Source organism: Micromonospora sp. NPDC003197 (genome assembly GCF_053590565.1).
In genome coordinates this window covers 56730-113112 of the sequence record NZ_JBSFTE010000022.1, presented here as the reverse complement: position 1 = coordinate 113112, position 56383 = coordinate 56730, and the positions used below count along the sequence as shown (strand labels likewise).

General features: G+C 68.6%; 59 protein-coding genes and 1 pseudogene (1 of these 60 running past the window's edge). 46 read left to right on the top strand and 14 right to left on the bottom strand.

What is annotated here, in order from left to right; genetic code table 11:
- A protein-coding gene (locus ACWDV4_RS22680; protein ID WP_449981959.1) for a TetR/AcrR family transcriptional regulator crosses the window boundary here: on the bottom strand, window positions 1–14 show its beginning. Its footprint begins 511 nt before the window's first position; the window shows 14 of its 525 coding nt (coding positions 1–14); its start codon is at window positions 12–14; its stop codon lies off the left edge, out of view.
- An 18-nt stretch (window positions 15–32) separates the two neighbouring features.
- On the opposite strand from ACWDV4_RS22680, the gene ACWDV4_RS22675 reads away from it, so the two are divergent.
- The 3 genes from ACWDV4_RS22675 to ACWDV4_RS22665 all read left to right on the top strand — a co-directional run bounded on the left by ACWDV4_RS22675 (window position 33) and on the right by ACWDV4_RS22665 (window position 3131).
- Window positions 33–998: a DUF418 domain-containing protein gene (locus ACWDV4_RS22675; protein WP_449981941.1), complete on the top strand. Its 966-nt coding sequence runs from the start codon at window positions 33–35 to the stop codon at window positions 996–998.
- Window positions 999–1111: 113 nt separating this feature from the next.
- Window positions 1112–2332, top strand: coding sequence for a sensor histidine kinase (locus tag ACWDV4_RS22670; RefSeq protein WP_449981939.1), 1221 nt, complete (start codon window positions 1112–1114; stop codon window positions 2330–2332).
- A 43-nt stretch (window positions 2333–2375) separates the two neighbouring features.
- Window positions 2376–3131 carry a LytR/AlgR family response regulator transcription factor gene (locus tag ACWDV4_RS22665; RefSeq protein WP_449981937.1) on the top strand — a complete coding sequence of 252 codons (756 nt, stop codon included), beginning with the start codon at window positions 2376–2378 and terminating at the stop codon, window positions 3129–3131.
- 126 nt (window positions 3132–3257) lie between these two features.
- On the opposite strand, the gene ACWDV4_RS22660 is transcribed toward ACWDV4_RS22665, so the two are convergent.
- Entirely contained in the window at window positions 3258–3491 is a 234-nt protein-coding gene (locus ACWDV4_RS22660) for a GntR family transcriptional regulator (protein WP_449981935.1), read from the bottom strand.
- 250 nt (window positions 3492–3741) lie between these two features.
- Here ACWDV4_RS22660 and ACWDV4_RS22655 point away from each other — a divergent pair, with 250 nt between their 5' ends.
- The 12 genes and pseudogenes from ACWDV4_RS22655 to ACWDV4_RS22600 all read left to right on the top strand — a co-directional run bounded on the left by ACWDV4_RS22655 (window position 3742) and on the right by ACWDV4_RS22600 (window position 14916).
- Complete coding sequence (locus ACWDV4_RS22655; protein WP_449981933.1) at window positions 3742–4953, top strand: hypothetical protein; 1212 nt, start codon at window positions 3742–3744, stop codon at window positions 4951–4953.
- A gap of 171 nt (window positions 4954–5124) precedes the next feature.
- Window positions 5125–5817, top strand: coding sequence for a response regulator transcription factor (locus tag ACWDV4_RS22650; RefSeq protein ID WP_449981931.1), 693 nt, complete (start codon window positions 5125–5127; stop codon window positions 5815–5817).
- Between the two features lie 116 nt (window positions 5818–5933).
- A pseudogene (locus ACWDV4_RS22645) lies at window positions 5934–6113 on the top strand (HAMP domain-containing protein); the annotation flags it as partial.
- 42 nt (window positions 6114–6155) lie between these two features.
- Window positions 6156–6893 carry a sensor histidine kinase gene (locus ACWDV4_RS22640; RefSeq protein ID WP_449981957.1) on the top strand — a complete coding sequence of 246 codons (738 nt, stop codon included), beginning with the start codon at window positions 6156–6158 and terminating at the stop codon, window positions 6891–6893.
- A gap of 314 nt (window positions 6894–7207) precedes the next feature.
- Window positions 7208–8842: a DUF4153 domain-containing protein gene (locus tag ACWDV4_RS22635; protein WP_449981929.1), complete on the top strand. Its 1635-nt coding sequence runs from the start codon at window positions 7208–7210 to the stop codon at window positions 8840–8842.
- 42 nt (window positions 8843–8884) lie between these two features.
- The gene (locus ACWDV4_RS22630) at window positions 8885–9298 is read left to right on the top strand and encodes a hypothetical protein (RefSeq protein WP_449981955.1); all 414 of its coding nucleotides are present in this window, start codon (window positions 8885–8887) and stop codon (window positions 9296–9298) included.
- Window positions 9299–9300: 2 nt separating this feature from the next.
- Complete coding sequence (locus ACWDV4_RS22625; RefSeq protein WP_449981927.1) at window positions 9301–10944, top strand: sodium/solute symporter; 1644 nt, start codon at window positions 9301–9303, stop codon at window positions 10942–10944.
- 127 nt (window positions 10945–11071) lie between these two features.
- Complete coding sequence (locus ACWDV4_RS22620) at window positions 11072–11833, top strand: ABC transporter ATP-binding protein (RefSeq protein ID WP_449981925.1); 762 nt, start codon at window positions 11072–11074, stop codon at window positions 11831–11833.
- A gap of 103 nt (window positions 11834–11936) precedes the next feature.
- Window positions 11937–13643 carry an ABC transporter permease gene (locus ACWDV4_RS22615; protein ID WP_449981923.1) on the top strand — a complete coding sequence of 569 codons (1707 nt, stop codon included), beginning with the start codon at window positions 11937–11939 and terminating at the stop codon, window positions 13641–13643.
- Window positions 13644–13673: 30 nt separating this feature from the next.
- Window positions 13674–14192: an SRPBCC family protein gene (locus tag ACWDV4_RS22610; RefSeq protein WP_449981921.1), complete on the top strand. Its 519-nt coding sequence runs from the start codon at window positions 13674–13676 to the stop codon at window positions 14190–14192.
- Complete coding sequence (locus ACWDV4_RS22605) at window positions 14170–14745, top strand: flavin reductase family protein (RefSeq protein WP_449981953.1); 576 nt, start codon at window positions 14170–14172, stop codon at window positions 14743–14745. Before ACWDV4_RS22610 ends, ACWDV4_RS22605 begins: the two co-directional genes overlap by 23 nt.
- Window positions 14746–14769: 24 nt before the next feature.
- Window positions 14770–14916 carry a hypothetical protein gene (locus ACWDV4_RS22600; protein WP_449981919.1) on the top strand — a complete coding sequence of 49 codons (147 nt, stop codon included), beginning with the start codon at window positions 14770–14772 and terminating at the stop codon, window positions 14914–14916.
- A gap of 114 nt (window positions 14917–15030) precedes the next feature.
- Here the strand turns inward: ACWDV4_RS22600 and ACWDV4_RS22595 are convergent, their stop codons facing one another.
- Window positions 15031–15612 (bottom strand): hypothetical protein, encoded by a 582-nt coding sequence (locus ACWDV4_RS22595; protein ID WP_449981917.1) that lies wholly within the window; start codon window positions 15610–15612, stop codon window positions 15031–15033.
- A complete protein-coding gene (locus ACWDV4_RS22590) occupies window positions 15609–16232 on the bottom strand; it encodes an RNA polymerase sigma factor (protein WP_449981915.1) in 624 nt (207 codons plus the stop codon). The genes ACWDV4_RS22595 and ACWDV4_RS22590 overlap by 4 nt, the downstream gene beginning before the upstream one ends.
- 291 nt (window positions 16233–16523) lie before the next feature.
- Here ACWDV4_RS22590 and ACWDV4_RS22585 point away from each other — a divergent pair, with 291 nt between their 5' ends.
- The 12 genes from ACWDV4_RS22585 to ACWDV4_RS22530 all read left to right on the top strand — a co-directional run bounded on the left by ACWDV4_RS22585 (window position 16524) and on the right by ACWDV4_RS22530 (window position 28597).
- Window positions 16524–16877 carry a DUF485 domain-containing protein gene (locus ACWDV4_RS22585; protein ID WP_449981913.1) on the top strand — a complete coding sequence of 118 codons (354 nt, stop codon included), beginning with the start codon at window positions 16524–16526 and terminating at the stop codon, window positions 16875–16877.
- Window positions 16874–18547, top strand: coding sequence for a solute symporter family protein (locus ACWDV4_RS22580; protein ID WP_449981911.1), 1674 nt, complete (start codon window positions 16874–16876; stop codon window positions 18545–18547). Before ACWDV4_RS22585 ends, ACWDV4_RS22580 begins: the two co-directional genes overlap by 4 nt.
- Window positions 18548–18688: 141 nt before the next feature.
- The gene (locus ACWDV4_RS22575) at window positions 18689–19666 is read left to right on the top strand and encodes an NAD-dependent epimerase/dehydratase family protein (protein ID WP_449981909.1); all 978 of its coding nucleotides are present in this window, start codon (window positions 18689–18691) and stop codon (window positions 19664–19666) included.
- Window positions 19667–19744: 78 nt separating this feature from the next.
- Window positions 19745–21037: an LCP family protein gene (locus ACWDV4_RS22570; protein WP_449981907.1), complete on the top strand. Its 1293-nt coding sequence runs from the start codon at window positions 19745–19747 to the stop codon at window positions 21035–21037.
- Window positions 21038–21478: 441 nt separating this feature from the next.
- Window positions 21479–22510 (top strand): LCP family protein, encoded by a 1032-nt coding sequence (locus ACWDV4_RS22565; protein ID WP_449981905.1) that lies wholly within the window; start codon window positions 21479–21481, stop codon window positions 22508–22510.
- Between the two features lie 251 nt (window positions 22511–22761).
- Window positions 22762–23706, top strand: coding sequence for an LCP family protein (locus tag ACWDV4_RS22560; RefSeq protein WP_449981903.1), 945 nt, complete (start codon window positions 22762–22764; stop codon window positions 23704–23706).
- Window positions 23707–23751: 45 nt separating this feature from the next.
- The gene (locus ACWDV4_RS22555; protein ID WP_449981901.1) at window positions 23752–24087 is read left to right on the top strand and encodes a rhodanese-like domain-containing protein; all 336 of its coding nucleotides are present in this window, start codon (window positions 23752–23754) and stop codon (window positions 24085–24087) included.
- 80 nt (window positions 24088–24167) lie between these two features.
- Window positions 24168–24683 (top strand): TspO/MBR family protein, encoded by a 516-nt coding sequence (locus ACWDV4_RS22550; RefSeq protein WP_449981899.1) that lies wholly within the window; start codon window positions 24168–24170, stop codon window positions 24681–24683.
- Window positions 24684–24786: 103 nt separating this feature from the next.
- On the top strand, window positions 24787–25581 hold the full coding sequence (locus ACWDV4_RS22545; RefSeq protein ID WP_449981897.1) for a glycerophosphodiester phosphodiesterase: 795 nt from the start codon (window positions 24787–24789) through the stop codon (window positions 25579–25581).
- A 123-nt stretch (window positions 25582–25704) separates the two neighbouring features.
- A complete protein-coding gene (locus ACWDV4_RS22540; protein WP_449981895.1) occupies window positions 25705–27165 on the top strand; it encodes an ATP-binding protein in 1461 nt (486 codons plus the stop codon).
- 54 nt (window positions 27166–27219) lie between these two features.
- Window positions 27220–27654: an ATP-binding protein gene (locus tag ACWDV4_RS22535; protein WP_449981951.1), complete on the top strand. Its 435-nt coding sequence runs from the start codon at window positions 27220–27222 to the stop codon at window positions 27652–27654.
- Window positions 27655–27709: 55 nt separating this feature from the next.
- Complete coding sequence (locus ACWDV4_RS22530; RefSeq protein WP_449981893.1) at window positions 27710–28597, top strand: DUF5926 family protein; 888 nt, start codon at window positions 27710–27712, stop codon at window positions 28595–28597.
- A 149-nt stretch (window positions 28598–28746) separates the two neighbouring features.
- Here the strand turns inward: ACWDV4_RS22530 and ACWDV4_RS22525 are convergent, their stop codons facing one another.
- On the bottom strand, window positions 28747–29991 hold the full coding sequence (locus tag ACWDV4_RS22525) for an arginine deiminase (protein ID WP_449981891.1): 1245 nt from the start codon (window positions 29989–29991) through the stop codon (window positions 28747–28749).
- Window positions 29992–30154: 163 nt separating this feature from the next.
- On the opposite strand from ACWDV4_RS22525, the gene ACWDV4_RS22520 reads away from it, so the two are divergent.
- From ACWDV4_RS22520 to pheA, 5 genes are all read left to right on the top strand, one after another.
- Window positions 30155–30904, top strand: coding sequence for a hypothetical protein (locus ACWDV4_RS22520; RefSeq protein WP_449981889.1), 750 nt, complete (start codon window positions 30155–30157; stop codon window positions 30902–30904).
- A 177-nt stretch (window positions 30905–31081) separates the two neighbouring features.
- The gene (locus tag ACWDV4_RS22515; RefSeq protein WP_449981887.1) at window positions 31082–31546 is read left to right on the top strand and encodes a hypothetical protein; all 465 of its coding nucleotides are present in this window, start codon (window positions 31082–31084) and stop codon (window positions 31544–31546) included.
- A 172-nt stretch (window positions 31547–31718) separates the two neighbouring features.
- Window positions 31719–32108, top strand: a complete 390-nt coding sequence (locus ACWDV4_RS22510) for an ACT domain-containing protein (protein ID WP_449981885.1) — start codon at window positions 31719–31721, stop codon at window positions 32106–32108.
- An 84-nt stretch (window positions 32109–32192) separates the two neighbouring features.
- Window positions 32193–32741, top strand: a complete 549-nt coding sequence (locus ACWDV4_RS22505) for a hypothetical protein (RefSeq protein WP_449981883.1) — start codon at window positions 32193–32195, stop codon at window positions 32739–32741.
- A 10-nt stretch (window positions 32742–32751) separates the two neighbouring features.
- A complete protein-coding gene (gene pheA, locus ACWDV4_RS22500) occupies window positions 32752–33708 on the top strand; it encodes a prephenate dehydratase (RefSeq protein WP_449981881.1) in 957 nt (318 codons plus the stop codon).
- A gap of 82 nt (window positions 33709–33790) precedes the next feature.
- Here the strand turns inward: pheA and ACWDV4_RS22495 are convergent, their stop codons facing one another.
- From ACWDV4_RS22495 to ACWDV4_RS22485, 3 genes are all read right to left on the bottom strand, one after another.
- A complete protein-coding gene (locus ACWDV4_RS22495; protein WP_449981879.1) occupies window positions 33791–34519 on the bottom strand; it encodes an AIM24 family protein in 729 nt (242 codons plus the stop codon).
- 85 nt (window positions 34520–34604) lie between these two features.
- On the bottom strand, window positions 34605–34952 hold the full coding sequence (locus ACWDV4_RS22490) for a metallopeptidase family protein (RefSeq protein ID WP_449981949.1): 348 nt from the start codon (window positions 34950–34952) through the stop codon (window positions 34605–34607).
- 126 nt (window positions 34953–35078) lie between these two features.
- Window positions 35079–35507, bottom strand: a complete 429-nt coding sequence (locus tag ACWDV4_RS22485; RefSeq protein WP_449981877.1) for an OsmC family protein — start codon at window positions 35505–35507, stop codon at window positions 35079–35081.
- 108 nt (window positions 35508–35615) lie between these two features.
- On the opposite strand from ACWDV4_RS22485, the gene ACWDV4_RS22480 reads away from it, so the two are divergent.
- From ACWDV4_RS22480 to ACWDV4_RS22465, 4 genes are all read left to right on the top strand, one after another.
- A complete protein-coding gene (locus ACWDV4_RS22480; protein WP_449981875.1) occupies window positions 35616–36332 on the top strand; it encodes a hypothetical protein in 717 nt (238 codons plus the stop codon).
- A gap of 49 nt (window positions 36333–36381) precedes the next feature.
- Window positions 36382–37671, top strand: a complete 1290-nt coding sequence (gene serS / locus ACWDV4_RS22475; RefSeq protein WP_449981874.1) for a serine--tRNA ligase — start codon at window positions 36382–36384, stop codon at window positions 37669–37671.
- 168 nt (window positions 37672–37839) lie between these two features.
- Window positions 37840–38661, top strand: coding sequence for an HAD family hydrolase (locus ACWDV4_RS22470; protein WP_449981872.1), 822 nt, complete (start codon window positions 37840–37842; stop codon window positions 38659–38661).
- On the top strand, window positions 38661–39473 hold the full coding sequence (locus ACWDV4_RS22465; protein ID WP_449981870.1) for an HAD family hydrolase: 813 nt from the start codon (window positions 38661–38663) through the stop codon (window positions 39471–39473). The genes ACWDV4_RS22470 and ACWDV4_RS22465 overlap by 1 nt, the downstream gene beginning before the upstream one ends.
- A gap of 56 nt (window positions 39474–39529) precedes the next feature.
- On the opposite strand, the gene ACWDV4_RS22460 is transcribed toward ACWDV4_RS22465, so the two are convergent.
- Window positions 39530–40156 (bottom strand): bacterial proteasome activator family protein, encoded by a 627-nt coding sequence (locus ACWDV4_RS22460; protein ID WP_449981868.1) that lies wholly within the window; start codon window positions 40154–40156, stop codon window positions 39530–39532.
- A gap of 54 nt (window positions 40157–40210) precedes the next feature.
- Here ACWDV4_RS22460 and ACWDV4_RS22455 point away from each other — a divergent pair, with 54 nt between their 5' ends.
- A complete protein-coding gene (locus ACWDV4_RS22455) occupies window positions 40211–41014 on the top strand; it encodes an alpha/beta hydrolase family protein (RefSeq protein ID WP_449981866.1) in 804 nt (267 codons plus the stop codon).
- Window positions 41015–41090: 76 nt separating this feature from the next.
- Window positions 41091–42299: an ABC transporter substrate-binding protein gene (locus ACWDV4_RS22450; protein ID WP_449981864.1), complete on the top strand. Its 1209-nt coding sequence runs from the start codon at window positions 41091–41093 to the stop codon at window positions 42297–42299.
- A gap of 153 nt (window positions 42300–42452) precedes the next feature.
- Here the strand turns inward: ACWDV4_RS22450 and ddaH are convergent, their stop codons facing one another.
- Entirely contained in the window at window positions 42453–43262 is an 810-nt protein-coding gene (gene ddaH, locus ACWDV4_RS22445) for a dimethylargininase (protein WP_449981947.1), read from the bottom strand.
- Between the two features lie 83 nt (window positions 43263–43345).
- Between ddaH and ACWDV4_RS22440 the strand changes: the two genes are divergently transcribed.
- Both ACWDV4_RS22440 and ACWDV4_RS22435 read left to right on the top strand, forming a co-directional pair.
- Window positions 43346–43804, top strand: coding sequence for an Lrp/AsnC family transcriptional regulator (locus ACWDV4_RS22440; protein ID WP_449981862.1), 459 nt, complete (start codon window positions 43346–43348; stop codon window positions 43802–43804).
- Between the two features lie 269 nt (window positions 43805–44073).
- A complete protein-coding gene (locus ACWDV4_RS22435) occupies window positions 44074–45870 on the top strand; it encodes a beta-propeller domain-containing protein (RefSeq protein WP_449981860.1) in 1797 nt (598 codons plus the stop codon).
- 63 nt (window positions 45871–45933) lie between these two features.
- On the opposite strand, the gene ACWDV4_RS22430 is transcribed toward ACWDV4_RS22435, so the two are convergent.
- The 3 genes from ACWDV4_RS22430 to mobA all read right to left on the bottom strand — a co-directional run bounded on the left by ACWDV4_RS22430 (window position 45934) and on the right by mobA (window position 48225).
- A complete protein-coding gene (locus tag ACWDV4_RS22430) occupies window positions 45934–47034 on the bottom strand; it encodes a T3SS (YopN, CesT) and YbjN peptide-binding chaperone 1 (protein ID WP_449981858.1) in 1101 nt (366 codons plus the stop codon).
- 223 nt (window positions 47035–47257) lie between these two features.
- Window positions 47258–47521 (bottom strand): DUF6457 domain-containing protein, encoded by a 264-nt coding sequence (locus ACWDV4_RS22425; protein WP_449981856.1) that lies wholly within the window; start codon window positions 47519–47521, stop codon window positions 47258–47260.
- Window positions 47518–48225, bottom strand: a complete 708-nt coding sequence (gene mobA, locus ACWDV4_RS22420; protein ID WP_449981854.1) for a molybdenum cofactor guanylyltransferase — start codon at window positions 48223–48225, stop codon at window positions 47518–47520. Before mobA ends, ACWDV4_RS22425 begins: the two co-directional genes overlap by 4 nt.
- Between mobA and fdhD the strand changes: the two genes are divergently transcribed.
- Window positions 48224–49081, top strand: a complete 858-nt coding sequence (gene fdhD / locus ACWDV4_RS22415) for a formate dehydrogenase accessory sulfurtransferase FdhD (protein ID WP_449981852.1) — start codon at window positions 48224–48226, stop codon at window positions 49079–49081. The two genes, mobA and fdhD, sit on opposite strands and share 2 nt — an antisense overlap.
- A 59-nt stretch (window positions 49082–49140) precedes the next feature.
- On the opposite strand, the gene ACWDV4_RS22410 is transcribed toward fdhD, so the two are convergent.
- A complete protein-coding gene (locus ACWDV4_RS22410) occupies window positions 49141–50400 on the bottom strand; it encodes a DUF4192 domain-containing protein (protein ID WP_449981850.1) in 1260 nt (419 codons plus the stop codon).
- Between the two features lie 173 nt (window positions 50401–50573).
- Between ACWDV4_RS22410 and ACWDV4_RS22405 the strand changes: the two genes are divergently transcribed.
- The 5 genes from ACWDV4_RS22405 to ACWDV4_RS22385 form a co-directional block, all read left to right on the top strand.
- Window positions 50574–51566 carry a fructosamine kinase family protein gene (locus tag ACWDV4_RS22405; RefSeq protein ID WP_449981848.1) on the top strand — a complete coding sequence of 331 codons (993 nt, stop codon included), beginning with the start codon at window positions 50574–50576 and terminating at the stop codon, window positions 51564–51566.
- 17 nt (window positions 51567–51583) lie between these two features.
- Window positions 51584–52615, top strand: a complete 1032-nt coding sequence (gene moaA, locus ACWDV4_RS22400; RefSeq protein ID WP_449981846.1) for a GTP 3',8-cyclase MoaA — start codon at window positions 51584–51586, stop codon at window positions 52613–52615.
- Window positions 52616–52618: 3 nt separating this feature from the next.
- On the top strand, window positions 52619–52906 hold the full coding sequence (locus ACWDV4_RS22395; protein WP_449981844.1) for a MoaD/ThiS family protein: 288 nt from the start codon (window positions 52619–52621) through the stop codon (window positions 52904–52906).
- Between the two features lie 23 nt (window positions 52907–52929).
- Window positions 52930–54231, top strand: a complete 1302-nt coding sequence (locus tag ACWDV4_RS22390; RefSeq protein ID WP_449981842.1) for a metallophosphoesterase — start codon at window positions 52930–52932, stop codon at window positions 54229–54231.
- A 798-nt stretch (window positions 54232–55029) separates the two neighbouring features.
- On the top strand, window positions 55030–56383 hold a 1354-nt coding region (locus tag ACWDV4_RS22385; RefSeq protein ID WP_449981840.1), incomplete at its 3' end, for a hypothetical protein.

Below are 56383 nucleotides of genomic sequence, written 5' to 3'. Positions count from 1 at the left end.
GTGAGTTCCTCCAGGGCGGCCAGGTGACCCTCGTGGACGGCCGCGCCCTGCCGCTCTTTGCCGCGCTCTTCGGCTACGGCCTGGTCCAGCTGGCCAACCGACGGATGGCCGCCGGGGCCACCTGGCCCGAGACTCGCCGACTGCTCCGCCGCCGTAGCCGGTGGCTGATCGCGTTCGGCTTCGTACACGCCCTGTTGCTGTTCTTCGGGGACATCCTCGCCACGTACGGCCTGGTGGGCTTGATCATGGTTGGCCTGCTGGCCCGCCGGGACCGAGTCGTACTCCGGCACGCCTGGCTGTGGGTGGCCCTGCACACCGTCGTGGCGGCGCTCTTCGGACTGATGAGCGTCAGCGCGAGCAAGGACCAGGCCATGCCGACCGGGGAGGACAATCCGCTGGTCGCCGCGTTCATGCGAGTGTCGATCTGGTCCGGCATGACGCCCACCTGGCTGGCCTTCAGCGTCATCGCCCCCTTCCTGTTCGGCATCTGGGCGGCGCGGCGACGGTTGCTGGAGGAGCCCGGGCAGCACCTGGCGCTGCTCCGCCGGGTGGCGGGCGTCGGCCTCGGTCTCACCGTGGTCGGCGGACTGCCGCTCGCGCTGATCGACGCCCAGGTCTGGTCGGCACCTGCCGACTGGCTGGCGGTGATCATGTACGCGGTGCACAGCGTCACCGGCATCGCCGGCGGACTCGGCTACGCGGCGCTGCTGGGGCTGATCGCGCATCGCTTCACCGCTCGCCCCGGCCCGGTGGCCACCGCGCTCGTCGCGTGCGGCCAGCGGTCACTCACCTGCTACCTGCTCCAGTCGGTGGTCTTCGTCGCGGTCTTCGCCCCATACGCGGGCGGCCTCGGCGAGCACCTGGGAGACGCCGCCGCCTCCGGTATCGCCGTCGCCACCTGGCTCGGCACGGTCGTACTGGCGGAGCTGATGCGGCGCGCCGCCCGGCGCGGACCGGCCGAGGTGCTGCTGCGCCACCTCACCTACCGCAAGGCCTGACCCTGGCTGGTCGCGACCGGTATCAGGCAAGACCCCTTGGCGATCACTGACGACTCCATAGCGATCAGGCGCGACCCCTTGGCGATCACTACCAAATTCGCCAGGATTCGTGCGTGGACTCGAACCTGTTCGCCGCGTTCGCGGTCGTCGCGCTGGTCAGCGCGCTCGGCGCCGCGCTCTTCGCCGTCGTACGGCTGCGCGGGCGGCGGGGCATCGCCACCGCGACCCAACGGGCCACGTACGAAGTCCTGCACACCGCCGGGCTCGCCGCCGAACCGCTACGCGCCGGCCTGACCCAGACGGGCGCCACAAAGGCCGTACGCCATTTGCGGACGCTCGTCGGGGCGGCCGGCCTGGCCCTGGTCGACGCCGACCAGGTGCTGGCGATCGACGGGCGGGGCAGTCACCACGGCGAGCAGTTGGTGCTGGCCGCGCGGCGGGCCATCGCCGCCGGCCGGTCGACGGTGCTCGGTGACGCGGAACTGCCGTGCGACCGGGTCGACTGTCCGGTCCGGGGTGCGGTCGTCGCGCCGCTGACCGGGCCGGGCGGTCGAGCCACCGGGGCACTGGTGGCGATCGCCGACGGTCAGCCGGCACCGGGTCTGGTGCAGGCCACCCTGGAGACCGCCGACTGGGCCGGGGCACAACTCGCCCTGGCCGAGCTGGACTCGTCCCGGGAGCGACTGGCCCGTGCCGAGGTACGCGCGCTGCGCGCCCAGATCAGCCCGCACTTCATCTACAACGCGCTGACCGCCATCGCCTCGTTCGTGCGTACCGACCCGGAACAGGCTCGCGAGCTGATCCTCGAATTCGCCGAGTTCACCCGGTACTCGTTCCGGGCACACGGCGAGTTCACCACGCTGGCCGAGGAGCTGCGGTCGATCGACCGCTACCTCACCATCGAGCGGGCCCGGTTCGGTGACCGACTCCAGGTACGCCTCCAGATCGCCCCGGAGGTGCTGCCGGTCAGTGTGCCGTTCCTCTGCCTGCAACCACTGGTCGAGAACGCCGTACAACATGGCTTGTCGCGCAAGCCCGGCACCGGCATGGTCAGCATCGAGGCGCGCGACGCCGGGACGGAATGCCACATCACGGTGGAGGACGACGGAGTGGGCATGGACCCGGAACTGCTGACCGTAGGAATCGCCGAGTTGGCGGCCACCGACCCGAACGACGACGCCGGGCAACACGTTGGTTTGTCCAATGTGGATGAGCGACTACGGTCGGTCTTCGGCGACCAGTTCGGCCTGGTCGTGGAGACCGGCCTCGGTTCCGGTACGAAGGTGAGCATGCGGGTGCCGAAGTTCCACCGTCACGTACGGGCGAACCCATGATCCGGGGCGAACATAACGGCACCGAGCGCAGCGAGGAGATGACGTGACGGGTTTCCTGCGGGTGCTCGCGGTGGACGACGAACCACCGGCGCTGGACGAGTTGGCCTACCACCTGCGCGCCGACCCGCGGGTCGCCCGGTTGTACACCGCCGCCGACGCCACCGAGGCGCTGCGGGTACTGCGGGACACCGACGTTGACGCGGTCTTCCTGGACATCCGGATGCCCGGACTGGATGGCATGGAACTGGCCCGGGTGCTGCGCCGGTTTGCCCGACCACCGGCAATCGTCTTCGTCACCGCGTACGACGACGGGGCGGTGGACGCGTTCGACCTCGGCGTCACCGACTACGTCCGCAAACCCGTACGCGCCGAGCGCATCGCCGAGTCGCTACGTCGGGTGGTCAGCTCCCGGGTCGTACCGTCACACCCGGCCGCGCTGGCCCGCGCCGAGGAGGATCCGACCATCCCGGTCGAACTGGCCGGTACGACCCGGATGCTGCCCCGCTCGTCGGTGCGCTGGGTGGAGGCGCAGGGCGACTACGCACGGCTGCACACCTCGGAGGGCTCACACCTGGTCCGGGTGTCGCTGGCAACCCTCGCCGACCGCTGGGCGGACGCGGGTTTCGTCCGGATCCACCGTTCCTATCTGGTGCAGATCAGGCTCATCGCCGAGCTTCGGTTGGCCAACTCCGGCTACGTCGTGGTCATCGACGGCAGCGAACTGCCGGTCAGCCGCCGGCACACCCGAGAATTGAAGGACAAACTCGTACGCGCCGCCAAGCAGGACTGGAACCGCTGACCCGCCAGCTCGCCAGTCTGGCGCTGAAGCCGGCTGCGCGCCGACGGCTTCCGCGTCGGTGGAACACCACGTACCTCATTCCGCCGCAATGACGTACGTGGTGTTCCAGTCAGGCTAGACAGACACCTATTCGCCGCCCGGCCGCTCAGCAACGAAGACTCCTCGACCGGGTGATCCGATGACAACACCACGGTCTCGGAGCAATGCGACCGCACGCGCCGCTGTCGAGAAGGAAACCGAGTAAAGATCGGCAAGCTGCGTGTACGAGGGCAACTTTGAACCCGGTTCGTACTCGCCGGCCTCGATTCTGGCTGTGAGGTCTGCGGCGATGTTGACGTAACTCAGCGGAATCGCAGGCACGGTGGGTCCTTTCGGGTTGGCACCCCGATTCGATCATGCTCACCCTGTGCACTCAAAGCACACGGTTGACCTATGTCACCTATTGGCATAGGCTTCGGTCGACCTGCTCGGGTTGGCACTAGAGCTGGTTCCCCCGGGTGGACACCCGGATGTTTGTTGGGGCAGCGCCGCCCTCTGGTTGGTTCGGCAAGCTGGTTGGTTGGCTGTGGCGCTGCCCCAACACTCCTAGCCCAAAGGTGAGGAAGCCCGGATGGCCGAGGCTGAGCCAGACCCCGTACAGGTGATCAGGGATGCCGCGTGGAGCGCGAGTCACGCGGTCGATGAGCTGCGAGAGGCGTATTTCGTCATGGGCGCGGCGGTGGATCGCCTGGCCCGGGCCGCCGCCGGCTCGTCGCATCCACTACCGACGCGGGCGACCCGATGCTGGGGCGACGCGCTCGCCCTAACCAACGATGTGATCAAGGCGCTGACTGCCGGCATCGGTCGAGTACTCCAAGTGCCGGAAGTCAGCTCGCCCGGCAGCACCGGGGACGTGGTCGACGCCGTGGACGCGGCACAGGCCAGCATGCGCGGAGTCGCCAACGCCCTCGCTGGACTTCGGGACCGGGTAGATCGAACCCGAGCGCATCTGCTCGTAAGCGGGATCGACACTCCGAATATCCATGCGGCGGATCAACAGTGGCAGGTCGCGGCAGATCGACTGGACACGCTGCTGGCACGGTTACAGGTCGGTGGCGCGGCGGCAACGGCGTACACCGAGGGGTTGTCCGGTGTCGACCTGGCGCAGCGCGGTCAGATCCGGCTGGCCAGGCTGGTACCGCTGGTCCGGGGCTCGGCCGACACGGTGCTGGCCGGCGCATTGACCGCCGGTCGACTGATCGCTATGGCGCAGTTCGACCAGCGGACCTGTCCGGCACCAGTGACAAGGCTGCCGGTCTGGCGGCAGCGACTTACCTGGTTTGCCGACAATCAGGGCTGGCGAGCAGCGGTCCGACGGTCGAATCATCTGAACCAGGATGGCGTTGACGGGTTGGCCTGCGCCAAGACTCTGTTCCGCCTGTGCGAGGGGGACATCCGAGGCTACCGGCGCTGGTTGGACCTCCTTGTCCGGCGTAAACGCAGCCACCGCTACGCCGAGTTCCTCGCCGCCGCGTTCGTGCTCGCTGTCGACCGCCGGTTTCCGGCACGTCGGGATCCCGCCACGCTGGACCGCTTCCTGACCCGGGTGCGGCAACGCTACTCGGGCGCGTGGATCGATCCGTTCGTCGCGGATGACCTCATCCGGACCGCGCTCGGCGACCGGCGGATGCGTCCGATCGATGCAGCCCAGTCGATAGCCGTGGTGACGGTACTGGTGATCGCCCTGCTGGCCGACGAGGGCGGCGACCGCCGAGCGGTGGACGATTTTCTGGCTGAGGCGGGCCGCATGCTGCCCGGCGGAGACCTCAACGTCACCGCCTGACCGGTCGCAGTAGAGCCGGTCAGGACGGGCAGATGTGTGCAGCTGGCAACTCGCGGTGCGCCATGGTTATCCACAGACTCTGAAAGTTATCCACAGGAAAACGGAGTTCTCCACAGGTTATTCACAACGTGCGCTATGGCTCTCCACGACTGCTGCCTAGAGTCCTGCTCCATGAAGGAACGTCGCGTCCTGGTCGTGGAGGACGAGCGCACCATCGCCGAATCAGTGGCGGCCCGGCTCCGGGCAGAGGGCTTCATCGTCACCATCGCCGGGGACGGTCCGAGCGCGGTGGAAACCGTCCGCACCTGGCAGCCGGATCTCGTCGTGCTGGATGTGATGCTGCCGGGCTTCGACGGCCTGGAGGTGTGCCGGCGAATCCAGGCCGACCGGCCGGTGCCGGTGCTGATGCTGACCGCCCGGGACGATGAGACCGACCTGCTGGTCGGTCTGGCCGTCGGGGCCGACGACTATCTGACCAAGCCGTTCTCGCTGCGGGAACTGGCCGCTCGGGTACACGCCCTGCTGCGCCGGGTGGACCGGGCGGCCGCCACCCCGACCCCGGCCTCGACCCCGGCCACGCTGCGGATCGGCGACCTGGAGATCAACCAGGCCGAGCGGCGGGTACGGCGGGCCGGCGTAGAGGCCCACCTCACCCCCACCGAGTTCGATCTGCTGGTGCACCTGGCTGGCCGGCCGCGCACCGTACTGCCCCGGGAGCGGCTGCTGGCCGACGTCTGGGGCTGGCCGGAAGGGTCCGGTACCCGTACGGTCGACAGCCACGTCAAGGCGCTACGCCGCAAGCTCGGGGCGGACCTTATTCGTACCGTGCACGGGGTCGGCTACGCCCTGGACGTACGCCCGTGAGCAGGTTCTGGGACCGGATCAACCGGGCGCTGGACCTGCTGCCCCGCCCGCTGGACCCGGTCCGCTCGATCAAGCTGAAGCTGGGCATCCTGCTGGTCACCGCTGGCGCGGTCGGCATGGGCGTCTTCATCATCGGGATCGGCTGGGTGCCACCCAAGACGTTGATCGTCGCCATCACCGTCGCCCTGCTGGCCTCACAGGTGATGGCGCACGGCATGACCTCACCACTGCGGGAGATGACCGCAGCGGCCCGGGCGATGGCCCGGGGCGACTACACCCGCCGGGTCCGGGCCACCTCCCGGGACGAGGTCGGCGAACTCGCCACCGCCTTCAACCAGATGGCGGCGGATCTGTCCGAGTCCGACCGGCGGCGGCGCGAGCTGATCGCCAACGTCTCGCACGAGTTGCGTACGCCGATCACCGCCCTTCAGGGCGTACTGGAGAACATCGTCGACGGGGTGGCCGAGCCGGAACCCGCCACGCTCCGGGTGGCGCTGGCCCAGACCGAACGGCTCGGGCACCTGGTCAGCGAACTGCTCGACCTGTCCCGGCTGGACGCCGGGGTGGTGCCGCTACGGCCGGTCCGGCTGGATGTGGCCGACTTCCTGTACGACGCGGTACGGCAGGCCGAGGTGACCGCTGCCGGTGCCGGCCGGGCGGTGCACTTCGAGGTACGCCAGCCAGCCACCGACCTGACCATCGAGGCCGACCCATGGCGGCTGCACCAGGTCTTCGCCAACCTGCTCGACAACGCGGCCCGGCACAGTCCACCCGGTGGAACCGTCCTCGTCACCGCCGAGCCGCAGGCCGGGCAAGTGCGGTTCGAGGTGATCGACGAGGGCGACGGGATTCCGATCGAGGAACGTTCGCGGGTGTTCGAACGATTCACCCGAGGCGATCGCACCAGCGGTGGCGGTACCGGCCTCGGCCTGGCCATCGCGCATTGGGCGGTGGAACTGCACGGCGGTTCCATCACCGTCACGGACCCACCGGCGGCACCCTCGGGCCGGACCCGCACCGGATGCCGCATTCAGGTAACCCTTCCGCTGACCGCCATCCGATCGGAGGCAGCTTGACCAGCAACCCGCCCGAGGCGTCCGGTTCGACCCCCGAACCGCCGGTACCGCCTGCGGCCGACCCGTCATCAGCTGCCCCGGCAGCGGATTCGACAGCGAAGCCGGAGTCGCCGGCAAAACCAAAGTCGACAACACCGGCAACACCGCCAGCAACACCGGCAACACCGCCAGCAGCACCGGCAGTACAAGCGCCCGCAGCCGTCGCGTCGCAGCCGGGCGGTCCGCCGGGCCTCCGGACAGTACTGCCGCCTCCGCCGCCGGGACAGTACTGGAATCCCCCTAAACCGCTGTTCCCACCTATCCAGCCGTCACCGATGTACCGACGCTGGCCGGGGCCGGCGAGCGGAATCCATCGGCCGGTACTTGGCGCGGTGGCCGCAGCCGCAGCGATCGGAGCGGTGAGCATTCCGCTGAACCGGCCAGGTGTCGGCTGGCTGGTCGGCGTCGTCGCCGGCACAGCAGCACTGACCACGGCTGCGGTGATCGGTCGGTCCCGGGACAACGCCCGGGACGAGGTCCGGAACAACTCCCGGGACGAGGTCCGGCCCGAGGGCACGGGGGTGCCGGACCAGACCAGAACGGACAAAAATAGGACCGAACCGGCCAAGACGGACCAGGCCCCGCCAGGACAGCAACCGTCGGCAGCCCAACCGGTGGTACGCCGTACCCGGATCGGCCTGGACCGGGTGGTCTGGGCGGCGGCGACCGTGGCCCTGATCGGAGTCGGCACGGTACGGGCAGCCGGCTGGCTCTTCGTACTCTGTGTCCTGACCGCCGGGGTGACCGCGTGCCTGGCGGTGACCGGCGGACGCTCACTGGGCGGAATGCTGTACGGGGCCTGGTTGCCGGTCGTGGCCGTGTTCCGGGCGATGCCCTGGACGGCGCGCGGCATGAACCGCACCGGACCCCGGACCAGGGGTTACTCCGTGGGACGGCTCCTCGCCACCGTGGCCGTCTCGGTCGGCCTGCTCGTCGTCTTCGGTGCTCTGTTCGCCTCCGCTGACGCCGCCTTCGCTGACCTGCTCAGCGGGCTGCTTCCCACCCTGTCCGTGGACGACCTCGGCCGCTGGTTCTTCCTCTTCCCGATCATGCTCGTCGCGCTGCTCGGGGCGGCTCACCTGCTCACTGCTCCGCCCGACCTGACCGGCCTGGAGGGGCAGCCGGCCCGGGTTCGCCGGCTGGAGTGGGCCCTACCGGTGGCCCTGCTCGACCTGCTCTTCGCCGCGTTCGTGCTGGTGCAGATCACCGTGCTCTTCGGCGGCTCGCGGCACGTGCTGGCCGAGGCCGGACCGACCTACGCCGAGTACGCCCGGGGCGGCTTCTGGCAGCTGCTGATCGTTTCCGGGCTCACCCTGCTGGTCATCGCCGGAGCCACCCGATGGGCCCCTCGGAACACCCGGGCCGACCGGATCGTGCTGCGCCTGCTGCTCGGCGTGCTCGCCCTGCTCAGCCTGGTCATCGTGGCCTCCGCGCTCTACCGCATGAACGTCTACACCCAGGCATACGGCGCAACCCGGCTACGACTGCTGGTGTTCGCCTGCGAACTCTGGCTCGGCGTCATCTTCGTACTCGTTCTGCTGGCCGGCATCCGGCTGCGCGCCACCTGGTTGCCCCGGCTGGTGCTGGGCACGGCGGTACTAACCCTGCTCGGGCTCGCCGGGCTCAACCCGGACCGGTTCATCGCCGAGCAGAACATCGACCGGTACGAGCGGACCGGCAACCTCGACGTGTACTACCTGTCCCAGCTCTCCGCCGACGCTGTGCCAGCCCTCGAACGGCTGCCGAACGAGATCCGCAGCTGCGTGGTCGACTCAGTCGCGGCCCGGTTGCGTTACGAACCGGACGACTGGCGCAGGGCGAACCTCGGCAGATCCCGGGCCCGGGATCTGCTCCCGAATGAACCAGTCGTCTACGATCCCGCCGACTGCTGGCAGATGCCGCGACGCTGACCGAACCCTTGACATTCGGTGGTGGGCGGCGAGACTGCCGAAGTGGCCGCCCCCGCCGAACCATCCCGTGAGCGAGCAGCACCGCCGACCGCCAGCCGGACCCGCATCGTGCTGTCCGAAGTGGCGGCACGGCATACCGGGGCGGACCGGACCCGCGCCGAACTGACCCAGCAGACCCGGGTCGGTGAGGCGCTGGTCCGGGGCCTGGTCCGAGCCCAACTCGCCCTCGCCGTACGGATGGCACTGGTCGTCGTCATCGGGCTGGGCGGACTGCCGCTGCTGTTCGCGATCGCCCCGGCGGTGGGAACGGTGAAACTGTTCGGGATCAACCTGCCCTGGCTGCTGCTCGGGGCGGTCTCGTTCCCGTTCCTGGTCGCGGTCGGGTGGGCGTACGTCTATCTGGCGGAACGCAACGAGCAGGACTTCACCGACCTGGTCCAGCGGCCGGAACGGTGAACATGGACCACGCCTTCGTCGTACCGGCGATCGTCGCGGTCACCCTGGCCACCGTCGCGATCGGGTTCTACGGGCTGCGGATGGCCCGCACCACCTCCGACTTCCTGGTCGCCTCCCGGATGGTCAGCCCCACCTGGAACGCCGCCGCGATCGGGGGCGAATACCTGTCGGCCGCCTCCTTCCTGGGCATCGCCGGGCTGATCCTCCGGGACGGCGTCGACATGCTCTGGTATCCGGTCGGTTTCGCCGCCGGCTACCTGGCGCTGCTGCTCTTCGTGGCCGCGCCGCTGCGCCGGTCGGGGGCTTTCACCCTGCCCGACTTCTGCGAGCTGCGGCTCGGGTCACGGCGGCTCCGCAAACTCGCCACCCTCTTCGTCGTCTTCATCGGCTGGCTCTACCTCGTACCGCAGTTGCAGGGGGCCGGGCTCACCCTGACCACGGTCACCGGGGCCCCGTACGAGGTGGGTGCGCTGCTGGTCGGTGCGGTGGTCACCGCCAACGTGGCGCTGGGCGGGATGCGGGCGGTCACCTTCGTGCAGGCGTTCCAGTACTGGCTGAAGCTGACCGCGCTCGCCGTACCGGTGATCTTCCTGGTGCTGCACTGGCAGGCCGACGGTCGGCCGGCGGTAACCCCGCCGGAGGGGCCAACCTTCCGGACCGCCACCACCGTCGTGGTCGAGGAGGCCGCGACCCTCACCCTGGCCGACGGCACGACCCACGCGGTACGCCCCGGCGACGAACTCTCCTTCGCCGCCGGTGACCCGGTGCCGGAGGTCTCCGGCGTGACCGTGGCGAACGGGCTGGACTGGCTGCTGCCCAGTGCGGCGGGCAGCGACGACCGGGGGCTGTTCGCCACGTACTCGCTGATCCTGGCGACCTTCCTCGGCACCATGGGACTGCCGCACGTGCTGGTGCGGTTCTACACCAATCCCGACGGGGCGGCGGCCCGCCGGACCACCCTGGTCGTGCTAGCCCTGGTCGGCGCGTTCTACCTGCTGCCCACCCTGTACGGCGTACTCGGCCGGATCTACACCCCGCAGTTGCTGGTCACCGGGCAGACCGACGCGGTGGTGGTGCTGCTGCCCGGGGCCGCACTCGGGGACGGTCTGACCGGACGGCTGCTGGCCGCCCTGGTCGCCGCCGGGGCGTTCGCGGCCTTCCTCTCCACCTCCTCCGGCCTGCTCACCAGCGTCGCCGGAGTGATCTCCACGGACGTGCTGGGGCACGGGTCGGTCCGCGACTTCCGGCTGGCGACGCTCTTCGCCGGGCTGGTGCCGGTGGTACTCGCGCTCAACGTCTCCGGCCTGGACGTCTCACAGGTGGTCGGGTTGGCCTTCGCGGTCGCCGCGTCCAGCTTCTGCCCACTGCTGGTGCTCGGCAGCTGGTGGCGTGGGCTGACCGACGTCGGCGCGGCGGCCGGCATCCTGGCCGGAGGCGGGGCGGCTGCGCTGGCCGTACTGCTCACCGTCGTCGGTCCACCGCTGAGCGGCTGGCCGGCGACCCTGATCGCCCAGCCCGCCGCGTGGTCCGTACCGCTGGCCTTCACCGTGATGGTGGCGGTGTCGATGCTCACCCGGCACCGCGTACCCGCCGAAGTCGGTGCCACCATGCTCCGGCTGCACGCCCCGGAGACGCTCCGGCTCTGATTCGCGGCCGGGACGCCCCGGTGGGTCCGTCCATCGGCCGGTGGAGGTGTGGTCCCGCTGGAAGGGGAGGCGCAGTTCATACCCAGGCCCGAGCTATGCCGTGCGAGCAGCGGATACGGTCGGTGACATGAATGGTCCCGCGCCCGCTGCCCTGGCCCTCCATGGATTGGTCAAGCGCTTCGACACCAAGATCGCCGTGTCCGGCGTCGACCTCGACGTGCCGGCCGGCTCGTTCTACGGGCTACTCGGCCCCAACGGCGCGGGCAAGACCACCACCCTCTCCATGGCGGTGGGGCTACTCCGCCCCGACGCCGGGGGCGCGTGGGTACTCGGTCACGACGTGTGGGCCAGCCCGATCCAGGCCAAGCAGTTGCTCGGGGTCATGCCGGACGGCGTACGACTCTTCGACCGGCTCAACGGGGCGGAACTGCTGGCGTACCACGGTCTGCTGCGGGGCATGGACCCGGCGGTGGTCGACCAGCGGGCCCGGGAGCTGCTCGACGTACTGGCCCTGGCCGACGCGGGACGGACCCTGGTCGTCGACTACTCCGCCGGCATGAAGAAGAAGATCGGCCTGGCCTGCGCCCTGCTGCACGGCCCTCGACTGCTGGTGCTCGACGAGCCGTTCGAGGCCGTCGACCCGGTCTCCGCCGCGCTGATCCGGGACATCCTGCACCGGTACGTCACCAACGGCGGCACGGTGATCTTCTCCAGTCACGTGATGGAAGTGGTGGAGCGGATCTGTAGCCACGTGGCGATCCTCGCCGGCGGCATGATCAAGCGGGTCGGCACCATCGACGAGGTACGCGCCGGCCGCTCCCTGGAGGACGTCTTCGTCGAGGTGGTGGGCGGTCGTACCGCCACGGGCGAGGAGCTGGCGTGGCTTTGAGCGCGAAAAGCGAGCGTTCCGGGGTGGCTCGCGTGGGACGCGGCCGGGCCGGAATGCGAGTTGAGCTTGCGAGCCCCGCAGTCGCGAACGTGAGGTGGAAACTGTGAACGTCGCCGCTCCGGTGGCCCACGACGAGGTCGCCCAGGCCCGACCGGTCCGCGCCCGACACTTCGTACGCCTCAAGCTACGAATCCTCGGGAACAACTTCCGGGGCCAGGGCTGGCGGATCGCGCTCTTCATCCTCGGTGTGCTCGCCGGGCTCTGGTTCGCCGCCATGGGCTTCCTGCTCTTCGCCCTCCCCGGTCTGGCCAACAATTTGGGCGTGGCCATGACCGTGGCCGGCCTCGGCGGCGGCCTGCTGGTCCTCGGCTGGCTGTTCCTGCCGCTGGTGTTCTTCGGCGTGGACGAGTCGCTCGACCCGGCCCGCTTCGCGCTGCTGCCGCTGTCCCGACGCACGCTGGTCACCGGCCTGTTCGCCGCCGCGCTGATCGGTATTCCGGCCGTTGCCACGTTGATCGCCACCCTCGGCCTGGTGGTCACGGCTGGCGCGTTGGGTGGCTGGTCGGCCGCTGTGGTCGCCCTGCTCGGCACCGCCGCCGGGTTCCTCATCTGTGTCGCGGTCAGCCGGGCGGTGACCAGCGCCTTCGCCACCATGTTGCGGTCCCGTCGGGTACGGGACCTGGCTGCGGTGCTGCTGGCGGTGCTCGCCGCGTTGATCGCCCCGTTGCAGATCGCGCTCGCCAGCTCTGCTGGTCGGGTCGACCTCGACCAACTGGAAAAGGTGGCGCGAATCGTCGGCTGGACGCCGCTGGGTGCCCCCTTCACAGCCGGTATCGACGTCGCCGAGGGCCGCGCCTGGGCTGCCCTGGTCAAGCTGCTGATCGCGGTGGTAACCATCGTGGCGCTGCTCTGGTGGTGGTCCCGGTCGCTGGAGTCGGCGATGGTGGGAGCGGCCAGCAGCGGTCCCGCCGCCACCGGCAAGCCCTTACCGGGTGGTGCCGTGGCACAGCTCTTCCCTCGGGTCCTGTCCTGGCTCCCCCGGGACCGGTACGGCGCGCTGGTGGCCCGGGAGGCCCGCTACTGGTGGCGGGACGCCCGTCGCCGCTCCAACCTGATCACCATTGCCGTGATCGGTGTCTTCGTACCGGTGATGGTGAACGTGGGCAGCCGAGGGATGCTCGACGTGGATGGCCAGGAGATGATCCAGGGGGCCGACTTCGACGCGTCGCCGACGATGCTCAGCCTGTCGATGCTCTTCGTCGGCATCCTCGCGGCGATCACGCTGGCCAACCAGTTCGGCTTCGACGGCAGCGCGTACGCGGCCAACGTGATCGCCGGGGTCTCCGGGCGGACGGAACTGCGCGCCCGGGTGGTCGCCTTCTCCCTATACATCGTGCCGCTGCTGGTCGTGATCTCCGTCGTGCTGCCGTTCTTCCTACGGGAACCGGGCTGGTTCGGCGTCGCGGCGGGTACCCTGTTCGCGTCGTACGGGGCCGGCTTGGCGGTCACCCTCTACACGTCGATCCTCGGGGCGTACGCGCTGCCGGAGACGAGCAACCCGTTCGCCATCAACACCGGCGCCGGAATCGCCAAGAGCCTGTTGAGTTTCGTGGCGATGCTGGCCGCCGCCACGCTGGGCGTCCCGGCCGTGCTGGCGACGGCTCTGCTCGGTGACGTCTGGTTGTGGCTGGCGTTGCCGGTTGGTGCGGCGTACGGCGTCGGCGCGGTGCTGCTCGGCACCTACCTGGCCGGCGACGTACTCGACCGCCGGATGCCCGAACTGCTGGCCACGGTCACCCCACGCCGCTGACAGGTTGCTGCCGCCACCGACAATGGGCCGATGCCTGTCGTCGAGGCGGTGACCACCGTTTCCGTACCCCCGGAGCTGGCCTTCGCGGTCTCCCAGACCACCGCGCCGATCAGGTACCGGTGGGATCGGTTCGTCCGGGAACAGCACTTCACTGACGGCGCAACCCGCCCCGGCAAGGGGGTACGCACCTTCACCCGCTCCCGGCACGGCCTGAGCATGGTCAGCGAGTACGTCTCCTACGCGCCACCGAGCCACGTCGGCATGAAGATGGTGCGCGGACCGTGGTTCTTCGAGATCTTCGCCGGCGGCTGGCGGTTCGCGCCAGCCGCCGAACCAGGGCACACCATCGCCACCTGGCGGTACAGCTTCCGCTGCCGGCCGGGATTCATCCGCCCGATCGCCGACCGGATCGGCGTCTGGCTGCTACGCCGGGACATCCACCGTCGCATCGCCGGGTACGCCGAGGGCTGCACCGACCCGGTGGTACTCGACGCCGCCCGGCAGTCACTCGCCACCGACCCCGACGCTGGCCCATCCGCCCCGCTGTGAGCAGGGCGGACGGGCCAGAATGTTTCACGTGAATCCAGAACCGGGTGCCCAGATCCACCACACCGATCCGTTCGCCACACCGGTAGACGAGCGTTCCCCCGTACGCCGGTTGCGGGGTCGGTTGGCCGCGTCGGTGACCCTCTGGACGGCTCCGGGACCGGCGGGTCTCACCGTCTCCTCCACGGTAGTTGCCGACGGCGAGCCGGCCCGGCTACTCGGTCTGATCGACGAGGAGTCGGACTTCTGGGCGGCAGCATCGGCCAGCGGCCGGTTCGCGGTCGCCACACTGCATCCCGGGCACCGGCAGCTTGCCGACCGGTTCGCCGGGCTCTTTCCCGCGCCGGGCGGCCTCTTCGCCACCGGTTCCTGGACCTCCACCGAGTACGGCCCGGTGCCGGCCGACGCCGCCGCCTGGGCCGGCTGCCGGCTGGACAGCAGCCGGGAGTACGGCTGGAACCTGCTGGTCGAGGCGACGATCGAGGCGGTCGAGCTGGTCGGCGACCTGCCGCCGCTACTGCACCACCGGGGCCGATACCGCGAGCTGGCGAACTGACCGAGCAGAATTATGAATGGCCCTATGCGTTCGCTTGCCGACGCGACCTCGGTGCGGTTGCTGCACATGGCGCTGAACTGGCTGATCGTCGAGCGCCTCACGCTGCCAGAGGTGTACTCCGAACAGGAGGCCGACGACCTCGTCGCCCGCGCAGTAGAGCGGCTCGTCTAGGGCCCGTTCTGAAACAGGCGCTAGCCGCCTGGGCCGACTGTCGGCTGGACAGCAGCCGGAGCTGTCCGACTGATCGTTCCGGCCGACCGTCACCTTGGAACTGTCAGATCGATTTCAACTCCAGTCGTCCGTAACGCACTTCGGCCCCGGCTCCCGATAATGGCCGAGTCGCAGGTGCAGACCGGGCTCTCCGCGAGGTCCGTGGTCCATCGGCACCAGAACCAGCACCGTCCCGGCGAGGATCTGGTCCGGCCGGAGCCGGGCCACATTGGCCCTGCCCTCGTCCAACGTGGCGATGGCCCGACTCGTCGAGTTCGCCGAAGCCAGTCCGACCAGCACTGGCGTTCCCCGGTCCGCGACCGGACACGATTCAGCCGGCTTGGGCAGCATCACGATGGCACGTACACCGGCCTCGCGCAGCGACCGATTGACCTCGGCGGGGTCGGCGATGTGGTTGAAGGTGACGGTGACCGTGCCGTCCGACTGCGTCGTCACCGCGTACGCCGGGGTGGTGGGTGCACCGATCGTGAACCACCCGGCGACAACGGCGAGTACGGCCAGGCCGCCGACGGCGAGCACCAGCCCTCGACCGCGCCTGGGTGCGGGGGCGGGGTCGGGTGCCGCCGCAGGCTGGCTGGATGGGTCGGTGACCCTGGTCATCAGTTCATCGAGCAGTGCCTGGCGGAACTGAGTCATGCGGTTCCCTCCTGAGGGTCCAGTGTCGTGCGCAGCCTTGCCCTGGCTCGGAAGAGCCGGACCCGGGCAGTCCCCGGTAGCAGCCCCATCGCCTTCGCGGCCTCCCGCGGCGTCAGCCCACCAAGATCAACCAGTTCGACCAGCTCACGATCAGTGGCAGACAACTCGCGTAGGAGACCCTTGGCCTGACAAGCCCGCTGCTCGGCGTCGATTTGCTCCTCGATGCGAACGATGTCCTCCGGGTCGAGCAGCCGACGCCCGGCAAAGCGGCCCACCGCCTTACGGTCCGCTTCCCGTTGCCGGTAGAAGTGGCGCAGCGAGTTGTGGGCGATGCCCAGCAGCCAGGCCAGCGGACGTCCGCGCCGTGAATCGAACCGCGCGGCGGTGTCGATCGCCGCGAGGAACGTGTCCGCCACGAGATCGGCAACGTCGTGCGGGTCGCGCAGTCGCCGGGTGAAGTACTGGAGCACTGCGGGGTAGTACTCGGTGTAGAAGATTTCGAGCGCCGCCCGGTCCCGGCCGATGCGACGGATCAGTTCCGGTTCCGCTGCGACGAGATCACTGGGTCTCAGGTCCGGCTCCTCAATGTCGTCTGCTGGTTCTGCCGCCTTCTCTCTCACATCCGCTATTGCCTTCAGCCAGCTCTCCCGTTACACGCGCCCCCCACCCAGCTGTCGCCGCAACCCGTCACCTGCCCGCTGACCGGACGATCACAGCAACCCGTCACCTGCCCACCGATCGGACGATCACGGCAGCGCGCCGAACGGCGTGACGCAGGTCACTCGGCGCACGTACCGGCCCGTTCGGCGCAGCCGCCGACCACCGTCCGGCTTACCGCTTCCGGGGTAGCGACCCGGCTCCCTACCGTGCGCGAAACTTTCCCCCACACCTGCCAAGGTGGTGATTCGCGCATGTCAACGGATACTCCCGCACCGGCCACCGTCCCCACGGGCGACCGGTACGTCGAGGTACAGCGGTCCGAAGAGTTCATCGGTCTGCGAAACGCCCTGCGTCGGTTCGTCTTCCCGATGACAGTGGCGTTCTTCCTCTGGTACGCCCTCTACGTGATCCTGTCCGCGTACGCGCGCGACTTCATGGGCGCCAAACTGGTCGGCAACATCAACGTCGCGCTCGTCTTCGGGCTGCTCCAGTTCGTCTCCACGTTCCTGATCGCCTGGCTCTACTCCCGGTACGCCAGCCGCCGGATCGACCCGGTCGCTGACCGGATCCGGGCGGAACTGGAAGACGGGGAGGAGGCGCGATGAACGACATTCTGGCTGCGGCGACCAACAACGGCACCGCCCGTACCCTGACGATCGTCCTGTTCCTGGTCCTGGTGGCGGTGACCCTGGGCATCACGATCTGGGCCAGCAGACAGACCCGGACGGCGAACGACTTCTACGCCGGTGGCCGGTCGTTCTCCGGTTTCCAGAACGGTCTGGCCATCGGCGGCGACTACATGTCGGCCGCGTCGTTCCTGGGCATCGCCGGCATGATCGCCCTGTACGGCTACGACGGCTTCCTCTACTCGATCGGCTTCCTGGTGGCCTGGCTGGTCGCCTTGCTGCTGGTGGCAGAGCTGCTGCGCAACTCGGGCCGCTACACGATGGCCGACGTGCTGGCGTTCCGGATGCGGCAGAAGCCGGTGCGTACCGCCGCCGCCGTTTCCACCATCACCGTCTCGATCTTCTACCTGCTGGCGCAGATGGTCGGCGCTGGCGCGCTGGTGGCGCTGCTGTTGGGCATCCGGCCCGGCACCACGTTCCTCGGCATGGGGGCGGAGACCGCGAAGGTCGCCACCATCATCCTGGTCGGCGCCCTGATGATCATCTACGTCACGGTGGGCGGCATGAAGGGCACCACCTACGTACAGATCATCAAGGCCGTGCTGCTGATGGGCGGCACCCTGGTGATGACGGTGATGGTGCTGGCGCACTACAAGTTCAACCTGTCCGCCCTGCTCGGCGACGCTGCCGCAGCCTCCGGCAAGGGGGATGCCTTCCTCGAACCCGGGCTACGGTACGGCGTCGAGGTGGCCGGCAACGCGACACAGACCTTCTACAACAAGGTGGACCTGTTGTCGCTCGGCATCGCCCTAGTGCTCGGTACGGCCGGCCTGCCACACATCCTGATCCGCTTCTACACGGTGCCGACCGCCAAGGCAGCCCGCAAGAGCGTGCTCTGGGCGATCGGCATCATCGGCACCTTCTACCTGTTCACCCTGGCCCTGGGCTTCGGTGCGGCAGCCCTGGTCGGCAGCAAGGCCATCACCGAGCAGGACAAGGCCGGCAACACGGCGGCTCCGCAGTTGGCCCAGGCGCTTGGCATCGACTTTCTCGGTGGCGAGATCGGCGGCGCGGCGATGCTGGCGATCATCGCGGCGGTGGCCTTCGCCACCATCCTGGCCGTGGTCGCCGGTCTCACCCTGGCCTCCTCGTCCAGCCTCGCCCACGACTTCTACGCCAACGTGGTCAAGGGCGGCCAGGCATCGGAACGGCAGGAGGTCAACGTCGCCCGGATCTCGGCGTTCGTCATCGGCGCGATCTCCATCGTGCTGTCGATCTACGCGCAGAGCCTCAACGTGGCCTTCCTGGTGGCGCTGGCCTTCGCGGTGGCCGCCTCGGGCAACCTGCCGGCGATCATCTACAGCCTGTTCTGGAAGCGGTTCAACACCTCGGGAGCGGTCTGGGCGATCTACGGCGGCCTCATCTCCGCCGTACTGCTGGTGTTCTTCTCGCCGGTGGTCTCCGGAGCACCCACCTCGATGTTCCCCAACGCGGACTGGCAGTGGTTCCCACTGTCCAACCCGGGCATCGTCTCGATTCCGATCGGTTTCCTGTGTGGCTGGATCGGCACACTGATTTCGAAGGAGACCGATGACGAGAAGTACGCCGAGTTGGAGGTCCGCGCCCTGACCGGCGCCGGAGCACACTGACCAGCACGGCAGCACTCGCTGACCGCCGCACCGCTGCGCGGTTAGGAAGGGCCCCTTTCTATCGCTTTTTGCATAGGAAGGGGCCCTTCCTAACCTGGCCCACACGGCCCGAAGATCAGCTATTTGAGTAGGCTGAGAGGCATGGTGGTTGCGCAGCGCTTCGGACCGGGTCATCGCGTCCTCGTCACCGGTGGGGCCGGCTTCGTCCCGTCGCACCTGGTCGACGCCCTCATCGAACGGGGCTGCACGGTCGTCGCCGTCGACAACTTCGTGACCGGGTCGAAGGAGAACGTCGCCCACCTCGCCGACCACCCGAGGTTCACCCTGGTGGAGGCGGACGTCTCGGACGGACTGCCGCACCACCATCCGGCCATCGCCGAGCGCTTCGATGCGATCATGCACATGGCCTCGCCGGCCAGCCCCAAGGACTTCGCCACCCTGCCGATCGAGATCCTCCGGGTCGGCTCGCTGGCCACCCTGCACCTGCTCGATCGGGCGGTCACCGACGGCGCCCGGTTCCTCATGGCCTCCACCTCCGAGGCGTACGGTGATCCGCAGGTGCACCCGCAGGTCGAGACGTACTGGGGCAACGTCAACCCGATCGGCATCCGTAGCGTCTACGACGAGGCGAAGCGCTTCGCCGAGGCGGCCACGATGGCCTACCACCGGTACCGGGGCCTCGACGCCGGCATCGTTCGGATCTTCAACACGTACGGCCCCCGGATGCGGCCGGACGACGGCCGGGCCATCCCGACCTTCATCACCCAGGCGCTGCGTAACGAGCCGATCACCGTGCACGGTACGGGGGCACAGACCCGGTCCATCTGCTACGTGGACGATCTGGTCCGAGGCATCCTGCTGCTGCTCGATTCCACCGAGACCGGGCCGATCAACTGCGGCACCGAGCACGAGGTCTCGATGCGGGAACTGGCCGAGTTGATCGTGTCGCTGACCGACAGCAGCTCCGAGGTGACGTATCTCACGCGTACCGCCGACGACCCGGAAAAGCGGCGCCCCGACCTGACGCTGGCCCGGGAACGACTCGGTTACGAGCCGACGGTTAGCCCGCACGAGGGCCTAAGCAGGACGATCGAGCACTTCACTCAGCGCCTGGCCTGACCGGGCCTAACGCGCTAAGACAGCGCCGCGCGGGCGGGGCAGAAGCCATTTTTGGTCCCGCTACGTACCCTGAATTACATGTCGACGTCCATGCCTGCTGGCTCACTGCCCGCCAACGCCTATCACCGAGGGGGGCAATACCCCTCCTCAGGACGGGCGTCCGTGCCGGGCATGGCCGGTGGCGAACAGGTCTCCGGCCGGGCCCGTGTCGGCGGACCGCCGCGCCAGCACCAGCCAACCCGCTCGACGTACGGCGATGTGCCCGGCAACTACGGTGGCGGCCCTGGTGGCCCCGGCGGACCCGGCGGTCCGGGCCGACCTGGTGGGCCGGGCGGGCTGGGCGGTTCGGGCCGTCGTCGGCCCCGTCCGCGCTGGGGACGGATCGCGCTGGTCCTCGGTGCGGTGGTGCTCGTCCTGGCCCTGGTCGGCGGTATCGGCGCCTGGGTCTACGCCAGCCGGCTGGACGACGACCTGGCCCGTACCGATCCGTTCTCCGAGATCACCGGCGGTCGACCGCCCAAGACGGTCAGCGGTGCCATGAACATCCTGCTGGTGGGGACCGACTCTCGGGACCCGGACGCGCCGCTGGACAAGGCCGGCGAGTGGCGCGCCGACACGGTCATCGTCATGCATATCCCGGCCAGCCAGGATCGGGCTTACCTCGTCTCGATCCCCCGTGACCTGTACGTCCCGGTTCCGGAGAACGCGAGCGCAGGCTGCGACACCGGCCAGCGCGCGAAGATCAACGCCGCTTTCGCCTGGGGCGGCCTCCCCCTTGCCGTCCGTACCGTCGAATGCTTCACCGACGTCCGGCTCGACCATGTGCTGGCGATCGACTTTGGCGGGTTCAAGGAGGTGACCGACGCCCTGGGCGGGGTCGACCTGAAGGTGGAGCGGAGCATCACCTCGATCCACAAGCCCTTCCGGAAGTTCACCAAGGGCACGCAGCACATGAACGGTGCCGAGGCGCTGGACTGGATTCGGCAGCGCAAGCAGTTCCCGGACGGCGACTTCGCCCGGATGCGGCACCAGCAGGAGTTCCTGCGCGCGCTGATGGACAAGGCGGTGAGTTCCGGCACGCTGGCCAACCCCACCAAGCTGAACGCCTTCCTGAAGTCGGCCACCAACGCGATCACCGCCGACCAGGACTTCTCCCTGATCGACATGGGCATCCAGTTCCGCAACCTGCGCGGCGAGAACCTGGAATTCGTCACCAGCCCGCACAAGGGCAGCGAAACGATCAACGGCGAATCGGTGGTTGTCTCCGACCGGGAGAAGGCGCTGGCGATGTATCAGGCAATCGCCGCCGACAAGATGAGCGAGTGGGTGCAGGCAAACACCTCTCCGTCGCAGCAACCGAACGGCAACTGAGCCGGGGCCCGGCCGACCCGGTCAACCGGTCAGAGCCAGTCGACCGGGCTCAACTGGCCAGAGCCGGCCGGTCAAAGCCGGTCGACCAGGACAAATGATGGCAGCGGCTGGGCTGCCGGCGCTCTCGGCGCGCGGCGACAGGGTTCGATACAGGGAACTTTGAGGAAGGGAAACTCGCAGGATCGGTTCGGTGTCCGTAAAGTGGTCTAGCCCCCTGACACATGACCTGGAGCAGGCATGCCGGTTCAGACCCGCCATCGTCCATCGTCTCCGGAACCGAACGGCGCGCCCCCGCGCGGCACCTACGGCGTCCGAACCCCAGTGCAAGAGGCTAGGAACGGTAAAACCAAAAAAGGCGGCAAAAACGGCAAGGCAACCAAACGCAGCCGCCGGAAGGACCCGCTCTGGGCCCGACTCGTCGTAATCACGGGTGCCCTGCTGATGTTCACCAGCGGCGCGGGCATCGTCGGTGTCGAGGCGATGAGTAACCAGATCAACAACAGCATCGATCAGGACAACCTCATCGGCGACGCCGGCAAGTCCGACGCCGAGGGTGGCAAGGACCTCGACGGTCCGATCGACCTGCTGCTGCTCGGGGTGGACGCCCGCGCCCGCTGGGACGTCAACGACACCCGGGCCGACACGATCATCGTGCTGCACATCCCGGCCACGCACGACCAGGCGTACCTGATCTCGATCCCCCGGGACACCGAGGTGCAGGTGCCGGCCTTCAAGAAGAGCAACTACCCGGGTGGTACCACCAAGGCGACCGAGGCGTTCTTCCACGGCGCGCAGAACGGTGGCGGCTGGGCGGGCGGCGCGCAGCTGATGGCACAGACCATCAAGAAGTTGACCGGGGTCAGCTTCGATGGTGCCGCGATCATCGACTTCAACGGCTTCAAGGGCGTGATCGACGCACTCGGCAATATCCCGATGTGCGTCAGCCAGGAGGTCGAGTCGCACCACATGACGCTGGTGGACGGCAAGCCGCACTGGAACGCGGACGCCAAGAAGATGAGCGGCACCAAGAAGAAGGTGGTGCACAAGAAGGGCTGCCGGCAGATGGCTGGTTGGGAGGCACTGGACTACTCCCGTCAGCGGTACGGCCTGACGAACGGCGACTACGACCGTCAGCAGAACCAGCAGCAGCTGATCAAGGGAATCGCCAAGAAGGCGATCGACAGCGGTGCGATGACCAATCCCGCAAAGCTCAACGAGCTGATGAAGGCGGCTGGTCAGGCGTTCGTGCTGGACACCGGCAAGACCCCGCTGATGGACTTCGTCTTCACCCTGCGCGGCGTCACCGCCAACGAGATGGTGATGCTCCGCACCAACGACGGCACCTTCCATGGCAACGAGAGCGGCCGGGAGACACTCGCGCCAATCAGCCTGGAGATGTTCAAGGCGGCGAAGAACGACCAGCTCGCCGACTTCATCCTCAACAACCCGGGCGTGATCGCCGGCAAAAAGTAGTGGCACCCAAAGCCGCAAAAGCCATGAGCGGCGCGAATCGGACCCGTAGCCTGACGTGAGGGAGTCTCAGGCTACGGAGTCCGGGAGGCGTCACGTCCAGATCGCAGTGGGCAGATCCGAGCCAACCGGGTCGCCCAGACCAGAATCCCGGTGATGGAACGTCGCCGGGAAGAGCGAGGCCCGACACCGATCCGACCCGGCACCGGTCCCCTCGCTGGGCTCGAATCTGCATCGGCCTCGGGTTGGCGCTGTTGTTGCTGTCCGGAGTCACCGGATTCGGACTGCGAGCGCTGATCGACCGGTACGACCAGAGCATCGCCAAGGACAACCTGCTCGATCCGGCCGCCCGGCGACATCATGCCGCCGTCACCGGACCGCTCAACTATCTGCTGGTCGGCTCAGACCGCCGCCCGACCAGCCCGGACAGCGAGCAGCGCGCCGACACGATCATGATCGCCCACATCCCGGCCAGCCTGGATCGGGCGTACCTGGTCTCCATCCCCCGAGACCTGCTGGTCACGATCCCGCAGTCGACGGTAACCGGCTACGAGGGCGGCTCCGACAAGATCAACGCGGCGTTCCAGCATGGCGGCGGTGGTCAGGGCGGCACCCAACTGCTCTCCGCCACTCTGACCCACCTCACCGGCCTACGCTTCGACGGGGCCGCCCTGATCGACTTCACCGGCTTCCAACGGGTCATCGACCTCGTCGGAGGGATACGCATGTGTGTCGACACGCCGGTCCGGTCGATTCACACCAAGCGGCAGTTCGACCCGGGCTGCCAGCAGATGGACGGCGCGCAGGCGCTCGACTTCGCCCGTCAGCGTTACGACCTGCCCAACGGCGACTACGACCGGCAGCGCCACCAGCAGCAACTACTCAAGGCGATCCTCGACAAGATCTCCACAGACAACCTGCTGACCAATCCGGTCAAGCTCGATCAGGTCCTCCGGGCGATCGGCTCCTCGGTCACCATGGACACCAACGGGGTCGCCATCGAGGATCTCCTCTTCGGCCTCCGGGGTATGCGCTCCGACGCGTTGACCGGCATCCGGGTGCCGGCGTACTCGGAGATGCTGGATGACACCTCGTTCGAGATGCTCGATGAGGGCGCGGCAGACCTCTTCCAGTCGTTGGGCGGTCGGCACGTGGACGACTGGGTGAGCGGCAACCCGAAATGGATCAACCAGATCTAGTGGCGACGACCGCCAGCAGCCAATCAGGCTCTAGGCTGGGTAACCGTGTTCGGACCTGAGATCCCCGCCGTGACCCCGACCGAGGTGCCCGAGGGTGCCTACCTGATCGACGTACGAGAGCCGGACGAGTGGTCGGCTGGCCACGCGCCCGGCGCCCATCACCTACCGATGATGGAGATCCCGTCCCGGATGGCCGAGGTGCCCAACGACGGTGAGGTCGTGGTGGTCTGCCGCTCCGGTGGGCGATCGTCACAGGTGGTGGGCTACCTGATGAACAACGGGTGGGACAACGTCCGCAACCTGACCGGTGGGATGCGAGCGTGGGCCGCGGCCAACCAGCCCATGGTCAGCGAGGACGGAAACCCCGCCCGAGTCATTTAGAGCGCCGATCGTAACGAAGCCATCACTCAAGGGCGCTGGGGTCGCGTTTGTCCGTCGTCGACCGTGGAAACATCTACGGCATGGCGATCGATGACAGCATGACGTCCACCGACGAACAGTCTCGACGTACCAGCGGTGCCCGGCCCTGGATCGTGCTGCTCGGCTTCGTGGCGGCGGTCGCGATCGCCGCCGCCATCGGCGGACTGGGGGTGCAGGGCACCACCGAGACTTACCAGGCCCTCCGGCAACCATCCTGGGCTCCGCCGTCGTGGCTGTTTGGCCCGGTCTGGTCGATCCTGTACCTGCTGATCGCGCTCGCTGGCTGGCTGGTCTGGCGGCGGGTCGGCTTCGGGCCGGCGCTCGCCGTGTACGCGGCACAACTCGTGCTCAACGCGATCTGGACCCCGCTCTTCTTCGGCGTCGGCCGGTACGGCCTGGCCTTCGCCGACCTCGTCGTGCTCTGGTTCCTGATCGGCGCGACGATCGTGGCCTTCTGGCGGATCTCCCGGCCGGCCGCTGCGCTGCTCCTGCCCTACTGGGCGTGGGTGACCTTCGCTGGCGCGCTCAACTTTGCCGTCTGGCAGCTCAACTCCTGACCGATGCCCACGGATGCGCTCAGTGGTCAGGTTCTAGGCTTGGTAACCGTGTTCGGACCTGAGATCCCCTTCCCTGACCGCGTCCGAGTAGTGGTCTGACGCCATGCCAACCCCATTGGTATTCGCGCACCGTGGCTCCTCGGCGGCCCTGCCGGAACACACTCTGGCCGCATACCTCCGCGCGCTCGACGAGGGTGCGGACGGTCTGGAATGCGACGTACGACTGACCCGCGACGGGCACCTCGTCTGCGTACACGACCGGCGGCTGGACCGGACCAGCAACGGCCGGGGCCTGGTCAGTGCGCACACCCTGGCCGAGCTGGACGCGCTCGACTTCGGCTCCTGGCACCCGGGGGAGCCCAGCGACGACCTGGGCGACGTACCGGCGGATCCGGACCGTACCCGGCTGCTGACCCTGGACCGGCTGCTCCAGGCGGTCCGGGACGCCGGCCGACCGGTCCAGCTGCTGATCGAAACGAAACACCCGTCCCGGTACGGCTCGACCGTCGAGCGCCGGCTGATCGCGCTGCTACGGCAGCACGGCCTGACCGAACCGAAGCCGGACGATCCGGTACGGGTCACCGTCATGTCCTTCTCCCCACTGGCCGTACGTCTGCTCCGGGGCCTCGCCCCGAGGCTTCCCACCGTGCTGCTGCTGGAGGTCGCCCCGAGGTGGCCCCGGATGACCCGGCTACCGTTCGGGGCGCAGATCGCCGGGCCGGGGATCAGCCTCGTACGCGCCCGCCCCCGGCTGATAACCGCCCTGCGGGACGCCGGGCATCCGGTCTATGTCTGGACCGTCAACGAACCCACCGATCTGGATTTGGTGCTCGCCGCTGGTGTCGACGGCATCATCACCGACCGACCCGCCATGGTCCTCGACCGCCTGGGTCGGTAAGCCGAGGCAGCCGCCCAGCTCGGTGACCCGAGGCAGCTACCCAGGCGGCTGGCCGGAGCCACCGGCTGGGCACCGCACCGACCCGCACTGCCCAATGCCGACCGGAGGAGGCAGACTCGGAGCATGCCGGAGCGCCTTGACTACGCCGCTCTCCTCGCCGGCCACACCGCCGCCCTAGAAATGATCAACTCCGGCGACGCCGGGTTGCCGATCCTGAACCAGGTAATTCGGGTCGCGCAGCGGTCCATTGGCGCGGCCGGCATGGTGTTCGTGGAATACAGCCCAACCGGGGGACGCATCGTCGCGGCTTCCGGCGCGACCCGGTGGACGGTGGGCCGTCCGCTCTCCACTGCCGATCCGGCAATCGGCAATCTGCTGACCGGGCCTCGCATCCAGGAACTCCGCGTCGACGCGTTACCCGCCGACCTGGCCCAGCAACTGCTCGGCCGGGGCATGCGCCACATGCTCACCGCCCGAGCCGAGATCGGCGGACTGACGGTCGGCAGCCTGCACGCCTTCTTCGCAAAGACTGGCACCGGCTGCGACACCGAGCACCGGATTGTCCTCACCTATCTGGCTGCCTGCATCGCGCACCTGTACGGCGACCAGACCGGCCTGCCGATGCACGGCGATGGCCCGGTGGTCGCCGCGCTCGCGGACGGACTGGCCATCGTCGACCAGGACGCCTTCGTCCGACTGTGGAACCCGGCCGCCGAGCGGATCACCGGTCGCCCGGCAGCGCAACTGCTCAACCTCCCGCTGCCGTTTCCCGTACCGCCGTCCGGGCAGGTGCTCGACCACCGCCTCCCCGACGGACGATGGATCAAGATCACCTCTGGTGAGCTGCCGGGTACGGCGGCACACCGGGTGGTCACCTTCCGGGACGTGACCGACCAGCACCGGCGCAACCCGGACCACGACCTGTTCGTCGCGGTCACCAGCCACGAGCTCCGCACCCCGGTCACCGTCATCAAGGGGTACGCGGACACCCTCAGCGACCACTGGGATTCCCTCTCCGAACCGCAGCGCCAGCAGGCGGCTCGGGTGATCGGGCAACGCGCGGACGAACTGGCCCGGTTGGTCGACCGACTGCTCGCCGCCACCAACGACGCCGGAACGGTGGGTGACGCGCCGGTCGTACCCTTTGATTTTGGTGAAGCACTCCGCACCGCGGCGGCCGACCTGCCCGCGGACCTGCGCCACCGGCTGGTCCTCGACCTGCCCCTCGACCTACCCAAGGCCCTCGGCGACCGGGCCAGCCTGGCGACGATGCTGACCGAGTTGGCCACCAATGCCGGCAAGTACTCGGAGCCGGGAACCCCAGTGGAGATCATCGCCCGCGCCGACCAACGGATGGTGAGCTTCCGGGTCAGCGACCGGGGAATCGGTATCCGACCCGAGCACGTCGAGCGCGCGTTCGAACGGTTCTGGCAGGGCGAGTCGGGTGACCGACGTCGCTATCCGGGGGCCGGGCTCGGTCTCTATCTGGTTCGACGGATCGTCGAACGACAAAATGGATGGGTATCCCTCCGCCCACGGGAAGGGGGCGGTACGGTCGCAGAAGTGCGACTTCCCCGAGGGTGAGCCGCAGCGACTGATCCACTGCGGGGTCCAAGGAGGCACGTCGTGTCGACGGCAATGGCGGAGCGTTCATGGTGTGTGGTCGTGCCACACCATGCCCAGGGGGCGCGGCTGGCCCGCCACCGGCTCACCGCCGAGCTGTCCGACGTGGTCGACCCGCAACTGCTGGCAGATGTGATCTCAGTCGTCGGTGAACTGGTCGGCAATGCGGTACGGCACGCCGACCCGCTTCCCGGCGACGTGATCCGGTTGGCCTGGCGCTTTCGCTCCGGCCCTGAGGGCGACGTGGTCGGGGTACGGGTGACCGATGGTGGTTCGGCCGCCGCACCACAGATGCGCCTCGTCGGTCCGGAGGCGCTCGACGGTCGCGGTCTGCACATCGTGGCTGCCCTGACCACCCGCTGGGGGGTCGAACGCGACGGGCTCGGCCAGAGCGTCTGGGCGGAACTGTGCGTACCTGCGGAACAGGGGATCGCTGCGGCACCGCAATAGGCGGGATGCGGTCCGGGCCGACGATGCCCCGCTCCGGGGAATAGGCTGTCTCGCCGTGAGCAAGCGTCGAAAACAAACTCGGTCCACCACCGAAGCGACCCCTAAGCGGCAGAAGTTGCGGGACGTGTTCGTACCGCGCCCCTTCGAGGGCCTGGTCGATGAACCCGAGTGGATCGCCCTCCGTGAGCTGGTACCCGCCGCCACCGCACCGTTGCGGCTCACTCCCGACCTCGTGAAGAAGTACGGCGACCGCCCGGTGACCCTGGCCACCGTGTTGCCGATGGCCGCCCCCGCGATCACCAAGCCGGACGGGCGGATCATGCTGGGCCTGCAACGGCACGTCCAGTCCGGCGACGTCTCCCGGGATCTCGCCGTCGCCGTGCTGTGCGCCCTTGAGACGACGCCCGGCGGGACCGTTTCCGTACCCGCGTTGCCCGGCGAAGGGCCCCGTCTCCAGGACATCCTGGTGGACGGGCCGCTCGACATCACCATGCACGACGGCTTCGAGTTCTGGCTGGACGAGGGCGCCACCGACGACCCGAACGTGCGGGCCTCGCTCGAACGCGCCGACGCCTCGATCTACCCCACCGTACGGCTGGCCGCCGCGCCGGCCGCCTACTGGTGCCAGGTGCCGGAGAAGGCGCACGTCCGCTGGGTCCTGCCGGACAGTGAGGACGCCGCCCTCGACGCGCTGTCCCGGCTCAGCGCCGCTGGCGAGCTGCTGCTCGGCGACGGTACGAAGTTCGCCGGCATGTTCCGGGCACACGGTCGACTGGTGCCGGTGTGGGATCTTCCCCGTGACCTGGAAGCCGGCGAGTGGGAGACCCCGCTGGCCGAGTTCGCCAAGCGGTACGCCGAGGCGCTGGCCGACCCGACCCCGCTGGACGCCGCCGCCCGCCGCTCCCGGCAGGGCCTGCTCGGTCGCCAACTGACGCTTCGCTAGGGGTTAGCGGTTAGGTGTTAGCGGTTAGGAAGGGCCCCTTGTTATCGCTTTCTGCATAGGAAGGGGCCCTTCCTAACCGCAAAGCGGCGGAGCGACGGCGTCCTCCCAACAGCGTCCACCGGCGATCCCTACAGCGTCCCCGGCCGCCCTTACAGCGTCCCTGCGGCTGTCCTCTCGTCCGTTGCTCCGTCCGTACCCCCGTCCCGGACCAGAGGGCAGGAGAGGCAGCGCGGGCCGCCCCGACCCGAGCCCAACTCGGAGCCGGCGATCCGGATCACCTCGATGCCCGCTCGTTCCAGGAGCCGGTTGGTCTCCACGTTGCGCTCGTACGCCACACAGAGCCGAGGCGCGATGGCGAGGGTGTTGTTGCCGTCGTCCCACTGCTCGCGCTCGGCGGTGACCGGGTCGAGGCCGGTGTCGATGACCCGCAACGTGTCGAGGTCCATCGCGTCCGCCGCCGCCCGCAGAAACGGTGCCGGACCGTCGATCTGCAGCTCGCCGTCGGCGTCGGCGACCACCGTGTACGCCGACAGCGAGTCGGCGAGGTTCGGGTACATCAGCACCGCATCGACGTCGACCATCGTGCAGACGGTGTCCAGATGCATGGTGGCCCGCCGCTGGGCCACCGGCACCACCAGGATGGTGTGCGCCAACCCGGCGGCGAAGATCTGTCGACCCAACCGTTCCGCCCCGGCGGGGGTGGTGCGTTCCCCGACCCCGACGGCGACCACGCCGGGGGCGAGCAGCAGCACGTCACCGCCTTCGACGTGTTCGAAGTCCGGGCGGTAGACGAACTGGGTGTTACCGAATCGGGGGTGATGCCGGTAGATCGCATCGGTCAGGCTGGTCTCCCGGCGGCGGGCTGGCATGGCCAGGCTCATCACCGCCGCCCGGTCCTGGATCCACACCGACTGGTCCCGAGTGAAGATCAAGTTAGGCAGTGGATCGATGACGAAGTCGTGCCGGTCCATCAGCGTGTAGACCAGCCCGCCGGGCCGGTCCCAGCTGATCCGCAGCTCCTCGTGCGCGAGGCCGGAGATAAGTACGTCGGCCAGCGCCACCGGGTCGAGATAGGTCAGATGGTCGGCGACCCGGCGGCGCAGGGTGCCGCCCAGCCGGGGGTCGCGCAGCACCCAGTCGGTCAGCTCTGTCCGGGCTTCGTCGATGGCGAGCGTCTCGGCGAGCAGGGTGCCGAGGTAGAGCACTTCCACGCCATGCTCGCGCAGCGCGGCGGCAAAGGCGTCGTGCTCTTCCTGGGCCCTACCGACCCAGGGGATGGCGTCGAAGAGCAGTGAGTCATTGTTGCGTGGGGTCAGCCGGGCGAGCTCTGGTCCGGGCCGGTGCAGCAGGACCGTAGTGAGTCGCGCCACTTCGCTGTCAGCGTAATGACTCATTCTCGCAGCGTAAGGCAGCGGTTGACGCCATCCGGGAAATAGGGCTCTCCGTGAATGTGGCATTCATCCGGACTCACTCCGGCGCTTCGACTTGCCGAACCACGGGTGTCACCACGTACTGTAGTGGAAGGATAACTTCGAGGACCTTTTGCCGGAGGTCACGATGACTGTATTTCCCGCGCGTAGAGCGGTGCCCTCCCCCCGGGCGCTGCCCTCCACCACCGCACGGACCGCCACCGACTCGCCCGGGATGCTCGAACCGCTTCGCCCCAATCCGATGGACTGGGCTCGGCGACGCCGGGCCGAACGCGATGCCCGTCGGGTAGAGGCAGCCGGTGCCCGGGCGCTCAACCAACTCGACCACTTGGGACCGTCCTGGCACGTGATCGACTGGCCACGTACCGACGTACCCGAGGCGCACCCGCTCGACCTGGGTCGTGGCGCCCAGGATGAGCGTGCCGGTTTCCTCGCCATCGGCCCCAGCGGGCTCTTCGCCGTCACCATCGCCGACCACGGTCGGTCCCGGGTGATGGTCGCTGGAGACGTTGTGCAGATCAACGGCAAGCGCCCGGCGTACGTGGCCGAGGCACGCCGGGAGGCCAAGCGGGCAAGCAAGGCGCTGAGCAAGGCGGTCGGCCTGAGCGTGCCGGTCACCCCGGTGCTGACCTTCGTCGGCTCGGGCGTCATCAGCGTCTACGGCCTGCCCAAGGAATGCCTCGTCGCCACCCACCGAGAGTTGGATCGGCTGCTCATCGCTGGTGGCAGCCGAATCAGTGCCGCCACGGCGGAGAAGCTCGCTCGGGTTGCGCAGGCACCCAGCACCTGGCAAAGCTCGTCATATCGACCAGGAGCCGACTACCGGTGGTACGAGGACGGCCGAACGGCCGCTGACAAGCGGGCGGCCCACCGGTAACGTCACCAACCGGTGCCACCCTGCCGGGGCGAACACCTAGTGCCGCTTCCGTGACGTGGCGAGGCCTATCGAGGCCGCGCCACGCCACGCTGATCGGTTCCACGTCGCGGCAGGCGTCGGCGTTCCGGTCTGAACCGGCTTAGCGTGGGTGAGCCGGCGGGGTGCATAGGAGGCGCGGTGGCGCACGTCGAACTCTCACTCTCGGAAGCACCTCTGCCCCACACCAACACCCGGACCGGGACAGATCCCGACGACAGCTTCACCCGATGGTCCGTCACGGTCTCCGAAGCGGCCGAACCCTGCCTGCTCATCGACTTCCAGATGATCATCGCGGCGGTCTCCGACTCCTGCTGTCAACTGCTTGGCCTCGGTCGGCCGGTGGATGTGGTCGGCCGGCCACTACTCGGCGAAGGGCTGCGTCTGCTCGACTTCACCGCCGCCCGCGCCGAGTTGACCGACCAGGAAATAGACAAGATTCCACCGCTGCTTGCGCTGGCCTCCGGCCGACTCGCCCGGGGCCTGCTCCGGGTCCGCCCGAATACCTCCGCTGGCGATGCGGACGCCACAGTCGACGCCATCAGCACCCCGATCCTGGAAGAGGGCCTGGTAGCTGGCTCGCTCACCTTCTTTGCCAAGATCTGACGATTTTCCCGTTACGCCACCCGACGGTTACCGATACGCCACCCGACGGTTCTCAGGCCGTTAGTCCGAGGTAACCATCCGCAATAGCTGGCGACGAACGCCGAGGACATTGTGGCGATCGCCGCACCGTACGGAGTTGGGACATGGCCCCACTCACGGTTAGGTTCCCATCATGTTGGATATCGCTCTGCTGCCGGAGGAATACGCCGTGTGCCGGCTTCCCGCCGGTTCGTCGGTACCACCCGGTCTGCTGAGTGCTCCCACCGATACGGGGATCGTCTCGGTTACCTGGACTGCCGACGAGGTGTCGATCATCTGCCCGGCGGACCGGGTCCCGGCCGAGGCCACCATCGAGACGCCATGGCGCTGCCTCCAGGTCGCCGGACCGATGGACCTGGCGCTGACCGGCATCCTCGCCTCGCTGGTCGTACCGCTGGCCGACGCCCGAGTCAACATCGTGGCCTTCTCGACCTACGACACCGACTACCTCCTGGTGCCCTCGGTACGGCTCGCCGAGGCGCTGGCCAGTCTCACCCACGCCGGGCACCGCATCAGCACCTGAGCACCCGCTGACGACCGGCAAGCTCTACCATTGGGCGCGACAACCGACACAACGGCGCACGCCTATGTTTCAAGGAGTCGGCTCGTGGTCCACGTACCGACCCGTAGCACCAGGGCGACCCGGCTGCTGGGCGCCACCAGCCTGCTCGCCGGGGCCATGCTGCTGACCGCGTGCGGTGTCCCGCCTGAGCTGGAACCACCGCGAAGCACGCTGCCCACCCTGGTCAGCCCGACCGTCAGCGGGCCGGCGACGCCCACCCCGCCGCCGTCGGTCGCCCCAACCGTGACCTCCTCGCCGACCGCACGCTTCCCTGAGTCGACGGCGACGGACTGTCAGGGCAGTCCGAGCCGGGCCCAGCTGACCGCCCTGCTCCGCCGCGAGGCGGGGCTGCTGCCGGCCGGCACCCAGGTCACCGTAACGACCGGTCCGCTCTGCTCTGGCGACTGGCAGTACAGCGTGGTCCAGGTCCCCAACCGGGAACCACTACAGGTCGTGACCAAGGGAGCGCCGAACGCCCTGACCCTGGTCGCCGCCGGCACCGATGTATGCAGCATCCCGGTCCGGGTCGGTGCGCCCACCGGAATCCGGTTCATCGCCTGTGAGCGGACGGTAGTGCCTGCCCCAGGTGGCTAGGCTGAATGCCATGCCAGGCACCCCACCCACTCGTTTCGTCTACCTCGGCCCCGAGGGCACCTTCGCCGAGCAGGCACTGCGCACCATCTCCGCCGCCGAGCACGGCAACCGTACGCCGGCCCGGAGCGTGCCGGAGGCGCTGGATGCCGTACGGGTTGGGGATGCCGACGCGGCCCTGGTGCCGCTGGAGAACTCCATTGGCGGTGCGGTCGGCGTGACGCTGGACGAGATCGTGGCCGGTGCGCCACTGGTGATCACCAGGGAGATCGTTCTGCCGGTCGAGTTCGTGCTCGCCGCACGTACCGGGACGGTCCAGGAGGGCATCCGTACGGTGGCCGCCCACCCACAGGCCTCGACCCAGTGCCGGGGCTGGTTGAGCAGCCACCTGCCGGACGCGGTGGTGGTCGACGTGCTCTCCAACGGGGCTGCTGCCGCCGCTGCCGCCAGTGGCGAGTACGACGCGGCCATCTGCGCGCCGATCGGGGCCACCCGGCATCGGCTGACCGTCCTGGCCGACCGGATCGCCGACCACAAGGATGCGGTGACCCGGTTCGTCCTGCTGTCCCGGCCCGGCCCGGCCCTGCCGCCCAGCGGCGACGACGTGACCTCCCTGGCCGTCTACATCGCCCACGACCGGGTCGGTGCCCTGCTGAACGTGCTGATGGAGTTGGCCGTACGCGGCGTCAACCTCACCCGCATCGAGTCTCGTCCGACTGGTGAGGCCCTGGGCCGGTACGTCTTCTTCCTCGACTGCACCGGCCACGTCTGCGACGAGCGGCTCGGCGAGGCGCTCCGTGGCCTGCGGCAGGTCTGTGCCGACGTGCGCTTCCTCGGGTCGTACCCGAGACATCGCTGGGGCGGCGCGACGGGTGACCGTCCGCCGGCCCCCGCCGACGGACGGTCTGACGTCGACTACGCCGACGCGACGGCGTGGCTGGCCCGACTGCGCACCGGCGACCTCACCTGACCAGCGACGTACCCTGCCCGGCTCTGCGCGTCGGCGACCTCACCTGACCCGCACCGCCCGAGCGCGAGTGGCGCGCCTCGGCTCAGTCCATCAAGCCGCCGAGCAGACCGCCACCGCCACCGCCACCCTGCTGACCGCTGCCGGCGATCGGCGGCTCCTCGGACGGCTGGACGATCACGAAGCCCTGGCCGGCGAAACTCATGGTGAACGCCTCACCGGTACGCCGACCGATCAGCGTGCCCAGGCCCAACTGCTCGGCCCGGTGGTAGCCGGTCTGGAGGCTGGCCGACCAGCAGACCGCAGCCTGCGGGTCGACGTAGGTCGGCTGGTCGACGTTGAGCACCACCGGGGTGCCCTTGGTGGTGATGGCGATCCGGCCGTAGCCGGTGAAGACGCAGTTGAACAGGCCGGAGGAGGACATCATCCCGGCCCCGCCGACCATCTTGACGTCGTACTGCAGGGTGGAGTCGAAGGCCAGCACGCTGGAACCGTTGATCGACAGCGCGTCTCCCGGCTCCAGGTCGATCAGGTGTACGTCGGAGGCGTTGTCGGCGAGGAAGACATCACCCCGACCGGTCATCTTCATCAGCGGCACGCCCTCACCGGTGAGCTTCTGCTTGAGAAACTTGCCGATCCCGCCGGAGCCAAGCGCCTGGAACTGCACCTGCCCCTGGTAGGCGACCATCGAGCCGGTCCGGGCCATGGCCTCGCCGTTGAGCTCGATCTTCAGCATCTTGTGGTTCTGCAGCCGCATGCCGGGCTGGGCAGATTCCTTCTCCATGTTCTCCGGGGAGAACAGCGCGCTGCGCATCTGACGGTTCCTCCTGATCTGGCTGGTCGCCCTGAGCCTAGGCACCTGCTGCAAGAGCCATGCAACCGCAGTTCGAGAAGGTGATTCAGCCCCAACCCAGCTCGTGTAGCCGGTCGTCGTCGATGCCGAAGTGATGGGCGATCTCGTGTACGACGGTGACCGCGACCTCATCGACGACGTCGTCATCGCTGTCGCAGATTCGCAGGATCGGGTTGCGATAGATGAAGATCCGATCCGGCAGCACGCCGGAGTAGTCCCAGCCCCGGTCGGTCAGCGCGTGGCCCTCGTAGAGACCGAGAAGTTCCGGCTCGTCCGCGGGTGAGTCGTCCTCGACCAGGATCACCACGTTGCTCATCAAACCGAGCAATTCCTCCGGCACCTCATCGAGAGCCTCGGCGACCAACTCCTCGAAGTGTTCGCGACTCATCTCCACCGACACGTACACCATTGTGCCGGACCGAAACGATCCGGGTGATCAGCCAGTAGGGCCGGAGCCGCTCGCGACAGCCAACGGTCCGGCCACTAATCAACCGGTGATCACCCGGATCAACTGGTCGGATCAGGCGAGGCGGGCGGTCAGGGTGATTTCCGCACCCGGCGCGAGGAGCCGGGAGATCGGGCAGTTCTCCTTCGCCCCCTCGGCGAACTTGGCGAACGCCGCCCCGTCGAGGCCCGGCACCTCGGCGACGGTATCCAGGTCGATCCGGGTCACGGTCATTCCCGCATCGGTCTTGTCGAGGTGCACCCGGGCGGTCGTCTCCACAGAGGTGACCGGGGAGCCGGCGTCGGCCAGCGCCTTGGACAGGGCCATCGAGAAGCAGCCGGCGTGCGCCGCACCGATCAGCTCCTCCGGGTTGGTGCCCTCACCCTCCTCGAAGCGTGACTTGAACGAGTAGTTCCCCTCATAGCCGCCCTTGCCGGTGCGGATCGTGCCGGAACCCTCGGTGAGATTGCCCTGCCAGCGGGCGGAAGCGGTACGGATAGGCATGTGATCGACGCTAGCTCAAAGCCGGCGTTCCCGCCGCGTTCCACCGTCTAACCCGGACCGCTGTGCCATGATGCGGCAAGGCCGGGCCATCGACGAAAGGGCGTCCGGATGTCTGACGATCGACTCGTTCCCCGGCAGGACACCCGCCCCGACGCTCCGGCGATGATCGAGTGGGGAAACGACGCACCGGCCCGCCCGTCCCGATTCGTCGGTGGTCTCCTCCAAGACCGTCGGCTCGTGGTCGTGGTCGTGGTCGCTGGTCTCGGTGTGGTGGCCGTTCTCGCCTCGCTGGTAGGTGAGTGGTCAGTCACCACGTTGGCGAACCAGGAGCCGACCGGGGAACCGTCCAGCGTCCGCGTACCAGCCGGGTTGGCCGAGGTGGGCACCTTCGGCGTCGGCTACCTGGTCGGGCTGCTCGGCATCGTCAGCACCCTGGCCTTGGCGCTCGTCGGGGCCGCCCCGACGGTCCGGCACGACGCTCGGGTGGTCGGGCTGGTGCTCAGCGGTGGCCTGCTCGGCATGCTGACCGCGATGACCGCGTCTCTCGGCGACGAACGCCGCGGCCTGCCACTGTCGGATGACGGATTCCGGGTCGAACCCGGTCGCGGTCTGGTGATGGCCTTCGTCGGGACCGTTCTCTTCGGGTTGGCGCTCTACCTGGCTGGTCGCACCACGAACAGCTCCGACGAAGCTGCGCCACGTCGGCACCGGCCCATGCGAGCAGTCGAGCCCAGTGCGGAACCGGCCGGAGAAGAGCCGGCCGGACCAGCCGACCTGACGGTCACCCCGGCCACGCCGTTCGTCCGGCCGGACCAGCTCACCTGACCGGTATCGCAGTGTCCCCCCGATCCTGCCCCCGGTAGGATCGGATTTCGTGATTGACCTGCGCCTGATCCGCGATGATCCGGAAACCGTCCGTGCCAGCCAGCGAGCCCGGCGCGAGTCCGAGTCCGTCGTCGACGATCTGCTGCGCGCAGACGAGGAGCGCCGTGCGGCGGTCCAGCGCTTCGAGGCGCTACGCGCCGAGCAGAAGCAGCTGAGCAAGCAGATGCCCAAGGCGACCGGGGCGGAACGCGACGACCTGCTGCGGCGTACCAAGGAACTTTCGACCGAGGTCAAGGCGGCGGAGGCGGCGGCCGGCGAGGCCGACGCGGCGCTGCGGCGAGCGCAGTACGCCATCCCCAACGTGGTCGAGGAGGGTGCGCCCCCCGGGGGCGAGGACGACTTCGTCGTGCTCCGTGAGGTACGCCCCACCGGCGAGGCGCCGCTCGGCTCGGCGGAGAACCCGGCCGACTTCCCGATCCGCGACCACCTGGACCTGGGCGAACGGTTCGGCGCGATCGACGTCGAACGGGGTGCCAAGGTCTCCGGCAGCCGGTTCTACTACCTCACCGGGGTCGGCGCGCTGCTGCAACTCGGCCTGCTGCAACTGGCGATGGCCCAGGCGGTGGAGAACGGCATCATCCCCACCATCCCCCCGGTGTTGGTCAAGCCCGAGACGATGGAGGGCACCGGCTTCCTCGGCGCACACGCCAGCGAGGTCTACCGGCTCGAAGCCGACGACCTCTTCCTGGTCGGCACCAGCGAGGTGCCGCTGGCCGGCCTCCACTCCGGCGAGATCCTGCCGTTGAACTCGCCGATCCGCTACGCCGGCTGGTCGTCGTGCTTCCGGCGCGAGGCCGGGTCGTACGGCAAGGACGTCCGGGGCATCCTGCGGGTGCACCAGTTCGACAAGGTCGAGATGTTCTCCTACTGCCGGCCGGAGGAGGCACACGCCGAGCACCTGCGGCTGCTGGCCTGGGAAGAGGAGATGCTGGCCAAGGTCGAGGTGCCCTACCGGGTGATCGACGTGGCCGCCGGTGACCTCGGCACCAGCGCCGCCCGCAAGTACGACTGCGAGGCGTGGGTGCCGTCGCAGGGGCGCTACCGCGAAGTGACCTCCTCCTCCAACTGCACGACGTTCCAGGCTCGGCGGCTGAACATCCGTTACCGGGACGAAAACGGCAAGACGCAGACCGCGGCCACCCTGAACGGCACCCTCGCCACCACCCGCTGGCTGATTCCGATCCTGGAGAACCACCAGCAGCCGGACGGGTCGGTACGGGTGCCGAAGGCGCTCCAGCCGTACCTCGGCGGACGGGACGTGCTCGAACCTTCACGTTGACGCGTCGGATTCACCGGAAAGCCGGCTGACCGCTGGACCACGCGAGGTACGGTTGCTCCCCGTCGTCATAGGCGGATGCCTGGACGGCCGGCTTGTCGAAACCCGGGTTTATCGGAACCCAGGTTCCGGGGAGCCGGTCGGCTCCGACGGCGGGGAGAAGGAGGAGACATGCCCCGCCCCGGACTGCCGAAGCTGATCGCCACCGACCTGGACGGCACCCTCGTACGCAGCGACAACACCGTCTCGGCGTACACCCATCAGGTGCTCGACCGGGTCCGGGCCGCCGGAATCCCGGTGGTCGGCGCGACCGGCCGTGGCCCCCGACTGACCGAGCTGACCCGCAACGACATCCGGGCGGCCGACTTCCTGGTGATGGCCGGTGGTGGCCGGGTGGTGGACCAGACCGACCCGGCCGGACCGGTGGTGTTGCGCGACGAACGGCTGCGCAGCGAGGTCCTGACCGAGTTGCTGGCCACGCTGGAGGCCGAGGTCGGCCCGCTGACCGTGATGGTCGAGGCGTCGGACGGACACGACGCCCCGCTCTGGGGCGACTTCGATCCGAGCTGGCCCTACCCGGACCTGTTCGAGGCCCGCAGTCGTACGGACTGCCTGGCCGCCGACGTGATCAAGGCATTCGCCCGGACCGCCGACCACGACGTGGACGTACTGCTCGCCACCGCTCGCCGAATCATCTCCCCGAAGGTGGCCTCGCTCACCCAGGCCGGGCTCGGCTACGTCGAGATCTCCCCGTCGGGTGTTGACAAGGGCACCGGGCTCGAGGTGGTCACCCAGGCCCTCGGCGTCGACCCGGCTGAGGTGCTCGTCTTCGGGGACATGCCCAACGACCTGCCGATGTTCGAGTGGGCAGGTTGGGGACGAGTGGCGGTGGCCAACGCCCACCCCACCGTACGGGCGTTGGCGGACGAGGTCACGCTGCGCAACGACGATGACGGGGTAGCGATCTTCCTCGATCAACTACTGTCGCGCTGATGGAACAACCACCTCGTCTGGTCGCCACGGATCTCGACGGCACCCTGCTCCGCTCCGACCGGTCCATCAGCCCCCGTACCGCCGAGGTGATGGACCGGATCGTCGCAGCCGGCGGCCAGGTAGTGCTGGTCACCGGGCGGCCGATCCGGTGGATGGCCCACGTGTACGACCACCTGGGCATCCAGGTGCCGGCGATCTGCGCCAACGGGGCGGTGGTCTACGACCCGATCGAGGACACCGTGCTGCGGGCCGACCCGCTCGCCCCCGAACTGCTCGCCGAGGTGGCCCGGCGACTGCGGGCCGAAGTGCCCGACGTCCGGTTCGCGGTGGAGATCCTCGACGGACGCGAGATGCGCCACGAAATCGGCTACCCCACCCACCAGTACGAACTGCCGGAGACCCTCCGGGTCATCGACGCCCCGGAGGAACTGCTCTCCGCCCCGGCGGTCAAACTGCTGGCCCGGGCGGGTGTCCAGGACCCGGACGCGTTCGTACAGGTGGTGGCCGGGGCGCTCGAAGGGCTCGCCGAGGCCACCCACTCGTCCCGCTCCGGCCTGGTGGAGATCTCCGCATCCGGGGTGACCAAGGCCGCCGGGCTCGCCTGGTTCTGCACCCGGCACGGCATCACCGCCGACGAGGCGGTCGCCTTTGGCGACATGCCCAACGACGTGCCGATGCTGACCTGGGCCGGTCGGTCGATCGCGGTGGCCAACGCCCACCCCGACGTGCTGCGGATCGCCGACGAGGTGACGCTCACCAACGAAGAGGACGGCGTGGCCGCGTACCTGGAGAAGTTCTTCCCGGCGGAGTGACCCACCGGTCGGCCGGCGGACCCGCAGACCGAGCCGCCCGGCGACGGACCCGGTGGCTAGAGGTACTGGCCGGTGCCGCCCTCGGCGGGATGCGGATGCGCGTGGCCGACACCCCCCGGCATGCTGGGCACGATGCCCGCCCCGGCGGGCCCCATCGGCAGCGCCTGGCGTCCCCCCGTACGCATCTGTTCCAACTGCAACCGGGCAGCCATCTGCTGCGCCACCAGCGCGGCCTGGATGCCGTGGAACAGCCCTTCCAACCAGCCGACCAGCTGCGCCTGGGCGATCCGCAGCTCGCTCTCGCTCGGCGTGCTGCCCTCGTCGAACGGCAGGGAGATCCGGGCCAACTCGTCCCGTAGTTCCGGGGCGAGCCCGTCCTCCAGTTCGACGATCGACCGCTGGTGGATCTCCCGCAGCCGGTGCCGGCTGGCGTCGTCGAGCGGCGCGGACTTCACCTCTTCGAGCAACTGCTTGATCATGCTGCCGATCCGCATCACCTTCGCTGGCTGCTCGATCAGCCGCGCCGGATCGTCGCCAGCCGACTCGTTGTCAGCGTGCGCCGTGCCGACCGGTCGGCCGTCCGGGCCCACCACCAGAACAGTGCCGGGACGGGCGGCACCACCGGCGCGCTTCGGCTCGTCGTTCTCTTCGGGGGAGCGTGGGGCTTCGGTCATGCCGTCCATCTTCCCGCAAACCGAGGGCAGCAGTCCGACCGGGACCGCGTTAGCGTCTCGCCCATGGTCGCCGACCCGAGATCCGTACTCACCCGGCCCGCGCCCGCCCCCGACGTCACGGTCCGCTACGGGGACCATCCGGAACAGCTCGCCGATCTACGCCGACCAGTGACCCCGGCCGAAGTGCCTCTGCCGCTCGTGGTGGTGATCCACGGCGGCTTCTGGCGGTCCGAGTACGACCGTACGTACACCGGTCCGCTCGCGGTCGACCTCGCCGCCCAGGGCTATCCGGTGGCCCAACTGGAATACCGACGTACCGGACAGTCAGGCGGGGGCTGGCCAGGGACGATGGCGGACGTGATCGCCGGGGTTGCCGCACTGCCGGCCCGCTACGGCACGGCGCTGCCGGAGGTGGCAGTGGCACCCGGCGGAGCGATCCTGCTCGGCCACTCCGCCGGTGGTCACCTCGCGCTGTACTGCGCCGCGAGCGCACCGGAACACGTACGCGGAGTCGTGGCGGTGGCCCCCGTCGCCGACCTCGCCGAGGCGTACCGTCTCGACCTGGACGGTGGCGCGGTCGCGGCCCTGCTCGGCGGCGGGCCGGACGAGCTGCCCGACCGGTACGCGGAGGCCGACCCGGTCCGCCGACTACCCGTCCAGCCCCCGACGGTGCTGGTGCACGGCACCCGGGACCGGCAGGTGCCGATCGAGATGAGTCGCCGGTACGTCGACCTCGCCCGATCGGCCGGCGGCGATGTGCGACTGGTCGAACTTGCCGACTGTGAGCACTACGGCCCCGTCGACCCCACCTCGCCGGCCTGGTCACACGTGTCGATGGCAATACAGTCGTTGTCGCATCGCCGGTAGGGGCATTGACGTGGTTGCGCGTACTCGGTAAAACGCCGGTGGACCCGTTCCTGTCCGTACTCGGAAGGGAAGATCCTTGTCTCAGATAAGCCGCCGGCAGGCACTCAGCCTCCTGGCCGCGCTCGGCGCGACCGGGATAACCGGGGCAACCACGGCGTGCGGCACCGACAGCGATTCCCAAACTGACCGCCAACTCAGCGACGATCCGGTCCGGATCGGCCTGGTCGCCCCACGGGACGGTGGCGACAAGCCAATCGGCGACGAGATCGTCAACGGATTCCGGCTCTTCCTCGAACTCAACGAACAGCGACTGGGTGGGCACCCGGTGAACCTGGTGACCGCCGACGAGGGGGAGACCGCCGCGACCGGCACAGCAGCCGTCGACGACCTACTCAAACAGGGTGTGCTCGCGCTGACCGGGGTAGCCAACTCCGCAGTCATGCTCGGCATCCGAGACACCATCGAGCAGGCTCAGGTGCCGCTGGTCGGCTCGAACGCCTCGCCGACCGGCCTGGCGAAGGTCGACTACATCTGGCGTACCTCGTTCCGGGACGACGAGCCCGGCCGGGCCCTCGGGGCGTACGTCGCCAGCCGGCTGGCTCCGGACGGAAAAATGGTGATCATCGCACCGGACCACCCTGCCGGCCGCGACGCGGTCGCCGGGTTCCGGGAGAGCTTCGGCGGAACCGACACCCGCCTCACCGAACCGATCATTTGGACCGACGCCACCAGCAGCCCCACCCCCAGCACGTACCGGTCGAAGATCGCCCAGTTGACCGCTGCGGAACCGGACGCGATCTTCTGCCCGTACGGCGGGACGGCGGCGATCGCATTCCTGCGACAGCTACGCGCCGCCGGCTACCGCAACCAGGTCTACGGCCCGGGTTTCCTCACCGAGGGCAGCGTGCTCGACGAATTCAAGCCAGTCGAGATCGAGGGCATCATGACCGCCCTGAACTACTCGGCCGACCTGACCAACGCGGTCAACCGCAGGTTCGCCTCGGCCTACCGGAAACAGCACGGCAGTTCACCGACCACGTACGCGGTGGCCTCGTACGACGCCGCCCAGGTGCTGGACAAGGCGATCCGGATCGCCGGAGTAAGTCCGAGCCCACAGCAGGTCAACGTGGCGCTCGGCAAGGTGGGGCGGATCGACAGCCCACGCGGGGACTGGCAGTTCAACGACCCGCAGACTCCGCTACAGAAGTGGTACCTACGCAACGTCCAGCGCGACGGGCAACTGTTGGCCAACGTACTGGTCAACGAACTGGCGACGCTGGGCTAACCGCTTTGGTGTTAGGAAGGGCCCCTTCTTATCGCTTTTTGTATAAGAAGGGGCCCTTCCTAACACCACACCCGGGCGGGCGCTGCTCAGTGCCGTAGCTCGGCTCAGTGCCGCTGCTCAGTGCCGTAACTCAGCTCAGTGCCGTAACTCAGCTCAGTGCCGTAGCTCGGCGACGCAGCACTTGACGCTGCCGCCGCCCTTGAGTAGCTCCGTCAACTCGACCGGGACCGGGGTGTAACCGGCCGCTTCGAGCTTGGCTGCCATCCCCGTCGCCATGCTGTTGAGTACGACGTTCCTACCGTCGCTGACCAGGTTCAGCCCGAAGGCGAACGCGTCGACCTCGTCGGCGACCACCGCGTCGGGGAAGAGCTGTGCGAGCACCTGTTGGGCGGTGTGGGAGAACGCCCCCGGGAAGTAGGCGATGGTGCGGTCGTCGAGAACGGTCAGTGCGGTGTCCAGGTGGTAGAAGCGCGGGTCGACCAGGCGCAGGGACAGCACTGGTCGCCCCAACATCTCCTGCGCCTCGGCGTGCGCGACCGGCTCGGTACGGAAGCCGTACCCGGCCAGGATCAGTCCGCCATATGCCTCGGGCAGGTAGGCGAAGTCGCCCTCCCCCTCGTTGGTTTCCGCCGCAGCGACGTGCCGCCAGCCGTGCGTCTCGTAGAACGCCTGGTGAGCAAGGGCCTCGGCGGCCCGCTGCTGGTGTTTGAAGCGGGCACCGTAGGCGGTGCCGTCGACCACGAACGCCCCGTTGGCCGCGTAGACCATGTCCGGCAGACCCACCTCGGGAGTGAGTAGGTGGACGGTGTGCCCGAGGCCCACCAGGGTCTCGCGTAGCCGTTCCCACTGTTGGACCGCCAACTCCCGATCGACCGCGACCGCTGGGTCCATCCACGGATTGATCGCGTACGTCACGTCGAAGTACTCCGGCGAACACATGAGATATGTCCGCTTTCTGCGGATCTGCTGGTGGCTCACGGACACCAAGAGTAGGTAGGCTGAACTTTCGATAACAGCCGTAAGCATTGCTTCCGAGAGGTGAAACGTTGCAGATCGACGAGGTAGATCAGCGAATCATTGCGCTACTGGTCGCCGATGCGCGTTCCTCGTACGCGGACATCGGCGCCCGGGTGTCACTCTCCGCGCCGGCGGTCAAGCGTCGGGTCGACCGACTCCGGTCGGCCGGCGTCATCCGCGGATTCACCGCCGTCGTCGACCCGGCTGCGGTCGGCTGGAACACGGAGGCGTTCGTCGAGTTGTTCTGCACCGGCCGGACCACCCCGGCACAGATCGCGGTCGCCACCCGGCGGCATCCGGAGGTGGTCGGCTCCTACACCGTCTCCGGCGAGGCTGACGCCCTGGTCCACCTGCGGGCCGCCGACATCGGCCACCTGGAGCAGGCGCTGGAACGTCTGCGGGCTGAACCTTTCGTCACCTCGACCCGGAGCATGATCGTCTTGTCCCGGCTCGTCGAGTCGCCCACGGTCGTACCGGCACCCAGCTGAATCAATCATCGACTGGGGGGAACCTGTTCGGCTCCCGCTCCGTCGAAAGGCCCGTGAACCGCATCCGGGACTTTCGATCAACCGACCGTCGCCAACCTCGGCCGGTTCGCGCCAGTATCGCCCTAGCCGCAGGGCTCGTACTGGTCACAGGTTGTGCGGCGGAGCCGACCCGGGTCTCCCCGACCGCGCCTGTCCGACCAGCACCCAACGAATTCGACCTCGTCGCCTTCGACTCCTGCACCGAGGCTCTGAAAGGACTCCGGTCGGCGATGAAGGCGAACGCCCGGTCCTGGATTACCCGCCCCATTTTGATCTTCGATCAGGGAGATCCCAATCTCGCCCAGCGGGCACTGGAGGCTCCCGCCGGCTCGACCACTTCGGCCCACTCCAGCACCAACACCCACGAGTCCGGGGTCGACGAGCCTGACCTGGTCAAGACCGACGGCCGGCGGATCGTCACGGTGCATCAGGGCAAGCTACGGGTAACCGATCCTGCTGCCCGGCGCGTGACCGGCGAACTTGACCTGATGCCCGGTGCCGACCGCACGTCGTTGGGCGAGATCAATCTGCTGCTGCACGGAGACCGGGCACTGGTCCTGATCCAGCCGAACGCCCACGTGGTCCACAGCTCGTCGTACCGGGTCGAGCCAACGCTCGAACCGGGTCGGCCGCTCGAAGACCAGCGCACACCCCGGCTGGTCCTGGTCGATCTCTCCGGCGCGCCGAAGATCGTCGAGCATTACCGGACGAATGGACGCCTGCTCGACGCGCGGCAGGTTGGCAACACCGCCCGGATCGTCGTCCGCTCCACCCCTCGTGTGGATCTGTCGGTCAACGTACGGGACAACGAAGCGAAGCGCCTCGCGAAGATCCACAAGGCCATCGACAGCGCACCCCTGACAGCCTGGCTGCCCCAATACGAAACAATTTCCGCCGATGGCAAGATCCACACGGGGCAAGCTGGCTGTGACCGGTTGAGCCGCTCACCGACGTACTCCGGCATGTCGATGATCACGATACTCAGTTTCGACCTCGGCTCCGGCCAGCTCGGTGACGGCGATCCGGTGACCGTAGCCGCCGATGGCGACACCGTGTACAGCAACGGCTCCCACCTGTATCTCGCTGCTAGTCAACGGTGGGCGATGCCAGCCCGATCAGCTCGGCAGCCGGTGGAAGAGAAGACCCAGATCTACCAGTTCGACATCTCGAAACCGGGCCGGGCCCGCTACCGTACCGCCGCGTCCGTACCCGGTTGGCTAATCAACCAGTACGCCATGTCGGAATGGAACGGGCACCTACGGGTGGCCACCACCATCGGCACGGCCCAGGCTGTACAGCCCAGATCCAGTGGGACGACCAAGGATGTCCGGCCCACGTCCAGTTCCACCGTGTACGTCCTACGTGCCAACGACGGCGGCCTCACGGAGACCGGCCGGGTCACCGGGCTCGGTCTGGGTGAGCAGATCTACGGAGTACGTTTCGTCGGCGGCACCGGGTACGTGGTGACGTTCCGGCAGGTCGACCCGCTGTACACAGTGGACCTTCGTGATCCTGCCTCGCCGAAGGTGACCGGAGAACTGAAGATCACCGGGTACTCGGCGTACCTGCACCCGGTCGGGGACGGCCGGCTGCTCGGGGTCGGCCAGGAGGCGACCAGCCAGGGCCGCCGGCTGGGCACCCACGTCTCGCTCTTCGACGTATCCGATCCGGCAAGACCGAACCGGCTGGCACAACACCACGTCCGACAGAGCCACTCGACGACCGAGTACGACGCGCACGCGTTCCTCTACTGGCCGGCGGCAAACCTGGTGGTACTGCCGATCACGACGTACGGCGCCCGTACGAAGGCGCAGCCCGGCGCTGGGGCGCTGGTGCTCAGGGCGACCGACGGTGGGTTCACCGAGGTCGGCGTGATCGACCACCCGTCAACGAGCAGCGCCGGAAGCAAGGCGGGCATCCGCCGCTCGCTGGTCGCGGGCGGCGTGCTCTGGACTGTTTCGGATGCCGGTCTCCGGGCCAATGACTTGTCGACGATGGCCCCGCTCAGCTGGCTACCCATGACGTGACTCCTCCCCTGAAGGAGGTGGGGCCCGGTCTCGGGTTCCGGGCCCCACCTCCCCCTCCTGGAGTCAGAGGTACATCCCGGTCCGGTGCTCGCCGGAATCCCGCCGGCCGGGCTTGTCGCCCTCGCCGAAGAACCGCTTGCCACCGAACTCGCCGTGCAGCCGGTCGTCCAACTCGTCGGCGAGGCCGGTCATCACCTGAACGGCGAGCATCAGGTGGCTGGCTTGGAAGTTACGACCGAAGACCGGGATCGAGGCCCAGACGGTGTCGTCGGCGCAGTAGAGCCGACCGATCGGCATCCGATTGGTCAACTCGGAAAGCTTGACGTAGAGCTGCTCGGTCGGCTCGACCTCGGTCAACACCGGGGAGAAGACGTCGACCAGCGGCGGATTGTCCCGAACCCGTACGAACACCATGGCGGAGCCGGCTCGGATGTTGATGTCGCCATCGGAATCGACCTGGAGTTGTTCCGACGACGACTTGAGCATGGCGGAGACCACCGTACGAACCTGCTCGGGCAGCGGCAGCGTCTCCTCCACCGCGGCCTGGGTCGACTCCGACGCCTCGTCGAGAGCCAGGGCGAGGGTCTGGTCCGCTGCCACCTCGGGACGGGCGGTGCCGAGCGGCTCGACGGCGATCGGCTCGTCGGACTCGTCGTGCACCAGGTAGACGAGGAATGCGGGATGTGGTGCGCCGTAGACGTCCCGCAACGTACGGGAGACCGTGGTGGCGAGGCGGGTCGCGGAATTGACCTCGGCGCTCAGCCCGAAGTGCTCGCCGGAGCCAGCCACCACCCCGGGTGGCGACCAGCCGAGCGCAATCATGTCGGCGACGGCCGCACGATCCAACCGATAGCCCTGCGGCAACACCGAATTGCCGACTGCCCGGGCACCGACCCGCCCTTCGCCGGCCGCCTCGATGCTCACCGAGTAGATGGCATCGTCGGTGCCCGAGGCGGTGGGGTCGAGGGTCACGTCGATCCGCGCCCCGGCTGGCAGACTCCGTACGCAGGCCGCTAGGGCGCGAGCGAACTCCTGCCACGCTTCGGTCACCTTGAACCGCAGGTCGGCGGTGGTGGGCTCGTCGAGCAGGACCGAGTCGTGGTGAGCGGAAAAATGGTCTTCGGCCGCGTTTTTCTCGGTCACTGGGGGGTGGTTTGCCATCACGATCGCCTCCGTCCGTCTGGCCCTCACACCCTATCCAGAGGGTGACCGGCGGGGCACAGCCCGGACCCCGATCGGACGCCAGCCATGGCATTCAACGAGGCCGGAGCCCGCAATCCCGCCCCGACCATCACCCGAATCCGCACGCACTGTCAAGATTTGATCACCGTTCGAAACCACGCGGGTGCGGGTCACCGACGACGCCACGTGCCGCGTCGGATTCCGGTCACCGATCGGAGCCGCGCACCTCGTCCGGCTCGGCGTCCGGCCAGTCCCGGGCCAGTTCGGTGAGACGCGCCGCCGCCTCGGCCGGGTCCGCGCCGCGCCCGACCGCAACGCCGAGCAGGTACGCCGCCACGGGCGCCCCCGGGCGCAGCACCTTGTGCGCAACGTCGCGGGTGAGGTCGAGTACGACCCGTACCTCCACCTCGGCCGGATCGAGGCCCAGTTCGGCGCAGGCGGCCGACACCCAGTTGTCCATGACCGTCATCGGGTCCACTCCTCTGCCCGGCGTACGTCGTCGTCAGTGTCGCAGTCGAACCACGGGGGCGGCCCCGGATCCGCCCAGGAAACCTCGGCCACCCGCAGCCCGGACATCAGGGCCCGCATCGACGCGCCGGCCAGGCTGTGCCCCTCCGCAGCGCGCTCGGCATGCAGCCGGTCGATGGCTACCCGTAGCGCCTCGGTACGCCACACCCCGCAGAGCAGCTGCCGGCGGCCGGTGTCATCCAGGTAGACCACGCCGTCCGCATCCGACGCGGCCAGCCTCTCCGCCAGGTGCCGGATCGCCTCAGCGGTGAGCATCGGCAAATCGCCGGCGAGCAGGGCCGTGGTGGTCACCGTCGGGTCAATCAGAGCCAGTCCGGCGGCGGTTGCGGCGACCGGCCCACCCCCCGGCGGATCTTCCCGGGTGACCTGGACGTCGGCCGGCAGGTCGGGACCAACACCGGAGGTACGTACCGGGCCCACCACGATCCGGGGCACACACCCGGCGACGGCGGCGAGCACCCGATCCCGCATCGGTCGGCCGCCCACCGGCACCGCCGGTTTGTCGGCACCGCCCATCCGGCGGGCAGCGCCCCCGGTCAGCACCACCGCCGCGAAGCCCGTCATCCCGCCACCGTAGCCCGCTCCGGTCGAACGTTCCCGGGCAGTCCACCCACCTCGCCGCCTGACCGTGGAGGATGGGGCCATGGGCCGTGCCACTGATCGTCGTACCGTGCTGCGCATCGACCTCTCCGACTCGGCCGCCGATACGCGAGCGGCGGTACGCCGGCAGGACAACCTGGCCGCCGAGGAACCGTTGGAGATCCGGGCCGGGGTGGCCGGACCGGGTCGACGGCCGCCGCTCGCGGTGACGATGCGTACGCCTGGGCACGACCTGGATCTGGCCATCGGTTTCCTGTTCACCGAAGGACTCATTCGATCCGCCGAGGACGTGGTGACCGCCCAGTTGTGTGCTGGCGCGGAGACACCGAACACGTACAACGTGGTCGACGTCGTGCTCGCCGACGACGTACCGGCCCCGCAGGTCGATCCTGCCCGGAACTTCTACACCACCAGTTCGTGTGGGGTATGCGGAAAGGCGAGTATCGACGCGGTACGCACCCGGTCTCGCTACGACGTCGCAGCCGACCCGCTCACCGTGCCCGCCGCTGTCCTGGCCGCGTTGCCCGACCGGCTGCGCGCCGCCCAACGCGGATTCGACCGTACCGGCGGGCTGCACGCTGCCGGACTCTTCACCGTCGACGGGGATCTGGTGGCGCTTCGGGAGGATGTCGGCCGACACAACGCGGTGGACAAGGTGATCGGCTGGGCGGCACGCGAACGACGGCTGCCGTTGCGCGGACAGGTGCTGCTGGTCTCCGGCCGGGCCAGCTTCGAGTTGACCCAGAAGGCGTGGATGGCTGGGCTGCCGTTGTTGGCTGCCGTCTCCGCGCCCAGCACGCTCGCCGCTGACCTGGCCGAGGAGGCCGGGATGACGCTGGTCGGCTTCCTGCGCGGCAGCACGATGAACGTCTACACGGCGCCGGCCCGGGTCACCGTCTGAACGACGGCCGATCGTGTGGGCTTCAACTGCCCGCAGGCGTGCGGCCGATCGTGGGGACTTCAACTGACCGCGGGCCTGCTCCGACGCCGACCGGCCCGGTTCCGACCGGCCCGGTGGCGGGTGTCCCGATTCCGGGCGTCCCGGGGCGGTCGGTGCCTACCCGGTCTCCTCCGGTACGACTTCGGCTCGGTCCCGGGATCGCCCACCGGCCCGGCCGCCGGCCAACCGTCCAGCGTCGACGGTTGCACGCCGTTGTGGAGGATCTCGCCCAGTAGCAACGCCAAGGAGTAGTCGGACTGGTCCTGTAGGGCCCGTTCGACCGCGACAGCGGCCAGTGCCCCGTCCCCCGAGCGCCAGGCGGCGAAGGCCAGCAGGCTGGCCGGGGCGGCGGCGAGGCCCGGCTCGGCGCGTCGGGTCAGGTCGAGCCAGAGTGCCTGGTGCCAGTTGACGCCATCCGTCCGTTCCCAGGCGTGGTCGCGTACCGGCAGGTGGGTGAGGAGGACGCTGAGCCAGGCCGCCTCGTCGTCGGTGAGCCGACCTCCGGTGCGCTGCCGGTCCATCGCCGTCCGGATCGCCGCTTCGCCGGCCTGACCCAGTGCCTGCCCGCCGAACAGGTCCGCCGACGGGGCCGCGCCAACCAGGGCGTCGGCGCGACTTTGGGCACGTCGGGTGGCCTGGCGCATCGACTCGCGTACTGGGCCGTCGACGGGGGCGACCTGCCGGACGAGGGCGGCCCGATCGGGTAACGCCACCTTGCCGGCGAAGGTCGCGGCGGCGGCGATCGGGCTGGCCGTCGGGTCGTACCGGTTGCCTTCCGGCGGACAGCATTCCGGCGTGACGCAGAAGTAGGACCAGTAGCGGCCATCAGTCACGCGCAGAGCGTCGAGCACCAGCAGTCCGGCGATCTCCAGGGCGGGGCGTACCGCGTCGACGGCTGGGGTGACTCGCTCGGCAGGGCCGTAGCCGACCACGACCACCGCGTCGGCGTCCTGTCGGATGACGACCTCGGTGATGTATCTGGCAATCTCCCGCGCCGCTGCGCTGATCCCGGAGAGGACACCTCCTCCGCTCGGCTCTCCTGGCCTCGCCGAATCGGGAGGAACAGGAAGGTCGGTGTCGGGAGGGGCAGGAAGGTCAGGCATGAAGGGGCGGACTGATCCGTCGGGTAGGTCGGCCCGCGCGGCGAAGACCACCCGCTTCTCCCGGAGGGCAACCACCACCAGGCTGTCGGCGGGGTGGAAGCCCAGCAGGTAGGGCACGGCGGCGAGCAGGTCAGCCGGAGAGCGTACGGAGAGCAGGGGCAGATCGGCAGAGTCCATGCGGGCAGCGTGCTATCGACGCCCGATGATCGGAAGACCACCTACGAAACCTGTGGACGACACGCACTCTGTCCACAGGCACGCAGGGTAGTCACCCTGGTCAGAATATATATTCACAATAATCAAAATAGAGCTAGCGCCCGCCGTTCGGGGAAAGCGGATACCTTGCCCTGATGGACCTGGCGTACCTCCGGGCGCACCCGCAGCATCTCCCCACCTTCCTCACCCACCAACGGATCCGCGAGACGCCGGTCTCCGGCGGCAGCATCTGCGCCGCCGCCCGACTCACCCTCGACGACGGCAACTCCCTGTTCGCCAAGACCTGGCCGGAAAGTAGCGGGCCGGGAAGTGGCGGGCCGGGAAGTGGCGGGCCCACAGGTGGCGGGCCGGACGCCAGCAACCCGGACGCCACCGGCCCGAAGGCTGACGGGCCGGACGCCAACACCACGGCACCGGAGGGGTTCTTCGCCGCTGAGGCGGCGGGTCTCGACTGGCTGCGAGTGGCCGGAGCGGTGCCCGTACCGGAAGTGATCGTGGCGCTGCCAGGGCTGCTGGCCCTGGAGTGGATCGAGCCGGGGACGGCGACGCCCGAGGCGGCGACCCGACTCGGGCGGGACCTGGCCGCACTGCACCGCGCCGGGGCACCCGCCTTCGGCGCCGACTGGCCCGGCTTCATCGGCCGGTTGCCGCAGGACAACACACCCTCGGCCGGCCCCTGGCCGACCTGGTTCGCCGAGCACCGGCTGCTGCCGTACCTGCGGCTTTCGGTCGACAACGGCGCACTCACCGCAACCGAGGTCGCCCCGGTCGAGCAAGTCATCGCCCAGATCGACCAGTACGGCGGTGCCGAGCCACCCGCCCGGATCCACGGCGACCTGTGGCCGGGAAATGTGCTGTGGGCAACAGACGGCCGGGCCTGGCTGGTCGACCCGGCCGCGCACGGTGGCCACCGGGAGACCGATCTCGCCCAACTCGCCCTCTTCGGCGGCGCACCGCACCTGGACCGGATACTGGCCGCCTACCAGGAGGTGTGGCCGCTCGCGGAGGGCTGGCCAAACCGGGTACCGGTGCATCAACTACACCTGCTGTTGGTGCACACGGCGTTGTTCGGGGCCAGCTATCGGGAGGCGGTACGCGCCACGGCGACCAGCGCGCTCCGGGCCTGACGCGCTACGGTCGAACGGTGATCGCCCCCGAGCCGACCGTCGAACCCCTCGTCGACCGGTACGGCCGTGTCGCGACCGACCTGCGGGTCTCCCTCACGGACCGGTGCAACCTGCGGTGCACGTACTGCATGCCGGCGGAGGGTCTGCCCTGGCTGCCCCACGCGGAGGTGCTCACCGACGACGAGGTGGTCCGGCTGATCCAGGTGGCGGTGCACCGGCTCGGCGTGACCGAGGTCCGGTTCACCGGGGGCGAACCACTGCTGCGCCCCGGGTTGCCGGCCATCGTCGCCGCTGCTGCCGCGCTCGCCCCACGGCCGGAGCTTTCGCTGACCACCAACGGCATCGGGCTCGAACGACTGGCCGAGCCATTGCGGGCGGCCGGGCTCGACCGGGTCAACGTGTCCCTGGACACCCTCGATCCGGAACGGTTCGCACAACTGGCCCGCCGACGCCGGCTGCCCGACGTGCTGGCCGGGCTCAACGCCGCCACGGCCGCCGGGCTGACCCCTGTGAAGATCAATACGGTGCTGATGCGCGACGTCAACTCCGACGAGGCACCCGCACTGCTCCGGTTCGCTCTGGAACACGGCTACGAGCTGCGGTTCATCGAGCAGATGCCGCTGGATGCCCAGCACGCCTGGAACCGGGAAACCATGGTCACCGCCGAGGAGATCCTGGCTGCGTTGCGTACCGAATTCGCGCTGCGGCCCGACCCTGCGGAACGGGGCGGCGCTCCCGCCGAAACCTGGCTGGTCGACGGCTACGCCAACAGCATCGGGCAGCCGGCCCGGGTCGGCGTCATCGGCAGCGTCACCCGGCCGTTCTGTGGTGACTGCGACCGGACCCGACTCACCGCCGACGGGCAGGTTCGGTCCTGCCTGTTCGCCACCGAGGAGTCCGACCTGCGCGGCGCGCTGCGGGCCGGCGCGGACGACGCCGAGTTGGCCCGCCGCTGGCGTACGGCGATGTGGGGCAAGCGCGCCGGACATGGCATCGACGACCCGACCTTCCTGCAGCCGAACCGCCCGATGTCAGCGATCGGCGGCTGACCCGTGGCAGACAGCCTGACCGGAGTTGACCGGCTGACGACGCGAGATGGTCTGACCATCCGATACTTCGCTGGTGCCCGCGCCGCTGCCGGGGTTGGTGAGGAGATCGTGCCGCTCAGCCCCAGCCTCGATCGGCTGGCCGAGACCCTGGTCGGTCGGCACGGCCCACAACTCGCCACGGTGTTGGCCGTTGCCAGCTATCTGGTGGACGGTGTCGCCTGGCATGATCGTCAAGCGCCGCTCCCGCAGGGAGCCACGATCGACGTGCTGCCGCCCTTCGCTGGCGGCTGAGAAAGGCGAACAGGTTAGCCATAATGGCATTCGTCGCGGCAGTCACAGTGATCACCGGCCTGATCCATCTTTACCTGTGGAAACGGCTGGTCCAGGACACCACTCGGCGGGGCCGCGGGCGTCGCATCGGCGCCTTCGTCATAGTCACGCTCGGCCTGCTCATCCTGGCCACCCTCGTCGGCACCCGGATGGGACTGCACTGGTTGGCCTGGCCCGGTTACCTCTGGCTAGCCATCATGTTCTACCTGCTGGTGCTGCTGGCCGTGCTGGAAGTGCCGATGCTCGTGGCGAAACTGGTGCTGCGGCGGCGGACGGCCACCCGTACCCCGGCTGTTCAGCCGGCCGCCGAACCGGTTGCCGAACCGGCCGCCGCTCTGGCCGAGGAGCCGGCGCTCGAACCCGCACTGGTCGGCGGCACCGGTGGGACTGCCGCCGCCGTACCGCCGCCACCGCCGGCCCCCGTCGAAGCGCCGCCCGCCGACCATGATCCGAGCCGGCGGTTGCTGCTGGCCCGGGGCGCGGCCATCTTCGCCGGGCTCACCGCCGCCGGAATCACCGGGTACGGCGTACGAACCGCGCTCGCCCCACCCCAGGTCGACCGGGTGCAGATTCCCCTCGCCAAACTGCCCCGGAGCATGGACGGTCTGCGCATCGCCACCGTCTCCGACATCCACATCGGCCCGTTGGCTGGTCGGGCACACACCGAGCGGATCGTCTCGGTCATCAACCGGCTCGACGCGGACATCGTGGCGGTCGTCGGCGACCTGGTCGACGGCACCGTCGCCGAGTTGGGCGGCGCGGCGGCACCCCTGCGGGACCTGCGCGCCAAGCACGGCAGCTACTTCGTCACCGGCAACCACGAGTACTACTCCGGCGTCGAGGAGTGGGTCGTCGAGGTGGACCGGCTCGGTCTGCGGGTGTTGCAGAACGAGCGGCAGGAGATCCAGGCTCGGGGCGGTGTGCTCGACCTGGCCGGCGTGAACGACCCGGCCGGCGAGGGCCTGGGCTTCGCCGCAGGTCCGGACTTCGCCGCCGCGCTCGGCGACCGGGACACGATCCGGCCGGTCGTACTCCTGGCCCACCAGCCGATCCAGGTGCATGAGGCGGCGAAACACGGTGTCGATCTGCAACTGTCCGGGCACACCCACGGTGGGCAGATGATGCCGTTCAACCTGCTCGTCGGGCTCCAGCAGCCGGTGACCGCCGGCCACGCCACCATCGACGGCACCCAGGTGTACGTCACCAACGGCGCTGGCTTCTGGGGGCCGCCGGTACGGGTCGGGGCACCCCCGCAGGTGACCCTGGTCGAACTCCGCTCCGCCTGAGTCACCGAATTCCGTTCGGTCCCCCAGTTTTCCAGGGCCAAAACGGCAGGGTCACCTGGCTGAAACTGCGCTCTATAGGCCTTGGACGCTGAAACGGGCGTTGCCTCGGTTTCCCCCAGCCAGGGCTTACCTAACGGAAGCCCTGGCTACAGAATTAGATCGAAGTCGTGATCTGAACACCACGCACCTTATCCGAGTTAAAAATGACACAACTGGTGTTCAGGTAAGCGTTCGACGGTTGGCCTGTCCCGACTTGCGGGGCGCCCTCGATGCTTCCGCTGTCTCGAAAATCGCGCAGGTGTTCGACTATCCGGGGCCCGCATATACCTTGGCTCGCTTCGGACGATCCAGACTGCCGATGACCGCAATGCTCAACACTCCGCATTTGCTGCTCTGCTCGTAGCAGCGCTTTCGGCTGCCCTGAAGCTTTGAGCGAATACGGGGCAGGCAACCTAGACAGTTCGAGGCAGGATCTCTACTCAGCACCACGATCGAGATTTTGGTCGATCTGCAAGGTTGTCTGCCCCGCTAGCCGACCCCGGACAGTCCACTCAGTTCGACGTCTGCTCTTGGTATCGCATCCCGGCCTGTCCTGGCACTTATCGTTCCTCAAACGTGGCGGTAACGCCCTGTCCGGGATTGTCCCGAACGCTGTCCTCGTTGCCGGGACAAAGGGCGAACAGGTGCGATAGGAACCGCGATGGTGCGGCAGCATCGCCGAGCAACCCGCACGACCGATCGCTGCTGTCGTCCCGGAAAGTCCCCACCGACAGAATCCTGCATACGAGGAGCGAGCCAATGAATATCGACCGGAATGAGCCACGCAGAAGCAGGGAAGTTGTCCAGCGGTGGCTTACCAGTGTGATCCGGCACTGGCCCCTGCTAATTATGGTTGCCGTGGCGGCCGCGATTGGCTTTGTGCTGGCCGGCCCGACTGCCGCAGCGTCGGCCGCACCTCCCCCCACCAATTCCACGCCTGATTCCGATTCCGACGAGCCGAGCCGCGCACAGAAGTTCGTAAGGAAGGTAAACGGCATCCTTTATGAAATCTCTTACGACGGAACGGTGGACCCGAATGACCCCCACTTCAAGAAGAAGGTAGCTGCGCGGATCATCGTCAAGCGGCTGACGAACCGAGTAGGTGGCGGCAATGTAGGGGTACCCTCGGTCTCCGAGATTCCGGGGTTGCTGGACGACATCGTCGAGTACGCCACGAAGTCGAGTAAGACCGTCGATGGGCTCAAGAAGCGGGTTAGCAAGACGCAGGGCGACATCGAACAGCTAAAGAAGAAGGTAGTCGATGCCGAGACTCCGCGGGATCGGGCAAGGGCGGAGAAAGATCTGCGCGATGCGCAGGCACGGTACAACCGCTTGTTTCGGGATTACCAAAAGGCCAAAAAGCAGGCCCAGCCTTTCGACTGGAAAGCCGAGGTAAATCGTCTCGGCAACCGGGTCCGAGATCTTGAGCGGGCAGCTAAGAACCCTCGATTGACCGAGGCAGGACGCAAGCAGGCACAGAAGCAACTCGACAACGCACGGCAGGAACTTGCCAAGGCACAGACCGAGCGCGATCGGCTCCAGGGGCCAGATGACGAATCCGGTGGAACACGGCCGGTCAAGCGTGGCCCGACGCAGCCGCCAAAGGGGCCGACGTTGGACAGCAAGAAGGTCCCGGGTCCAACCAAGGTCGCGTCGAAGGGGACCATCCCAAAGATGGGGCAACGCGGTCGGGGTACCGGCACCTCGGCCGTCATCGGGGATCTGTTCGGCCAAGCCTACATGGAACATCTGAGCAAAGAGAACGCGCAACTGATGGAAGATGCGGTAAAGGACCCCGCACTGCGTAAGCGAATTATTGACGACTACAACCAGATGAAGAATGCCGACCAACTCGAAGTACTCAAGCGTGGCTTCGACACCTCGAAGGGTTTTACCCAGGGCGCCTCGCGCGAGATCGGTCCAAAGCTAGTCGAATATCAGAAGATGCTCGACAGCACCAAGGCGAAGGCCGATAAGTCCAACGCCGACCCGCTCTACCAGCAAGCCCGACGAGAGTGCGGCGGCTACGACACCTGCGTACGCGAACGAGTCAAGAAACTAAGAGACCAAAACGCCCGCGACATCGCCAAATCCACGGAAAATGCCCGCAAAT

Excerpts from the sequence above, each read along its gene's own strand:
- ACWDV4_RS22600 (WP_449981919.1), top strand. The coding sequence starts at position 14,770 with ATGCGTTCGCTTGCCGACGCGACCTCGGTGCGGTTGCTGCACATGGCG.
- ACWDV4_RS22390 (WP_449981842.1), top strand. The coding sequence starts at position 52,930 with ATGGCATTCGTCGCGGCAGTCACAGTGATCACCGGCCTGATCCATCTT.
- ACWDV4_RS22435 (WP_449981860.1), top strand. The coding sequence starts at position 44,074 with ATGAAGGCGAACGCCCGGTCCTGGATTACCCGCCCCATTTTGATCTTC.
- ACWDV4_RS22575 (WP_449981909.1), top strand. The coding sequence starts at position 18,689 with ATGGTGGTTGCGCAGCGCTTCGGACCGGGTCATCGCGTCCTCGTCACC.
- pheA (WP_449981881.1), top strand. The coding sequence starts at position 32,752 with ATGCCAGGCACCCCACCCACTCGTTTCGTCTACCTCGGCCCCGAGGGC.
- fdhD (WP_449981852.1), top strand. The coding sequence starts at position 48,224 with ATGGGCCGTGCCACTGATCGTCGTACCGTGCTGCGCATCGACCTCTCC.
- ACWDV4_RS22480 (WP_449981875.1), top strand. The coding sequence starts at position 35,616 with ATGTCTGACGATCGACTCGTTCCCCGGCAGGACACCCGCCCCGACGCT.
- ACWDV4_RS22485 (WP_449981877.1), bottom strand. The coding sequence starts at position 35,507 with ATGCCTATCCGTACCGCTTCCGCCCGCTGGCAGGGCAATCTCACCGAG.
- mobA (WP_449981854.1), bottom strand. The coding sequence starts at position 48,225 with ATGGCCCCATCCTCCACGGTCAGGCGGCGAGGTGGGTGGACTGCCCGG.
- ACWDV4_RS22525 (WP_449981891.1), bottom strand. The coding sequence starts at position 29,991 with ATGAGTCATTACGCTGACAGCGAAGTGGCGCGACTCACTACGGTCCTG.
- ACWDV4_RS22455 (WP_449981866.1), top strand. The coding sequence starts at position 40,211 with ATGGTCGCCGACCCGAGATCCGTACTCACCCGGCCCGCGCCCGCCCCC.
- ACWDV4_RS22495 (WP_449981879.1), bottom strand. The coding sequence starts at position 34,519 with ATGCGCAGCGCGCTGTTCTCCCCGGAGAACATGGAGAAGGAATCTGCC.
- ACWDV4_RS22595 (WP_449981917.1), bottom strand. The coding sequence starts at position 15,612 with ATGACTCAGTTCCGCCAGGCACTGCTCGATGAACTGATGACCAGGGTC.
- ACWDV4_RS22465 (WP_449981870.1), top strand. The coding sequence starts at position 38,661 with ATGGAACAACCACCTCGTCTGGTCGCCACGGATCTCGACGGCACCCTG.
- ACWDV4_RS22510 (WP_449981885.1), top strand. The coding sequence starts at position 31,719 with ATGTTGGATATCGCTCTGCTGCCGGAGGAATACGCCGTGTGCCGGCTT.
- ACWDV4_RS22520 (WP_449981889.1), top strand. The coding sequence starts at position 30,155 with ATGACTGTATTTCCCGCGCGTAGAGCGGTGCCCTCCCCCCGGGCGCTG.
- ACWDV4_RS22470 (WP_449981872.1), top strand. The coding sequence starts at position 37,840 with ATGCCCCGCCCCGGACTGCCGAAGCTGATCGCCACCGACCTGGACGGC.
- ACWDV4_RS22410 (WP_449981850.1), bottom strand. The coding sequence starts at position 50,400 with ATGGACTCTGCCGATCTGCCCCTGCTCTCCGTACGCTCTCCGGCTGAC.
- ACWDV4_RS22545 (WP_449981897.1), top strand. The coding sequence starts at position 24,787 with ATGCCAACCCCATTGGTATTCGCGCACCGTGGCTCCTCGGCGGCCCTG.
- ACWDV4_RS22570 (WP_449981907.1), top strand. The coding sequence starts at position 19,745 with ATGTCGACGTCCATGCCTGCTGGCTCACTGCCCGCCAACGCCTATCAC.
- ACWDV4_RS22540 (WP_449981895.1), top strand. The coding sequence starts at position 25,705 with ATGCCGGAGCGCCTTGACTACGCCGCTCTCCTCGCCGGCCACACCGCC.
- ACWDV4_RS22640 (WP_449981957.1), top strand. The coding sequence starts at position 6,156 with ATGGCGGCGGATCTGTCCGAGTCCGACCGGCGGCGGCGCGAGCTGATC.
- ACWDV4_RS22625 (WP_449981927.1), top strand. The coding sequence starts at position 9,301 with ATGGACCACGCCTTCGTCGTACCGGCGATCGTCGCGGTCACCCTGGCC.
- ACWDV4_RS22565 (WP_449981905.1), top strand. The coding sequence starts at position 21,479 with ATGTTCACCAGCGGCGCGGGCATCGTCGGTGTCGAGGCGATGAGTAAC.
- ACWDV4_RS22650 (WP_449981931.1), top strand. The coding sequence starts at position 5,125 with ATGAAGGAACGTCGCGTCCTGGTCGTGGAGGACGAGCGCACCATCGCC.
- ACWDV4_RS22635 (WP_449981929.1), top strand. The coding sequence starts at position 7,208 with ATGTACCGACGCTGGCCGGGGCCGGCGAGCGGAATCCATCGGCCGGTA.
- ACWDV4_RS22425 (WP_449981856.1), bottom strand. The coding sequence starts at position 47,521 with ATGACGGTCATGGACAACTGGGTGTCGGCCGCCTGCGCCGAACTGGGC.
- ACWDV4_RS22580 (WP_449981911.1), top strand. The coding sequence starts at position 16,874 with ATGAACGACATTCTGGCTGCGGCGACCAACAACGGCACCGCCCGTACC.
- ACWDV4_RS22585 (WP_449981913.1), top strand. The coding sequence starts at position 16,524 with ATGTCAACGGATACTCCCGCACCGGCCACCGTCCCCACGGGCGACCGG.
- ACWDV4_RS22610 (WP_449981921.1), top strand. The coding sequence starts at position 13,674 with ATGCCTGTCGTCGAGGCGGTGACCACCGTTTCCGTACCCCCGGAGCTG.
- ACWDV4_RS22460 (WP_449981868.1), bottom strand. The coding sequence starts at position 40,156 with ATGGACGGCATGACCGAAGCCCCACGCTCCCCCGAAGAGAACGACGAG.
- ACWDV4_RS22655 (WP_449981933.1), top strand. The coding sequence starts at position 3,742 with ATGGCCGAGGCTGAGCCAGACCCCGTACAGGTGATCAGGGATGCCGCG.
- ACWDV4_RS22535 (WP_449981951.1), top strand. The coding sequence starts at position 27,220 with ATGGCGGAGCGTTCATGGTGTGTGGTCGTGCCACACCATGCCCAGGGG.
- ACWDV4_RS22550 (WP_449981899.1), top strand. The coding sequence starts at position 24,168 with ATGGCGATCGATGACAGCATGACGTCCACCGACGAACAGTCTCGACGT.
- ACWDV4_RS22620 (WP_449981925.1), top strand. The coding sequence starts at position 11,072 with ATGAATGGTCCCGCGCCCGCTGCCCTGGCCCTCCATGGATTGGTCAAG.
- ACWDV4_RS22405 (WP_449981848.1), top strand. The coding sequence starts at position 50,574 with ATGGACCTGGCGTACCTCCGGGCGCACCCGCAGCATCTCCCCACCTTC.